The sequence below is a fragment of the Paraburkholderia gardini genome, assembly GCF_907164545.1.
Lineage (GTDB): Bacteria > Pseudomonadota > Gammaproteobacteria > Burkholderiales > Burkholderiaceae > Paraburkholderia > Paraburkholderia gardini.
Map to the genome: position 1 here is coordinate 1 of NZ_CAJQZB010000047.1, position 45479 is coordinate 45479.

Below are 45479 nucleotides of genomic sequence, written 5' to 3' on the forward strand. Positions count from 1 at the left end.
CCCGGCGCGGGCGTGCACGGGGGGCCGGGGGGGCGGCAGGCCGGGGCGGCCGCCGCGCGCGCCCACCGCGTGCTCGACCGCGTGCTCGACGCCGTGGGTCTCGCGCCGCGCCGGCATGTGCTTGCGGGCACACTCAGCTACGCCGAACAGCGCGCGCTTGACCTGGGCATCGCGCTCGCGGGCGGCGCGCCCGTACTGCTGCTCGACGAGCCGACAGCCGGCATGAATCGCGCCGAAGCCGCGCGCGCCATCGAACTGATCCGCGAAGCAACCCGGGGCCGCACGCTGCTGATGATCGAACACGATATGGACGCGGTCTTCAGCCTCGCCGACCGCGTCTCCGTACTCGTGCAGGGGCGCGTGATCGCGACGGGTACACCGGAAGCCATCCGCGCGGACAGAAACGTTCGCGCGGCCTACCTCGGTGAGGATCCCGCCCGATGACCACCTTGCTCGACATCGATGGCCTGTGTGCGTGGTACGGCGCGAGCCAGGCGCTCTTCGGCGTCGATCTGCGTATCGAGGCGGGCGAGGTCGTCGCGCTCGTGGGGCGCAACGGCTCCGGTCGCTCGACGCTCGCGAAAGCGATCATGGGTCTCGTGCGCACGAAGGGCCGCATGCAGTTCGCCGGCCAGCCGCTCGCGGGGCGGCGCACCTTCGAGATCGCGCGGCTCGGCATAGGCTACGTTCCCGAACATCGCGATGTCTTTCCGGCTTTGACGGTGCGTGAGAATCTCGAACTCGGCGTGGCGCCGCGTCGAGCGAAAGGCGCGCAACCGCGCTTCACGCTCGATGACGCGTACGCGCTTTTTCCGATCCTTCACGAACGACGGACGACCCGTGCCGGCGCACTCTCCGGCGGCGAGCAGCAAATGCTGACACTTGCGCGAGCACTTCTCGGCGGCCCCGATCTGCTCGTCATCGACGAGCCGGCCGAAGGGCTTGCCGCCCGGCTCGTCGCGCAGGTCAGCGGTTGTCTCGCGCAGCTTCGCGAGCGCGGCATGGCGGTGCTGCTGATCGAGCAGCGGCTCATCATCGCACATGACATCGCGAGCCGGATCGCCGTGATGGGCCACGGCGAGATCGTCTTTGACGGTACGTTTGAAGCGTTTCGCGAGCAGGATCACGTGATGCACGAATGGCTCGGCGTTGGCCAGGAAGCACACGTAATCCGCCCGCTGTAACGATTCAGGCCTTTGCGTCACGTTCCACGATCCACTCATGCGCCGGATCGTTTTTAAAGTGCCACACGCGCTGCTTGCCGGCCATCACGTTCAGATAATACGAGTCGTACCCATACGGCACCACGACCGGGTGATAGCCGCGCGGCACCATCACTACATCGTGATTCTCGACCGCGAGCGATTCGTCGATATCGCGCGAATCGGTGTATACGCGCTGGAACGCGAAGCCTTGCGGCGGATTCAGGCGGTGGTAGTACGTCTCCTCGAGCGAGCTTTCCAGCGGCACGTTATCCGTGTCGTGCTTGTGCGGCGGATAGCTCGACGCATGGCCGCCGGGCGTGCGAACCTCGACCACCAGCAGCGATTCCGCCGCTTCGGTCTGCGGAAGAATGTCGCAGACGTAACGGGTATTCTGACCTTTGCCACGCGTCGAGCGCTTCATCTGCGAAGGCTCGATCAGGCGGGCCGGCAGCGTGCCGGTGGCCGGCGCGCTGGCAATGCCGATCTCCGCGTGCCGCGTCGCGCGAATCGTCGTGCGCACGCCGGGCGGAATGTAGACGGCGTAGGGCGCGGCATCTTCGAAGACGCTGTCGCGCGAACCGAGGCTCGTCCATTTCGTGTCGGCGGTTTCGATATCGACCGTGCCCGTCAGCACGACGATGCACGATTCGCGCACAGTTTCGTGCACGTAGATGATTTCTTCCGCGTCCATCCGGTACGCGACGAACCCGACGTATCGCCACGCGGCGGACTGCGGTGTCACGCGCGCGATTGTCTGGCCATCGCGCTGTGCCTTGACGAGCAGACTCATGCTGCCTCCCTGGTTGGGGCCAGCGGCGCGTCGACGAGCGATCGCAACGTCTGGTAACCCTTCTGCGCATACTTGTATGAAGCCGCGATCACCGGATCCTGTTCGGCTTCGACCACGAGCCATCCACGATATCCGTGCTGTTTCAGACGGCCGATGATCGACGCGAAATCGACGGTGCCGTCGCCCGGCACGGTGAACGCGCCGTTGATCACGGCGTCGAGGAAGCTCCAGTTGCGGTTGCGCGCGAGCTTGATGACGGCGGGCCGCACGTCCTTGCAATGAACGTGGCATACGCGCGCGATGTGTTTGTCGAGCATCTCGACCGGATCACCGCCCGCGAACGTGATGTGTCCGGCGTCAAAGAGCAGACCGACGGCGTCGCTCGTGAGCGACATCAGGCGGTCGACGTCCGAAGGCGTTTCGACGTACGCGCCCATGTGATGGTGATACGCAACCCGCACGCCGCGGCTTAGCGTGTAACGCGCGAATTCATCGAGGCGCGCGGCGTACTGTTCCCACTGCGCGTCGGAGAAAAAGCGCGGCCGTTGATAGAGCGGTTGCGGCGCGCCCTGGATCGAATCCGCGACTTCGCCGTACACCATGACCGTCGCACCGTTTTTCGCGAGCAGGTCGAGATGCGGACCCACGGATTCGATTTCTTCCGCGACGCTGCGTTTCGCCAGACGTCCCGAATACCAGCCGGAGACGAGCGCGAGATCGTATTGCGCGAGCAGCGTCTTCAGCGCCTGGGGTTCGCGGGGAAACTTGTTGCCGAGTTCAAACCCGTCGTAGCCGATTTCGCGGCCTTCGGTCAGCGCGAGCTCGAGCGGCGTCTCGCCGCCAAGCGAGGGCAGGTCGTCGTTCATCCACGAGAGCGGGTTGATGCCGATACGTACTTCAAAGTCAGTCATACGGATGTCCTCAATCGTTGGCCGCATTATCGCCGCTATCACCGTTATCGCCGGCATCACGCACGTCGCCGCGTTCGCGCGCGGCCATCTGGGCTTCGTATTTCGCGCGGGCTTCGCGTACGGCGGGGCGGCTCGATACCTCGGGCACGGCCACTTCCCACCACCAGCCGCCATCGTCGGTGGTGCGGGCCGCGTCGGTGTCGATGCTGATCACGTAGGTGCGATCCGCCGCGCGCGCACGTTGCAGCGCGGCTTCGAGTTCGCCGACGTTCGCGACATGCTCCGCGAGCGCGCCGAGTGCACGCGCGTGCGCGGCGAAATCCACCGCCGGTGCGCCGGGCGGGCCTTGCGCGCAGTCGTCGAACATGTTGTTGAAGGGCTCACCGCCGCACGCCTGCTGCAGGCGGTTGATACAGCCGTAACCGCGATTGTCGAGCACGACGACGATCAGCTTCGCGCCCAGCATCACCGACGTCGCGATCTCGCTGTTGAGCATCAGATAGCTGCCGTCGCCGACCATCACGATGACGTCGCGCTCGGGCCGCGCGAGCTTCGCGCCGAGACCGCCCGCGATCTCGTAGCCCATGCACGAGTAGCCGTATTCGACGTGATAGCCGCCCGGCCGCCCGGTGCGCCACAGCTTGTGCAGCTCCGCCGGCAGCGTGCCCGCCGCGCAGACGACGATGTCGTCGGTGGTCGAGCGCGCGCTGGAGCGCTGCACGGCGCCGATCACGTCGGCGTCGTAGGGCAGCACGCCTTCGCGCTGCGGCGCGTGCGTGAGCTTTCCGATCGTCTCGCGCCATGCGCCGGCGAGCTGCTGCGCACGCTGCGTCCAGCCGGCGTCGGCGCGCCATGCGCCCAGCCGCGCGGTAAGCGCTTCCAGCGCGAGACGCGCATCCGCTTCGACTACCACGCCGCGATGCTTCATGCCGTCGAACGCGTTCGCATTGATGCCGATGACGTCGGCCTGCGCGAAGAGCGTGTTCGAGCCGGTCGTGAAGTCCTGCAGACGCGTGCCGACGGCCAGCACGCAATCGGCGCGATGCGCGAGTTCGTTCGCGGCCGGCGAGCCGGTCACGCCGAGCGCGCCCGTGTTGAGCGGATCGTCCCACGCGAGCGAGCCCTTGCCGGCCTGCGTTTCGGCGACGGGAATGCCGTGCCGCGCGGCGAACGCCTTGAGCGTATCGGTCGCGCGGCCGTACAGCACGCCGCCGCCCGCGACGATCAGCGGATGCTTCGCGCTCTTCAGCCGTTCCAGCGCCGCGTCGAGTTCATGCGCGACCGGCGCGGGCGAGTGGAACGGCACGACGCGCGGCGCGAAGAAATCCGCCGGGAAGTCGAACGCCGCGGCCTGCACGTCCTGCGGTAGCGCCAGCGTGACCGGGCCGCACAACGCCGCGTCGGTCAGCACGCGGATCGCGCGCGGCAATGCGGTCAGCAACTGCGCCGGATGCACGATGCGGTCGAAATAGCGCGAGACGGGTTTGAACGCGTCGTTCGCCGAAATGCCGCCGTCGTGGAAATCCTCGATCTGCTGCAACACCGGATCGGGCGCGCGCGACACGAAGATGTCGCCGGGCAGCAGCAGGACCGGCAGACGGTTGACGTGCGCGAGCGCCGCCGCTGTCAGCAGGTTCGTCGCGCCGGGGCCGATCGACGTGGTGACGGCCATCATGCGCCGGCGGAAATGCGCTTTCGCGAAGGCGATCGCGCTGTGCGCCATCGCCTGTTCGTTGTGCGCGCGCAGCGTCGGCAATTCGTGGCGATGCTGATACAGCGCTTCGCCGAGTCCCGCGACGTTGCCGTGTCCAAAGATCGCGAATACGCCGCCGAAGAGCGGCTCGGTGCCGCTGCCGTCTTCGGTGACGACGCGCTGCGCGGCCAGATAGCGCACGATCGCCTGCGCGCCGGTCAGGCGGATCGTGCCGCCTGGGGACACCTGCGTCGCTTCGTTGGCGGGCGCCGTATCGTGATGCAACACACGCTGGTTCATGCCGCCTGCTCCTGATGGACGTTGCGCGCCCCGCCGGCCGGCGCCGCGGTTTCGCCGCGGGCCGCACGCCACGAAGCGATCAGCGTTTCGAAGACGTTGCGCACGCGCGCGATGAGTTCGGCGTCGTCGATCTGTCCCGCGAGCCACGCATGGCTCGGCTCATGAAAGATCGTACGCCCGACCGTGAAACCGCGACACGTCGCCGATGCGGCGGCGGCCCGGAACCCTTCGTTCAACTGCTCGACGGCCGCCGACAGACCCAGCAGCACGACGCCACGGCAATACGGGTCGCGCTCGGCGATCAGCGCGTCGATGGCCTGCCACTGGCTCGCTTCCATCGGTTCGAGCTTCCACCATTCCGGATAGATGCCGATGTTGTAAAGCCGCTTGAGCGCGCGATACACGGTGTCGGACGCCATCGGCAGATTCGCGTTCTTCGGCGGAATCACTTCAAGCAGCAGTTCGTGACCGCTTGCCTGTGTCGCGTCGTAGAGCGCGCGTAGCTGCGCTTCCTGTTCGAGCCGCTGTTCGACCGGCTCGTCCGGATGAAACTGCACGAGGCATTTCGCGACATGGTCGCGCGGCCAGTTCGTGAGCGTCGTGCCGATCGAGCGGCCATGATCGAAGACGAGCGGCACCGATCCCGGCAGTTCCACCGGGCGGCCGATCCACCAGCCACGTCCGGTTGCGGCGTTCAGCGCGTCCTGACCGTAACGGTCGTCGATCAGCACGCCGATGCGGCCCTGCAGACCGAGGGCGGCTTCCGTCTGCGCTACGGCTTCGACGAACAGCCCTTTCAGCGTGTGAATGCGCGATTCGTCCGCGCCGGTCTGCTGCGCGAGGTCGAAGAACTGGTTGCGATGATCGAACGCGAAGCCGAGCACTTCGTTGCGGGCGGTACGCGCGGGTGTGACGCGATGCAGCCGGGCGAGCGTCGCGTCGCGATCCGGGCGGCGCATCCGTTGTGGGTCGGCTTTCGCTTCGCGCAGAAAATATTCGAGTTCGGCCGGCGTCGGCATGGCCGGCGCGCAGCCGTGGCGCGACACCACGAGCGCGCCGCTCGCGTTCGCGGCGCGCGCGCAGGCTTCGAGCGGTTCGTCGCGCAGCCAGCCGGACAGGAACCCCGAGGCGAACGCGTCGCCCGCGCCGAGCACGTTCAGCACCTCGACCTGTACGCCGCCCTGAACGGGCACGCTGTCGAGCGAGACGGGGACCGCGCCGTCGATGATCTGGCAGCCCATCGGGCCGCGCTTCACGACGAGCGTGGCCGGCGTGACGGCCCGCACCATCGCGAGCGCTTCGATCAGTCCGTTCTTGCCGCCGGCGATACGGAATTCCTCCTCCGTGCCGATGACGAGATCGAAGAGCGGCAGGATGCGCTGCAGATGCGCGGTGACGCCTTCACTCGCGACGAAGCGCGTCTCGCCGTCCGCCTTGCCGGTCAGGCCCCACAGCACCGGACGGTAGTCGATGTCGAGCACCGTGCGCACCTGGTTGCGGCGCGCGCAGTCGAGCGCGCGGCGGCTCGTGCGGTTGACCTGTTCCGTCGAAAAATGCGTGCCGGTGATCAGAAGCGCTTTCGACGACGCGATATACGCCTCGTCGAAGTCGTTTTCGTCGACGGCCATATCCGCGCAGTTCTCGCGGTAGAAAACGAGCGGAAACGTGTCGCGGTCCTTCAGGCCGAGCAGTACGAGGGCCGTCAGACGTTCCTGGTCGATACGCACGTGGCTCACGTCGCAGCCTTCGTTCGCGAGCGTCTCCGTGAGAAAGCGGCCCATATGGTCGTTGCCGACGCGCGCGAGCATCGCGGATTCGAGGCCGAGCCGCGCGCAGCCGAACGCGATGTTCGCCGACGAGCCGCCCAGGTACTTCGCGAACGTCGACACGTCTTCGAGCCGCGCGCCGACCTGCTGTGCGTACAGATCGACCGCGAGACGGCCGAGGCAGATCACGTCGCGGCTGCGGCCGGGTGCGAAGCGGCTGGCCGGGCTGGCGGCTACCGCGGGTTTGCTGGAGAGAGCCATGGATATTCCTGAATGTCTAGGTGCGCAACCGGGTGCCCGACCGGGCACGCGACCCGGCGCGCAAGGGCATGCGAAGCATGAAAGGCATGGACGTCGCGGCTCAGATCGTTGCGCCTTCGAGTTCGCCGATCATCTTTTGCATTTCGGCGCCGCCTGCCATCATGTCGAGCACTTCGTCCTTGGTGATGGTGTCCTTCGTAAAGGTGCCGAGCGACTTGCCGCGATTGAGCAGCGTGAACGAATCGCCGATCGGATACGCGTGATGCACGTTGTGCGTGATGAAAATCACCGAGATGCCTTTCGCGCGTGCCGTGTGAATCAGCTTCAGCACGTTGAAACTCTGTTTGACGCCGAGCGCGGCCGTCGGCTCGTCGAGAATCAGCACGCGTGCGCCGAAGTGAATCGCGCGCGCAATCGCCAGACATTGCTTCTCGCCGCCCGACATCGTGCCGATCGGCTGATGCGCATCGCGCACGTTGATGCCCATTTCCGCGAGCTTGTCGCGCGAAGCCGTCGCGCACCGGTCGAGGTCCATCACGTTCAGAAAGCCGAACAGTTTCTTCTGCGGCTCCCGTCCCATGAAGAAATTGCGCGCCACCGACAGCAGCGGCACCAGCGCCAGATCCTGATAGACGGTGGCGATGCCCAGATCGAGCGCGTCCTTCGGCGACGTAAAGTGCACCGGCTGGCCGTCCACCCGGTAGACGCCGGCGCTCGGCTGATGTACGCCCGCCAGCGTCTTGATGAGCGTCGACTTGCCGGCGCCGTTGTCGCCGAGCAGGCAATGCACTTCGCCGCGCTTCAGCCTGATCGTGACGTCCTTCAGGGCGATCACGCTGCCGAAGTAACGGCTGACGTTGTCCAGTTCGAGAATGTAGTCGTCACCGGCCGGTTGTATGGCGGTCATCATGAACTCCTTGTCTAGCGGGACGCCGCGACGCGGCTGCGCACGTAGTGGTTGAAGAGCACGGCGAACAGCAGCATCACGCCAAGGAACACGCGGAACCAGTCGGAATCGATATTCGTGTAGGTGATGCCGATCTGCACGACGCCGAAGATCAATGCGCCGAAGCTCGCGCCGACCACCGAGCCGTAGCCGCCGGTGAGCAGCGTGCCGCCGATCACCGCGGCGATGATCGCTTCGAATTCCGCCTGCAGCCCACGGTCGGCCGCGGCCGAGCCGATGTCGCACACCTGCAGTACGGCATAGAGGCATGCGCAGAACGCGGTCAGCACGAACAGCAGGATCTTCACGCGCCGCACTGGCACGCCGACGTTCTTGGCGGCATTGGCGTCGCCGCCGACGGCGAAGATCCAGTTGCCAAAACGCGTCCTCGCCAGGATGAAAGCGCAGACCGCGGCCAGCACGAACCACCAGAGCAGGACTTTTGGAATGCCCGGCACGAGAGGCAGGCCGTTGTCGAGCAGCTTCACGACGCCGATGTGGCCCAGCCAGACGAACAGCCCCTTGAAGGCGACGCCCTGGAAGAACGTATGGGCGAACCAGTCCTGCCGCGCGACGTCGCCGACGCCGGAGATGATCGTGCGGTCGGCGAACATCACCGACAGCGCGAGCGTGAGCCCGCGCAGAATGAACAGGAACGCGAGCGTCACGATGAACGACGGCAGCCGCGTGCGCATCACCAGATAGCCGTTGAGCGCGCCGAGCAGCATGGAGCCGACGAACGCGAACGCGATCGACAGCGCGATCGGCCAGTGGAAATACATGGTCGGCAGCGCGACCATCATGCCGGCGAAGCCGATCATCGAGCCGATCGACAGATCGAACTCGCCGGCGATCATCAACAGGCACGCGCCGACCGAGATGATGCCGAGATAGGCGGCCACCTGCGACCAGTTCATCACGCCGTCGAGATTGAACATGCCCGAGTTGCCCGCCGCGAGCCCGAACACGATGAACACCATGACGGTGCCTGCGAGCGCCGCGAACTCCGGCCGGGTCAGCAGATGCCGGAACCACGATTCACGGCGCACGCGCTCATCGGACGTCGACGGATCCTCGGCTGGCGCGTCGGCGGCGGGACGTTTGCGCGAATGGATGTGGAAGGGGTTGGCTACGCCCATCGAAGCTCTCCTTGATGCGCCGGGGCATGGCGAGTCGTTGGACTCTGTCCGGCGCGCATTGCGTGTGAAACATGGCAGACGAGGGGGCGGCGGCTACGGCTTGCCGCCCCGGTTTCCTTCATGCCGGCCGGAACGCGGTCTCCGTGTCCGGCCGTCCTGCATGCTGCGTTAGCGCATTAGCGGTATTGCCCCGCGTACTTGACCACCTTGTCGATATTGGCCTTCGTGATGAAACCCGGGCCGGAGCCGATATTGCGCGCGCCATAGGCGGGCGCAAGCCCGTAGGTCGCGAGCCGTTGCTGGAACTTGGGATTCGCCTTCAGGATTTCGGTGATCTTCACCGGATCGGTGGTGTGATCCTTTTTCGCTATGGCGAGCACCGCCACCGGGATATAGCCCTGCAAATAGGGCTGCTGGTCGATCGCGAACTGGATCGTGCCGTCCTGGATGGCCTTCGCGATGTCGTTGTCGAAGTCGAATGTCGCGAACCAGATCTTGCCGGCCAGCCCCATTTGCTGCAGCGCCTTGATCGTCGGGTCAGCCGACAGCGGCCCGAGCGCGAGCACCGCCTGGGTCTTCGGGTGATTGCGCAAATAGGCGCTCACCTTCGACTGCACGCCGGTCGGATCCTGGCCTGCATCCAGCGTGGACGTCTTGAAGTTGACGCCGATCGCCTCCGCGAAGCCGCGGCAGCGTTCGAACGAAGCCGGATTGGTTGCGTAATGGTTGACGCACAGGAACGACTTGATGCCCGCGGCCTTGGCCTTTTCGCCCGCTGCCTTGCCCGCCGCGTATTCAGGCTGGCCGACGTGCATGATCGCGCCCAGCTCGGCGCTTTGCTTCTCGGTGCCGGAGTTGATCGTGACAAGCGGGATGTGCTTTTCCGTGACCTTGCCGATCGAGTTCTTCAGCACGTCGAAGTCGGCAATCGACACGACCACGCCGTCGTAGTTGCGCGCGGCAGCCTGTTCGACGAGGCGCGCCATGTCGGCGATGTCGCCGTTCGGCGGATTGCGATAGTCGGTCTCGACGTTGAAATCCTCGTCGGCCTGCTTGATCGCGTTCTTGATGGTGTTCCACCACGAGTCGGAATCCGGCGCGTGGCTGATCAGCACGAAGTGCGCGTCCGCAGCCTGCGCGGACGACGCGACCCCGAACCCCATGGCCAGTGTGAGTGCTGCTGTCAGAATCCTGAGCGAAGCCTTGCCCTTGCAAAGTCTCATTGTCTCCACCTTTCTCGGTCTGTCGTTATCAAGAGGAGCGCTTGATGGACCGCGAAACGTCACCGTCGCACCAGCACTCACGACCAAGATTAGGCCAACTTCTTTCGTCTTGCAATGAAAATTTCATTACAAACTAAATTGGAAAATGTGTTCCATTTATGACTTTCCGTGCCTATAATCCGGACCGTCAGAGCGCGTTGTCGAGGGCCGTCAAGTCATTGATGCAGCGCGGAAAATGCACGGGGGAAAGCCCATGGCGGAAGAGAGCACGGAAGCGTTGCGAAGCGTCGAGGAATTGATGCAGCGCATCGCGGAAAACTACGAATCGCTGCCACGCCAGTTGAAGAGCGTCGCGACCTACATCGAGCAGCACAAGTCGAGCGTGATGGTGGATCGCACGAGCGATATCGCGGCGAGTTGCGGCGTGCATCCGTCGGCGGTGGTGCGGTTCGCGCAGCGTTTCGGATTTTCCGGATTTTCGGACCTGCAGGCGGTATTTCGTCAGGCTTATACGGGACATGGGACGTCGTCGCCGAGTTACCAGCAGCGCATCCGCAAGCTGATCGACGAGAAGCCGGGTGCGTTGTCCGGCGGCGCGGTGGCGCGCGAGTTCGTGGCGGCTTGCCGTGGCGGCCTCGACGAACTCGAGGAGAGTCTCGACGACGCGCAGTTCGAAGCCGCCGTCAAGATGCTCCAGCAGGCGGAGAACATCTACGTGATCGGCGTGCGCCGCTCGTTTCCGGTGGCGAGCTACATCGTCTACGCGTTGCAGCACACGCCGAAGCGCGTGCACCTCGTGTCCGGGTTCGGCGGCATGTATCGCGAACAGATTCGCAGCGTGAAGAAGGGCGACGTGGTGATCGCGATCAGCTTCGCGCCGTACGGCAAGGAAACGCAGTACTGCCTGCGCGTGGCGCACCACCACCAGGCAAAAACGCTGGTGATCACCGACAGCCAGCTTTCACCGCTGCTGCGCTATGCCAGCGCGCAACTCTATGTGAAGGAAGGGAGCGCGTTCGCGTTCCGTTCGCTCACGAGCACCATCTGTCTGTGCCAGGCGCTCTTTATCGCGCTTGCGTACCGGCTCGAACTGAACGTGGAAGAATCGAAAGATCTTGGAGGCTACGATGACTGAAGTGGTAAAGACGATCGATGTGGCAGTGTTCGGCGCGGGTCGCATCGGCCGGATTCACGCGGCGAACCTGGCGCGTCAACCGGGTGTGCGACTGAAATATGTCGTCGACGTGAACCGCGAGGCCGCGGCAGCGCTGGCTGAACAGCACGGCGCGCAGGTTGCGGATATCGACGGCGCGATGGGCGATGCGTCGGTGGGCGCGACGGTGATCTGTTCCAGCACGGATACGCACGCCGATCTCATCCTGCAGTCGGCCGCGCAAAAGAAACATGTGTTTTGCGAGAAGCCTGTCGATCTGACGCTGGAGCGCGCGCGGGCATGTGCTTCCGCGGTCGAAAAGGCCGGCGTGGTGTGCATGATCGGTTTCCAGCGGCGCTTCGATCCGACGTTTGCGGCGCTGAAGGCGCGCATCGATGCAGGCGAGATCGGCACGCCGGAAATGCTCGTCGTGACGAGCCGCGATCCGGGCGCGCCGCCGGTCGAGTACATCAAGCATTCGGGCGGCATCTTCAAGGACATGCTGATTCACGACTTCGACATCTTCCGCTGGATTCTCGACGACGAAGCCGAGACGCTCCATGCCACCGGCAGCTGTCTCTCCGATCCGGCCATCGCCGGGGCGGGCGATATTGACTCGACTGCCGTCACGATCCGCACGAAACGCGGACGCCTGTGCCAGATCAATACCGCGCGCCGCGCCGCTTACGGATACGACCAGCGTTTCGAAGTGCTGGGCAGCGAAGGCATGTTGCAGGCGGGCAATGTGCGTCCGACCGAAGTGACTGCCTATTCGAAGACGGCGGTGTCGAGCGACGTGCCGGAGGCGTTTTTCCTCGAACGCTATCGCGCGGCTTATGCGCTGGAAATCGCCCATTTCTTCGATGCGGTGACGCACGGCAAGCCAGTGCGCACGACGGTGGCCGACGGCATGAAAGCGCTTGAACTTGCCGAAGCCGCGACGCGCTCGTGGCGCGAAGGCAAGGCGGTGCGGATCGGCGAGTAAGCGTGCGGATGCGTTTGCTTCTGCATCCGCCGAAGCGCGTTGCGAAATTCACATGGGAGACAGTTCGATGAGTCCAGCGGGATCGAGTGTGCGGGTCGGCGTGGTGGGGCTCGGCCGTCTGGGCCGACGGCACGCGCAGAATCTGGCGTTTCGCGTGCCGGGCGCTTCGCTCGTCGCGGCGTGCAGCCCGGTGGAAGAGGAGCTTGAATGGGCGCGCGACACGTTGCCGTCGACGCGTCTCTACCGCGATTACGCGTCGCTGCTCGACGACCGGGACATCGACGCGGTCTGGCTCGTGACGCCTTCGTCGCTGCACGCGCAGCAGATTCTCGATGCGTTGCGCGCAGGCAAGCATGTGTTCTGCGAAAAGCCGCTATCGCTCGACGTCGCCGAGTGCGAGCGTGTGATTGCCGAAGCCGCGCAGTATCCGCAGCTTCGCGTGACGATCGGCTTCATGCGGCGTTTCGATCCGAGCTATCGCAATGCGTTCGACCGTATCGAGGCGGGCTCGATCGGCCGGCCGTTCATGGTGCGCTCGCAGACCTGCGACCAGAACGATCCCGACGGCTTTTTCGTCCGGTTCGCGCCGACGTCGGGCGGTATTTTTCTGGACTGCAGCGTGCATGACATCGACGTCGCGCGCTGGCTGCTGGGCAATCCACGCGCGACGCGCGTATTCGCGAGCGGCACGATTGCCTTACACGAGGGGCTGCGCGAATTCGGCGACGTCGACAACGGCGTGGCGATCTGCGAATTCGAAGGCGGCCGCCTCGCGATGTTCTACGCGTCGCGCACGATGGCGCACGGCAACGATACCGGCAGCGAAGTGATCGGCACGGCGGGCGCGATGACGATCGGGAGGGTGCCGCGAGCGAATCGCGTCGAGATCGCCGATGCGCACGGTGTGCGCAGCGAGTGCACGCCGACGTTCTTCGAGCGTTTCGAGGACGCCTTCCTGTATGAGGCGCAGGCGTTCGTGTCGGCGGTGAAGGGCGGGGCGCAGGCCGGCGCGAGTCTCGCGGATGCGCTCGAGGCGACGCGCATCGGCTGCGCGATGCGCGAATCGCTCGCGAGCGGGCAGCCGGTTGTGCTGTGATAGCGTCTGATGGCGGCGGTTGTGTTTCGTCGCGCCACGCCGCGTGGGAGCGCGGACCGGGAGGGTGCGGTAGAATTTGACGCTCTGACGGCGTCCTTCGGACGCCTCCTCCCGAAGGTCGATCCCCGATGCAGATCCAGATTCACAAGGAAGTCGATGCGCGTGGGCTGAACTGCCCGCTGCCCATCCTGCGCGCCAAAAAGGCGCTTGCCGATATGGAAAGCGGCCAGATTCTCAAGGTGCTCGCCACCGATCCCGGTTCACAACGCGATTTCGCCGCGTTCGCGAAACAGACGGGTAATGAGCTCGTCGAAGTTTCATCGCAGGACAAGGTTTTCACGTTTCTGATGCGCCGGCGCTGAGCCGGGCTGGGCCAGGCGTCGCGGCTGGCATGCGGGTTGTGTCCGGTTGTGCCGTGCGCGGCGTCGATGTCCGCCACACGCGCGCATGAAAAAAGGCGCTGTGCCCACGATAAACGCAAGCACAGCGCCTTTTTGAAACGACTACCGCCGTGAAGCGGTGTGAATGAACCGGACGGCTTACCCTTCCAGCACCGGCGAACGCGTGCGCAGATATTCCTCGAAATCCGCAGCCACTTCCGGATGGCGCAGCGCGAATTCCACTGTCGCCTTCAGATAGCCCAGCTTGCTGCCGCAGTCGAAACGTGTGCCGTGATACTTGTACGCGAGCACCTGTTCATCGGCGAGCAGCGATTGAATTGCGTCCGTCAGTTGAATCTCACCGCCAGCACCCGGCTTGATCGAGCGGATGTGATGGAAAATGCGCGGCTTCAGCACATAGCGACCGACCACGCCGAGGTTCGACGGCGCGACTTCCGGCGCTGGTTTTTCGATGATCCCCGACAGCTTGATGATCGAATCTTCCCATTCCTTGCCGTCGACGATACCGTAGGATTTTGTTTCTTCCGCCGGGATCTCTTCCACGCCGAGCACGGAGCTGTGATAGTGGTCGAAGACCTCGATCATCTGCTGCATGACAGGCGGCTTGCCGTACAGCAGGTCGTCCGCAAGGATGACGGCGAACGGATTGTCGCCCACCAGCTTTTCGGCGCACAGCACGGCGTGGCCAAGACCCAGCGCTTCCGGCTGACGTACGTAGAAGCAGTCGACGTGGCTCGGCTTGATGCTGCGCACGAGTTCGAGCAGCTTCTGCTTGCCGCGTGCTTCGAGTTCGGCCTCGATCTCATACGACTTGTCGAAGTGATCCTCGATCGCGCGCTTGCTGCGCCCGGTCACGAAGATCATTTCCGTAATGCCCGCCGCCATCGCCTCTTCCACCGCATACTGAATCAGCGGCTTGTCGACGATAGGCAGCATTTCCTTGGGGCTCGCCTTGGTGGCAGGGAGGAACCGGGTGCCAAGACCAGCTACCGGAAAGACTGCTTTTGTAACTTTTAGCATGTGATTACCCTGGATCCTCTGGTTACAGTGCTTGCAAAATATCGCCGGTTAAAACGCGCGTTTCGGTCCATCCCGCGCAACAGGTTCGACGTTCAGGCCGGCAGACGCGCAAGTTGCGCCGTGAGCTTGCCAATCGTGGTCTGATATTCTGCCAGCCTTTTCTGCTCCTGCTCAACGACTGCAGGCGGCGCTTTTGCAACAAAGCTCTCATTCTGAAGCCTGGCGTTACATTTCGAAACTTCCGCGGTCAGTCTCGCAATTTCCTTCGACAGACGCTCGCGTTCCGCCGCGACATCGATCTCGACCTTCAGCACGAGCTTGTCATTACCTACGATAGCAATCGGCGCGCCCGCTGCCTGCGCGTCGAGCGCTGCCTCGTCGGCAATGATCTGGACCTCCGACAGACGGGCCAGCGCCTGCGCATACGGCGCGAACGTTTTCAGGCGCTCGGCGTTGCCGGTGGCAAGCAGCGGCACCTTCACGGCGGGCGACAGGCTCATCTCGCCGCGCAGGTTACGCGCCGCGTCGATGACCGCTTTCAGGTCCGCGACCCACTGCTCAGCCGCCTCGTCGATCTTCTTCGGCTCGGCCACCGGATAGCGCTGCACCATGATGGAGGCTTCGCCTTCCGCCATGCCTTCAGGATAGCTGGCCGCGAGCGGCGCCACTTTTTGCCAGAGCGCTTCGGTGATGAACGGGATCACCGGATGCGCGAGACGCAGCACGGTTTCGAGCACGCGTAGCAGTGTGCGGCGCGTAGCGCGCTGCTGCTCCGGCGTGCCGGTCTGGATCTGCACCTTCGCGAGTTCGAGATACCAGTCACAGTATTCGTCCCACACGAACTTGTATATGGCGTTCGCCACATTGTCGAAACGATAGTCGGCGAAACCCTTCGCGACTTCGGCTTCGACGCGTTGAAGCAGCGACACGATCCAGCGGTCCGCCTGCGAGAAATCGGTATAGCCGCCCGGGCCGCAATCGCCCGGCTGGCAGTCGCCCGGTTTGCTGAAACCGCAGTCGTGACCTTCGCAGTTCATCAGGACGAAGCGTGTGGCGTTCCACAGCTTGTTGCAGAAGTTGCGGTAGCCCTCGCAGCGCGCGAGATCGAAGTTGACGTTGCGCCCGAGCGTGGCCATCGACGCCATCGTGAAGCGCAGCGCGTCCGTGCCGAAGGCCGGAATGCCTTCGGGGAATTCCTTGCGCGTCTTCTTTTCGATCGACGTAGCCTGCTTCGGATTCATCAGGCCGGTTGTGCGTTTCGCGACCAGCGCATCGAGTTCGATGCCGTCGACGATATCGATCGGGTCGAGCGTGTTGCCCTTGCTCTTCGACATCTTCTGGCCTTCGGCGTCGCGCACGAGACCATGCACGTAAACGGTGTCGAACGGCACCTTGCCGGTGAAGTGCGTGGTCATCATGACCATGCGCGCCACCCAGAAGAAAATGATGTCGAAACCCGTGACGAGCACCGACGAAGGCAGGAAGTGCTTCAGTTCCTGCGTCTCGTTCGGCCAGCCGAGCGACGAAAAGGGCACGAGCGCCGACGAGAACCACGTGTCGAGCACGTCTTCGTCACGGCGCAGCGCGCCGGTGTAGCCTTTCTCGACGGCCTGCGCCTTCGCTTCTGCTTCGGTCTTCGCGACGAAAATCTCGCCGTTCTCGCCGTACCATGCAGGGATCTGATGGCCCCACCACAGCTGGCGCGAAATACACCAGTCCTGGATATTTTCGAGCCACTGGTAGTACGTGGTGGTCCAGTTCTCCGGCACGAATTTGATCTCGCCGCCGCGCACGACGTCCAGCGCCGTTTCCGCGATCGACTTGCCCGGATTGAACGTGCCTTCCGGCGCCGGCTTGCTCATCGCGACGAACCATTGGTCCGTGAGCATCGGCTCGATCGCGACGCCCGTGCGGTCGCCGCGCGGCACCATCAGCTTGTGCGGCTTGACCGATTCGAGCAGCCCAATCGCTTCGAGATCGGCCACGACCAGCTTGCGTGCGTCGAGGCGATCGAGGCCGCGATATTTTTCCGGCGCGTTGTCGTTGATCTTCGCGTCGAGCGTGAAGATCTCGATTTGCGGGAGCTTGTGACGCAGGCCCACCTGGTAGTCGTTGAAATCGTGCGCGGGCGTGACCTTCACGACGCCCGTGCCGAATTCGCGATCGACGTAGTCGTCGGCGATGACCGGGATCTCGCGCCCGGTCAGCGGCAGCTTCACCATTTTGCCGATCAGATGCGCATAGCGTTCGTCTTCCGGATGCACCATCGCGGCGACGTCGCCGAGCATCGTTTCCGGGCGCGTGGTCGCGACCGTCAGATGACCGGAGCCATCCGCAAGCGGATACTGGATGTGCCACAGGTGGCCGTTTTCTTCCTCGCTGACCACTTCGAGATCGGAGACGGCGGTGAGCAGCACCGGGTCCCAGTTCACGAGGCGCTTGCCGCGATAGATCAGACCCTGTTCATACAGACGGACGAATACGTCGCGCACGGCGGCGGACATCTTGTCGTCCATCGTGAAGTATTCGCGCGACCAGTCGATCGACGCGCCGAGGCGCCGCACCTGGTTCGTGATGGTCGAGCCGGATTCCTGCTTCCACGCCCATACGCGTTCGACGAACTTCTCGCGGCCCAGGTCGTGACGCGATACCTTTTGCGTGTCCAGCTGGCGTTCGACGACGATCTGCGTGGCGATACCGGCGTGGTCGGTGCCGGGCACCCACAGCGTGTTCTCGCCAAGCATGCGGTGATAACGCGTGAGGCCATCCATGATGGTCTGGTTGAACGCGTGGCCCATGTGCAGCGTGCCCGTGACGTTCGGCGGCGGCAGTTGAATCGAGAAATCCTTGCGGTCCGCATCCATCTTCGCGGTGCTGTAACCGCGTTTTTCCCATTCGGGACCCCACTGGGCCTCGATTGTCTGGGGTTCGAAACTCTTGGCAAGCGTGCTGTCGCTCATTATTGGAAGTCTGCCGAAAAATGCGTGAAAAGAAGCGGGGAATGCCCAATTATAAAGGCTGGCGCGGCCGGCACGGCGCAGGCCCGCTCCGACTGGCCATCCGGACAAGGCGAGCCCGGCAAAGAACTCACCGAAGTCCTGGCCGGTTGGTCAATGCGGGCAGTACGAAGCGGCACGAACAGCGCCCGGACTTATAATGTCCGACGACCTGCCCCAATGCTGTTTCACCCCGCCGTCTACCCATCTCACATGCCCGATCTGCTAGCGAACCTGAATCCCGAACAACACGCCGCCGTCACGTTGCCGAACGAACCGGCACTCATTCTGGCTGGCGCCGGCAGTGGCAAGACGCGCGTGCTGATCACGCGGATCGCGTGGCTGATCCAGAACAGCCTTGCTTCGCCCGCCACGGTTCTCGCCGTCACGTTCACGAACAAGGCCGCGCGCGAAATGATGTCGCGCCTGCAGGCGCTCCTGCCCATCGATACGCGCGGCATGTGGATCGGCACGTTCCACGGCCTGTGCAACCGGATGCTGCGCGCGCATCACCGCGACGCCGCGCTGCCGGCCACGTTCCAGATTCTCGATACGGCCGACCAGCTGTCAGCCATCAAGCGTCTGATGAAGGGTCTTAACATCGACGACGAGAAATATCCGGCCAAGAACCTGCAGTACTTCATCAATAACGCGAAAGAGCAGGGGCTGCGCCCGAAAGACGTCGACGCAACGGACAACTTCAACCGCAAGTTCGTCGAGCTTTACGAAGCCTACGACCAGCAGTGCCAGCGCGAGGGCGTCGTCGATTTTCCGGAACTGCTGCTGCGCTGCTTTGAACTGCTTGCGCACAATCCGCCGCTGCGCGCGCACTACCAGGCGCGTTTCCGGCACATTCTCGTCGACGAATTCCAGGACACCAACAAGCTTCAGTACGCGTGGCTCAAGCTGCTCGCGGGCCAGACGAATGCGATTTTCGCGGTCGGCGACGATGACCAGTCGATCTATGCATTTCGCGGTGCGAACGTCGGCAACATGCGCGATTTCGAGCATGAGTTCAATGTGCGCCACCTGATCAAGCTGGAGCAGAACTACCGCTCGCACGGCCATATTCTCGACGCCGCGAACCAGCTGATCGCGAACAATTCGCGCCGTCTCGGCAAGAACCTGCGCACGGACGCGGGCCACGGCGAGCCGGTGCGCGTCTACGAAGCCGCGACCGACACGCAGGAAGCCGGCTGGATCGTCGAGGAAATCCGGGCGCTGATCAACACTGGCACGTCGCGCAGTGAAATCGCCGTGCTGTATCGCAGTAACGCGCAGTCGCGCACGATCGAACACACGCTCGTGAACGTGGGCATTCCCTATCGTGTGTACGGCGGCTTGCGCTTTTTCGAGCGCCAGGAAGTGAAGCACGCGCTCGCGTATCTGCGTCTGATCGACAACCCGAACGACGATACCGCGTTCGCGCGCGTGGTCAATTTTCCGGCGCGCGGCATCGGCGCGCGCTCGATCGAACAGCTGGCTGACGCGGCGCGTCTCTACAACGTTTCGATGGCGGCGGCGATTCCGTACGTGACCGGCAAGGCAGGTTCGAGCCTCGGCACGTTCGCGACACTGATCGCGAAGATGCGCGCGGAAACGCAACAGATGAGCTTGCCGGAGACGGTCGAGTACGTCGTGCGTACGAGCGGTCTTTTCGACTTCTATCAGAACGAGCGTGAAGGCCAGGACCGGCTGGAGAACCTGCAGGAACTGGTCAACGCGGCGACCGCTTTTGTCAGCGAGGAAGGCTACGGCCTCGACACGCCCGCGCGCTCGATTCCGCTGCGTGCGGGTGCGACCAGCGCGCCCGAACTCGTCGCCACCGGTGACCCGGACACGGTCGTGCTCGACGCCGCCGCGCCCACCGATCCGGCGCAAAACCCCGACACGATGACGCCGCTCGCCGGCTTCCTGTCGCACGCATCGCTCGAAGCGGGCGACAACCAGGCGCAGGCCGGCCAGGAAGCCGTGCAACTGATGACCGTGCACGCGGCGAAGGGTCTCGAATTCACGGCGGTGTTCATCACGGGTCTCGAAGAAGGCCTGTTCCCGCATGAAAACAGCGCGATGGAATCGGACGGTCTTGAAGAAGAGCGCCGTCTCGCGTACGTCGCGATCACGCGCGCGAAGGAGCGGCTGTATCTGTCGTTCGCGCAGAGCCGGATGCTGCACGGCCAGACGCGCTACAACATCCGCTCGCGTTTCTTCGACGAATTGCCGCAGGAAACGCTGAAGTGGCTTACGCCGAAGGTCGAGGCCGGCGCGCGCTGGGGCGGCCGTTCGGACAATGCCGGTTATGGACGTGACTGGTTCGCGCGTCCGGACCGTCAGCAGGGTTATACGGACGGCGCGGCGTCGACTTCCGCGCCGCTGCCGGCGTTCGCGAACGCGCAGCGGGCCGCGGAAACCGGTTTTCGTGTCGGCCAGCAGGTGTTCCATACGAAGTTCGGCGAAGGCACGGTCACGGCGCTCGAAGGCGGTGGCGCCGACGCGAAGGCGCAGGTCAAGTTCAAGCGGCACGGCGAAAAATGGCTCGCGCTCGCCGTCGCCAAACTGCAGGCGGTGGAATGAGCGCGACACCGCAACCCGGTCGGGAGGCCGCTCGCCGTCCGCTTGGCGTGCTGGCAGCGCTGCCGCAGGAACTCGGCGACCTGCTGGGCGCGATGCGCGCTGAATCCGGCGTGCGTACCGTCACGCACGGGCAGCGCGACTATCACGTGGGCACAGTGCAGGGCACGCCGTGTGTCGTGACGCTTGCGCGGGTCGGCAAGGTAGCGGCCGCGGCGACGGTCAGCGCGCTGATTCACGTATTCGACGTTCAGGAAGTCGTGTTCGCGGGTGTCGCGGGCGGTGTCGGGGAAGACGTGCGGATTGGCGACATCGTCATCGCCGATACGCTGTTGCAGCACGATCTCGACGCGTCGCCGCTATTTCCGCGCTTCGAAGTGCCGTTGCTGGGCATTTCGCGCTTCGCTGCGGACAGCACGCTGTCCGCGCAACTCAACGCGGCCTGCGAACGGTTTGTCGCCGAGGAGGGCGGCGCGCTTTCAACACGCTTCGCCACACAGGGTCCGCGTATACATCGCGGGCTGATTGTCAGCGGCGACCAGTTTGTCGCAAGCGCCGCGGCGGTTCAGGTGTTGCGTGACGCATTGCCGGACGCGCTCGCGGTCGAGATGGAAGGCGCGGCGCTCGCGCAGGTGTGCTTCGAGTACGGCGTGCCGTGTGCGATCGTGCGGACCATTTCCGATACGGCCGATGCGCACGCGCCGGCTTCGTTTGCTACGTTTCTCGTGGAAATTGCCGGCGCGTATTCGACCGGTATTCTGTCGCGGTTCTTTCAGGCGCGGGGTGAGCCGAGGCGCTGATGCGTAATGCAGCGGCGCTAACCTGTGTCGCTGCATCGATTCGCTGCTTCGGCCCCGCGCTTCAACTTACCTCTTCGGTCCGCCACTTCGATCCGCCGCGTCAACCCAACGCCGTCCAGCGCATCCCCCGCGCCACCCACCTTAGCCACCCACCTTAGCCACCCACCGTATCCAGCGCCGCGCGAATCTGCCCGAGCGCGGCCGGATCTTCGATCGTCGGCAGATCGCCTGGGTCGCGACCTTCGGCCAGCGCCGCGATCGCGCGCCGCAGCAGCTTGCCGGAGCGCGTCTTGGGCAGTATCGTTACCACGTGCACGCGTGCGGGTCGTGCGATCGCGCCGAGCTGCCGGTCCACGGTTCCCGCCAGCTCCGTTTCCAGCGCGTTGCGGGCGGCGGGGTCCGCGTAACGGTCCGGCTCGCGCAGCACGACGAACGCCAGCGCCACCTGTCCCTTCAGCTTGTCCGCGACGCCGACGACCGCCACTTCCGCGACCGCCGTGTGGCCCGACAACGCTTCCTCGATTTCGCGCGTGCCGAGGCGGTGTCCGGCGACGTTGATCACGTCGTCGGTGCGGCCGAGGATCGTCACGTAGCCGTCGTCGTCCTGGACGCCCCAGTCGAACGTCGAATAGAGCCGCTGCCCCGGCACGCTCGACCAGTAGGTATCCACGAAACGTTTGTCGTCGCCCCAGACGGTCGTCATGCAGCCCGGCGGCAGCGGATAGCCGAGCGCGATCACACCTTTCTCGCCTGGCGTGCACAGCTCGCCCGTGTGTTCGTTGCGCACCGACAGGTTGTAGCCATAGACCGGCACGCCGGGCGAACCGGGCTTCGGCGGTAGCGCTTCGACGCCGCGCTGGATCGCGAGAATCGGCCAGCCGGTTTCGGTCTGCCAGTAGTTGTCGACGACAGGTTTGCCGAGTGCGTCCGCGATCCACGAAGAGGTCGGTTCGTCGAGCGGCTCACCGGCGAGGAACAGCGTGCGCAGGCTCGACAGATCCGCGGCTTTCATGAGCTTCGGATCCTGTTTCTTCAGCACGCGCAGCGCGGTCGGCGCGGTGAACATCAGATTGATCCCGTGCTGCTCGACGAGGCGCCACCAGATACCGCCGTCAGGGCGAACCGGCGTGCCTTCGTACATGACCGTCGTGAGCCCCGCGATCAGCGGCGCATAGATGATGTAGCTGTGCCCGACCACCCAGCCGATGTCCGACGCGGTGAACATCGTGTCGCCGGCGCGGCCTTCGAAGATGTACTCCATCGATGCCGCGAGCGCCACCGCATAGCCGCCGACGTCGCGCTGCACGCCTTTCGGCCTTCCGGTCGTGCCCGATGTGTAGAGCACGTAGGACGGTTCGTTCGATTCGAGCCATTCGCACGGCACGTGCGCGTTGAAGAACTGCTCGCGCAGCGGTTCATACGCGACGAGATAATGCGCGTTGAGCCGCTCCGGCGCGAGTTGCCGGTCGATCAGCAGCACGTGCGGCGGCTTGTGCTGCGCACGCGCGAGCGCTTCGTCGACGAGCGGCGTGTAGTCGATCACCCTGCCGCCGCGCGCGCCGGCGTCGGCGGTGACGATCAGCGCGGGTTTGGCGTCGTCGATGCGGGCCGCGAGATTGGTCGCCGCGAAGCCGCCGAACACGACCGAGTGGATCGCTCCGAGCCGCGCGCACGCGAGCATCGCGAACACGGCTTCGGGGATCATCGGGAGATAGAGCAGCACGCGGTCGCCGCGTTTCACGCCGAGCGAGCGCATGACCGCCGCCATCCGGTTGATTTCGGCGTACAGGTCGGCGTACGTGTAGCGGCGTTCGATGCCGGTTTCGGTCGAGACGTAGACGAGCGCGTTCTGCTGCGCCCGTGCCGCGAGATGCCGGTCCACGGCGTTATGACACAGGTTCGTCCGGCCGCCGGTGAACCACCGCGCAAACGGTGGGTTCGAGCGGTCCAGCACGGTGTCGAACTGCGTTTCCCAGTGAATGCGTTGCGCCTCGGTGCCCCAGAACGTTTCAGGGTCATCGATCGAGCGGCGGTGGAAATCGCGATAACGGCTCATCTGCGGCGATCCTTCTGGGAAGCGTTGAGCGGGACAGCGACCGGCTTCTTCGCGCCTGCGACTTCCGGCCACGCAGGTGGCTCGCGGGCAGTGCGTGCGCACAGCATAGAGCAGCGAAGCATCGTCGAACAACGCGGGTTCACCATGACTCGCATCCTGTGCGCCGCTCATGGGTCCGGCAGGCGGCCCGACGAGCGGGCCAGGAAGTGGCGATCTGACCCGCCAAAAGAAAAGGCGCCGCGGTGCGGCGCCTCGAAAGACAGCGGGCGAAACGGGCGCGCTGCGCTCAGGCCTTGACTTTCCCGCGTTCGAGGTTCGGCAGGAACACCGTCAACACGCCGATCAGCGGCAGGAACGAGCAGACCTTGTAGACGTACGTGATGCTCGTCGCGTCGGCCAGCTGGCCGAGCACGGCCGCGCCGACGCCGCCGAGGCCGAACGCAAGACCGAAGAACAGTCCGGCGATCGTGCCGACCTTGCCCGGAATCAGCTCCTGCGCATACACGAGGATCGCGGAGAACGCCGACGCTAGCACGATGCCGATCACGACGGTCAGCACGCCGGTCCAGAACAGGTTCGCGTACGGCAGCAGCAGCGTGAACGGGGTGACGCCGAGAATCGACACCCAGATCACGTATTTGCGTCCGATCCGGTCGCCGATCGGGCCGCCGATCATCGTGCCGGCCGCGACGGCCGCGAGGAACACGAACAGATGGATCTGCGCCGCCTGGATGGGCAGATGGAAACGGTCGATCAGGTAGAACGTGAAGTAGCTGTTGATGCTCGCGAGGTAGAAGTACTTCGAGAACACGAGCAGCACGAGCACGCCCACCGCCACCAGCACCTTGTTGCGCGAGAGCGTCGGATGGCCGGCCTGCGCGCCGCGCGTCCTTTTCGTGGCGGGATGCTGTTTGTACCAGCGGCCGATCTGCGTCAGCACGGCGATCGCGACGAGCGCGGCCACCGAGAACCACGCGATGCTGCCCTGTCCGTGCGGAATCACGATCAGCGCGGCGAGCAGCGGTCCGAGCGACGAACCGACGTTCCCGCCGACCTGGAACAGCGACTGCGCGAGGCCGTGCTTGCCGCCGGAGGCCATGCGCGCCACCCGCGACGATTCCGGGTGAAACACCGACGAGCCGCAGCCGACCAGCGCCGCCGCCATCAGCAGCACGCCGAAGTTCGGCGCGACCGACATCAGCAGCAGGCCCGACAGCGTGAAACCCATGCCGACCGGCAGCGAATAGGGCTTGGGATGCTTGTCGGTATAACTGCCGATGAGCGGTTGCAGCAGCGAAGCGGTGATCTGGTAGACGAGCGTGATGAGACCGATCTGCCCGAACGACAGCGAGAAGTTGTCCTTTAGCATCGGATAGATGGCGAGGATCAACGACTGGATCATGTCGTTGAGCATATGCGTGAAGCTGATTGCGCCGAGCACGGAGTAAATCGTGCGCTGCGGCCGGACGGCAGCAGGTGGCGCGGCGCTCAGGGCGCTTTTGTCGAGGCTCGTTTCCATAAATGTCGAAAAGGGCTGGGAAGAATTGTCTCGCGACCGGGGCAGTCTCCGGCGCCGCGGCATCAGGACGCAGTTATCGGGATTTTCTTGCCGGTTTTTATCTGCTAGTGCTGACAGTGTAGTTTGGCTGGGAAGAATTGTCCGGCCAAGATTTGTCGCGAATCGGACAGCGACTTGTCGACGAATTGCGCCAAAACGGTGCAAAAACGTCCCGAATAGTGGGCTTTTATTTCGACAAATGCTTCCGGCTGACTTTTTGGACGTGTATAAACCCAGCGCGGACACGCGGCTCACGAGGCCGGGTGGCACGGGGCGGCCCATCTGAGCGGCATTAAAGATCGCAGCGGATGTTGCCGTAGACCCGGATAGACAAGCAGAAATGCCGGAACGGACCTTTCCGGCAGTCGGCATTCGGAAGCGGGGGAATGAAAGAATGAAAGCAGTTTCGCTGGGCAGGCAACCAGACGCGCAGGCAGATTCAAAGTCGGGTGCAGGTTTGAGGGCGAACAGCGGCCGGGCGGAGGGCACCTCGCACACGCGCCAGCGCGCGGGCCGTCTTTCGGGGCTTTCGGTGAAGGCTACTCTGCGGCTGGCATTTGCGTTGCTGCTGATCGGCACGATGGCGATCGGCGTGTTTTCGCTGACACAGATCAGCCGTCTGAATGGCTCGACGCGGTCGATCTACGATCAGGGTCACGTCGCGAGCCGAGCCGCCGAGGAAGCGCGCGGTTACGTGCTGCGTGCAAGCCGCGCGCAGAAAATGCTGCTGACCGCGACCACCGGCAAGGAGCGCGACGAACTTGGCAGCGACATCGAGACGGGTCTTTCGTCGATCAATACCGAACTGAATACATTGCAGCAGTACGTCGACCCGTCGGACGGCGTGGCCGTTGCGCAGCAGAAGAAATTCGCGGCCGCCGTGAAGACGTGGAGTGGCGACCTGCGTGCGTTCGTGACGCTCGTGAAGGCGCAGCCGCTCGATCTTTCTCAGATGAACTGGCAGGTTGGCACGCAGGACGTGTCGCTGCTGGTCGAGACCGGCAAGCTTGAGAAGCTCGTCGACGAACTCGTTGCCCAGCGCGGCAAGGCTGCGAAAGCGACCATCGAGGCGTCCGCGTTCATTTACCGCTCGTCGTTCGTGATGATGGCCGTGATGACGATTGCGCTGATGGTGCTCGCGTTTTTCGTGAGCGAATGGGTGGTGCGGCGTCTTGCGCGCCAGCTGGGTGGCGAGCCGGTGTACGCGAAGGAAATCGCGAGCCGCATCGCGGCGGGCGATCTGTCGAATCACATCGTGCTGGGGCGCAAGGACACGTCGAGCATGCTGTCCGCGCTACGCGACATGCAGACCGGTTTATCGACGACGGTTGCGGATATTGCGGCGAGTGCTGAAGCGATCGCGGCGGCATCGGGTGAAATTTCGATGGGCAATCTCGATCTGTCGCGCCGCACCGAGCAGCAGGCGGTTGCGCTTGAGCGCACGGCGAGCAGCATGGAGGAGTTGACGTCGACGGTGCGTCAGAACGCGGACAATGCGAAGCAGGCGAGCACGCTGGCGAACAATGCATCGGAGATTGCGGAGAAGGGCGGCGAGGTGGTGGGTCGCGTCGTCGCGACGATGAGTGCGATCAACGATAGCGCCCGCAGCATTGGCGACATCATCGGCGTGATCGAGGGCATTGCATTCCAGACGAACATTCTCGCGCTGAACGCGGCGGTTGAAGCGGCGCGGGCGGGTGAGGACGGACGCGGGTTTTCGGTTGTCGCTGGCGAGGTTAGAAATCTTGCCGGGCGTTCCGCTGCGGCTGCGAAGGAGATCAAGACGCTGATCAGTGCGTCGGTCGAGCGCGTCGGCAATGGATCGACGCTGGCGCACGATGCTGGCCAGACGATGGATGAGGTGGTGAAGGCGGTGAAGCGCGTGACGGACATCATGGGGGAGATCTCGGCGGCGTCCGCCGAGCAGAGCTCCGGTATCGAAGAGATCAATCTCGCTGTTACCCAGATGGATTCCGGGACACAGCAGAATGCCGCGCTGGTGGAGCAGGCTACTGCTGCCGCAAGGTCGCTTGATGATCAGGCGAAGGCGCTTAAAGGAATGGTTGGGAAGTTCCGGCTGGCGGTATAGGGGTCTTTTGTTGTTGGCTTTTTGGCCTTTCCTTGCATTCATGTCGGTCTATTGGTGCCGCCCCGCACAGGGGCAACGCTAATAGACCAAAAGCAAACCAAGGAAAGGCCAAAAAGCCAGAAAAACAAAATGCCGCCCCGCCAAAGGGGCAACACAAAACCAGCTTCAACGAGGCGTAACAACAACAGTACAAGTAGTGCCAGCAGAAAGAACAAGCCCATCAGGCACCTGATCAATCCGAATTCGAACTGGCACCCGCTGTGCCAGCCGAACCCAGTTGAAAGTCGGATTCACATCAGCGAGCAGCTCCCTGCTTTGCGGATTATCGCGATCGTAAATCCCGCGGGAAATGCTTTCGACATGCCCGTGCAACACGCCACCACTCATCAACCGCATCTCGGCCTTGTCGCCGATCCGGACCCGCGGCAGCTTCGTCTCTTCAAAATACCCATAAACCCAGAACGAATGACTATCGACGATCGCGAACTTCGCGGCGCCCGCCGTCGCGTAATCCCCGCGATACACCGACAGGTTCGTGACATATCCATCCACCGGCGCCACCACCCGCGTGCGCTCCAGATTCAGTTTCGCCGCATCCAGCGCGGCAACCGCCTGCTGATACTGCGCTTCTGCCGCCGCTGCGGAATGTGAAGCGTTTTCGCGGCTTTCCTTCGATACGACCAGGCTGTCCAGATCCGCCCGCCGCTGCGCATCGTCGCGACGTGCCTGCAGTTCCGCCTTGCGCGCCGCAACCGCCGCCTGCGCCTGTTCGACCGCGATCTGGTAATGCGACGGATCGATCTGCATCAGCAGGTCGCCCTTCCTGACGAGCTGGTTGTCGTGTACGGGCAGTTCTACCACCGCGCCCGAGACGTCCGGCGCGATGTTGATCACTTCGGCGCGCACACGGCCGTCGCGCGTCCACGGTTCGTCCATGTAGTGAACCCACAGCGCGCGGCCAATAAAGATCGCGACTGCAAAGATCGCAAGCGTCGCGATAAAGCCAATGATTTTCCGGATGGTCATGTTTCGACTCTGATCAACGATAAACGGCGAGGCCAAGCACCCCGCACACACAGACGAGCAGGCTCGCCCTGAATAAGGATGGATGCCAGACGATGCTGTACAAACCCGTCCACGCGATCACGCGGTCCAGCACCCACGTGATCGCGGCACCGCCAATGAACAGCAGCACGATGGCCGGTATATAGGCGTCCAGGACGGAAATTTCACGCGGCATGGCGTTCTCCCTCAAGCGTCTCGTCGCGCTCGCCCACCAGTGCCTCCAGCGGCGACTGCGGATCGAGCAGCGCGGTACGTATGAAATGCAGATGACTCAGAATGCGTTGCAGCTGGTGGCGTTCCTCGCGCGGCGGCGTGAACGTCGCGAGCACCAGTTGCGTCGACGCGATCGCGTCGGCGTTGGCGAGCAGTGCTTCGTCCATGCGGTCGGCACGCGGATGATCGAAGAGCGCCGCGAGCGAGTCGCGCATCGTGCGGATCGCAACCCGCCACGGCGTCGATCCGGCGTAGCGCGGATCGGCGGGCAGTGTCGCGAGTTCGTTGCGCACATCGATGATCGCGTTGCCCACTTCCAGCACCGCGAAGAGCCAGCGCAACGTTTTCAGCTTCAGTTCGGGCTCGCCCTCGGCGAGCGCGTTGATCTGGAACATCAGGTCGCGCGCGCCGCTCTCGAAGCGCGAGCGCAGGCGCGCGAGCCGCCCGTGGCAACTCAGCAGCACCTGGCGGCGCAGATCGTGAAAGAGCCGGTTGCGCAGCCACGGCGTCGACGGCGGCAGCAGCACCGCGAACGCAATCGACGACACCAGCAGCGACATCACGAGCGCGAGCGCATCGTTCATGAAGCTCGTCGGGTCGTAGTGGATGAGGTTGTCCGGCCCCGCCAGGAAGCAGAAGAAAATGCAATAGCCGACGCCGTAGCCGGCCAGCTTCGGCCGCGTCGTCATGAACACGCCCAGCAGCAGGAACGGCGTGAGCGTGAGGGCGAGCAGCGGAAAGCCGTCGATGTGCGGATAGATGCCGAACATGACGATCATCCCCATGACCGTCGAGAGCACGGTGCCCGCCGCCATCTGGAACGCGGTGCGCGTCGGATAAGGCGACGACGACGCCAGCGCGCAGATCGCCGCCGCATTCAGTACGAGCGTCGTGCCGCTCGGCCACGCGGTCGCGATCCAGAACGCGCTGAGCACCAGCATCACGACGACCGCGCGCAGGCCCGCGATGCCCGCCGCGACCGGATTGGTCTTCGGCTCGTAGCGCTCGATCCAGCGTTCGCGCTCATGCGTATCGACGGCCAGCGACGCGTACGTCGCGGCGTAGGCATGCAGATCGTCGACGAAGCGATACAGCAGCTCGCTCGCCGTGTCGAAATCGAGCAGCGGACACTCGGGTTTCGTCTCGAGTTCCGCGCGCGTCGCACGGATGCGCTTCGGCAACGCCGCCTTGTACGCTTCGAGCTGCGCGGCGGCGTGCTCGGCGTCGCTCGCGGTCAGCACCGGCTCGCCCGCGCCCGATTTCGCGAGCAGCGGCGCGATTTCCTTGAAGTACGGTTCGAGCGCGGCGATGGTTTCGGCGGCGGCCGTCCTGTGCAGACGGTTCATCAACTGATGCAGCGCATGAAAACGTGTCGACGCGGTCATGAACTCGCTGTTCAGCCGCGACAGGCGCCCACTTTTCATCCGCGATTCCGGGCTTTCGAACACTGCGACGCTGCGGGTCGCCTCGAAGCCGACGATATCGGCGACGAAGCGCGCGTTCGTCGCTTCGATCTGCTCGCGCGGCACGCGGCCGGACAGCGAGCCGGACACGTATTCGACAAACGCGCTGAAGCGTGCGCGCACGGTAGAGCGCATCTGTTCGCCCGCATGCTGCGGAAACACAAGCGCGCTGACGGCGCCCGAACACAGGATGCCGAGCGTGACCTCGGCCACCCGCGTGAGCGCCGACAGGAACGCGCCGTCCGGATGCTGCGAGGCCGGAATGCCGATCAGCGCCGCCGTGTAGCCCGCGAGCACGAAGCCATACGAGCGGAAATTGCGGTTACGCGCCGCGCCGGCCGTGCAGATGCCGACCCAGAGCGCGGTCGAGAGCAGGAAAAGCTCCGGCTGCTGCGAAAAAAGTCCGAGCAGCGCGAGCATCACGACAAGCCCGACGAGCGTGCCGCAGATCCGGTAGAAGCTTTTCGCGAGCACCATCCCGCTTTGCGGCTGCATCACGACGAACACGGTCGTCATCGCAGTGCGCGGCTGGGGCAGGTCGAGCTTCATCGCAATGCCGAGCGTGAGCAGCGCCGCGGCGATCGCCTTGAACATGTAGATCCAGGTGCGGCCGTCGGTGCGGGCCCAGTCGGCAGCGGCCGTGTAGAACGCGGCGAGCGGCGACGGGGCGGAGGAAAGCGGTGTGGACATGGGAGCGCCGCGCTTACTTCGGTGACACCGTGCTGACCGGCCGCGTGGCAGCGGTCGCCGCGCCGGGTGTCGTCGATGCAACCGGTGTGGCCGGTGCCGGCGTCGTTTTGCCGCGTCCGTGCGCGGGCAGCGTCTCGGTGGTATCGGGGCCGTCTTCCGGTTCGATGACGCCGCCGCCGAGGGCGGTCACGAGCGAAGCCTGCACGCCGATCCGTTCGGCCTGCACGCGCGCAACGCCTTCCTGGGCGCGCAGCAGTTGCGTCTGCGCGATCAGCACGTTCAGGTAGTCGGTCAGGCCGCGCCGGTAACCCTCCGCCGACAGCTGGTAATTCCGGCGCGCGGCATCGACGGAGCGCTGTTCGTCCTTCGCCTGTGTTTCGAGCGACTTCATGCGCACGATCTGGTCGGCGATATCCTTCAGCGCGCTCACGATCGTCTGGTTGTACTGATCGACGGCTGCGTCATAGCCGGCGGACGCCGCACCGAGCTGCGCACGCAGCCGGCCGCCCTCGAAGATCGGCAGCGACAGCGCGGGGCCGGCCGTCCATCCGCCGTTCGCCGCGTGCAGGAACTGGAACATCGGGCCCGCCGCCGCAAAGCCGCCGACCGACGCGAGCAGATTGATGTTCGGATAGAAGTCGGCCTTCGCGACGTCGATGCCGCGCGCCTGTGCCGCGACCGTCCAGCGGGCGGCCACGACGTCCGGCCGGTGCCCGATGAGTTCGGCCGGCAACGTCGAGGGCAGGCCGACCGGCGCCGCAAGCCCGATGGTCGGGCGCGTGATCGCTTCGCCCGCGCCTGGGCCCTTGCCCGCGAGTGCGGCGAGCTGGTTGCGCCCGAGTGCGATCGCTTCTTCGTAGGCGTCGATCTGACGTTCGTATTCCGGCAGCGGCGTTTCGGCCTGGCTCACTTCGAGCTGTGTGCCGAGGCCGCCTTTCAGGCGCTTCGTCGCGAGATCCAGAATGCGCTGCTGCTGGTCGACCGTCGATTTCGCGATGTCGAGCAGCGCGTAATTCATCGACATCTGCACGTACGTGCGCACCACGTTCGCTTCGAGTTCGAGCTGGGCGGCGCGGGCGTCGGCGGCTGACGCGTGCGCCATGTCCAGCGCGCGTTCGGCGTTGTTGCGATCGTGGCCCCACAGGTCGAGGTTGTACGAGAGGCTGATCGTGCCGGTGTTGTTCCAGGTGTTCGCGTCGGCGAGCGGGCCCGGACCGTAATAGACATTGTCCGGCCAGTGCTGGCGCTGGATCGACAGATCGCCCTTCACCTGCGGCGAGAGCGCCGAGGCAACCACGCCCGCGAGCGAGCGCGCCTGAAGCACGCGCGCCTGGGCGACCGCGAGCGTCGGATTGCCTGCCTGCGCGGCGGCCACCCATGCGTTCAGTTGCGGATCGTTATAGGCGCGCCACCACCTGGCGTCGGGCCATTTCGCGTCCGCGTTGGCCGTGCGGATCGCCGCGCCGGCGTCGAGCGTGGATGAATCGAGCCCCTGCGCCTGCGGCGCGATGCCTCCGGTATTGGCACAGCCGGTGATTATTAATGAGATCGTAAGAACGCTGAGCGCAACGATCCATTTCGATACCGGAGACTGCACGATTTGCTCCTCAAATGACTATAGAACACTGTGCGTCATTATATTTTTTCAGCGATTACTGAATAACCCGTAAAAGTGAAAGGCATTTTTACGGGAATTGAGATAATCGTTCTTGCGATTCATGTAACAATCGACCGGGTTAAAGGAAGGATATATGGATACGCTTCAAAACATGCGCGTCTTTGTCCGGGTCGTGGAAGCAGGCAGCTTCACGGGCGCCGCGCAGCACCTTAATACCACCACGGCCTATTGTTCCCGCGCGGTGTCCGATCTGGAAGCGCACCTGCGCACGCGGCTGCTCAACCGCACGACGCGGCGCATCGCGCTGACCGAAGCGGGCGAGCGTTATCTGCAGCGCTGCGAGGAGATTCTCGCTTATGTCGACCAGGCGGAAGCGGAGGCGGGCGACGCGCACGCCCGTCCGTCCGGCAAGCTGAAAATACACGGGATGACGAGCTTCGGCCAGCACTACGTCGTGCCCGCCGTCGGTCGTTATCAGAAGCGATATCCGGATGTGCACGTCGAGCTGACGCTCGCCCCGCGCATGCCTGACCTGCTCGACGAAGGCTACGACGTATCCCTCACGCTCGCGACCGGCCTGCCCGATTCCGGTCTCGTTTCGCAGCGACTCGGCAGCGCGTTCAGCATCGCCTGCGCGTCGCCGGCGTATCTGGAGCGCAATGGCATTCCGCAAACGCCGGCCGATCTCGCAAAACACACCTGCCTGCAGATGATGACGCCGGTTTTCCCGTCCGACGAATGGATTTTCGATGGCCCCAACGGCCAGGAATCCGTGTTCCTCGGTCCGGCGACGTTTCAGGTGAACGTCGCCGAAGCGATGGCGGTGGCGGTGCGCGAAGGCATGGGCATCGGCCTGATTCCGATCTACTCGGCGATCAGCGGCCTGCGTAGCGGTGAGTTTGTCTGGATCCTGCCGGAATACACGTCGCAGGAAATGAACGTGTACGCGCTCTACGCCTCGCGCCAGTATCTCGACGCGAAAATCCGCACGTGGGTCGAGTTCATGCGCGATGAACTGCCGGCGACGCTTGCCACCGATCAGGCCGAGTTGCGCCGTTTCGCGCGGACTTGACTACGCGTGTGACCGCGTTGTGACTGTCTAGCCGGACGTGCGCATGCGGTTGCGCGCTGTTACACCCGTGGCCCACCGCAACACTTCCTTACTTCTTCGCGCGAATCGATTTGCTAACGTGTGGCGGGTGCACCGATCGATCTGATGTGTACACGCAGCACCCGAATCAATCGCATCACCTGAACCGGACGAAGAGGAATTTCATGGATACGCATCTGCTCGTCGGCATTGCCGTCATGCTCGGACTGATCGGAATCGCCGCCGGGCGCAATCTGCTGCGCACCCTGCGCCCGCAACCCCAACTCGTGCCGCTCAAGGTGTCCCGTCCCGTTCGTTCAGACCGTTCCGACATTCGCTGACCGGATCGCCTGCGTTCGTGACGTCTGGTCACGGTAAGACTTCGATCAGACGCTGTTTGCCGCCAGGCAGGCGGTTGACATCGCCGCCCACGCGATACCACACGAATTCGCCCGCCGGCACGCAGTCGTTGCGCGCCATCGTTTCAGGTTCCCGCAATGGCAGCGTCGGAAAGAACCACGCATGGGAACCGCGGCGCTAGATTTCCACCACCTTGTCCCACGCGAAATCGGGGTTTTCGAGCTTGCGGGTGCGCCGGTCGATATAGCCGCGCGGGTTGCACACCACGCGCGTGCCGTTCACCGTGTAGTCGAACGCGGTATGCGTATGCCCGTGGATCCACAGCGCGGCGGGTGCCCGGACGAGTTCCGGCAGATCGTTGACGAAGCCGGCCGACACGCGGTCGTCGGCGTAACGGGCGGCGAGACTGAGCCGGTGCGGCGCGTGGTGGGTCACGACGATCGTCTTGCCGGCAAACGGCTTCGCCAGTTCCGCCTCGAGCCAGGCGCGTGCGTTCCTGTGTAGCGCGAGCGAATCGGCGGGTGTGAAGTCGCGTGGGCCGGCGGCGTTACCGTCTTCGTTACCGGCATCCTGGGCGTTTGGCCAGGTGAGCTGGATGAGTCCGCGGAAGTCGAGCATCACGCGCTCGGCCGCGGCAATCGACTCCGCGCGCGCCTCGTCGCTCGTGCCGTAGAGCGCGAAGTCGGTCCACAACGTGGTGCCGAGCACGCGCCAGCGGCCGTCGGGGGCGACCAGCGAAGCATTATTCAGGAAGTGGATGTTATCGACCGCATGCGCCGCGTCGTGCATGGCCGACTCCAGCGCGCCGAACTCGCCGTCGTAGTACTCGTGGTTACCCGGCACGTAGATGACGGGCACCGCGTCATCGAATGTTTCCGCCGCCCAGCGCAGGCCGAGCGCGTGATTGTGGATGTCGCCGGCGAGCACCACCAGATCCGCGTTCGCATGGGGGATCACTTCGGGCTCGTCGCTTTCGAGATGCAGGTCGGACAGGACACGGATCTTCACAGGCACGGCTCCTTCTTCAAGATCGATGCGCCGGACCTCAGCGTATCACCTTGCCGGCGTTCATCAGATTGAGCGGATCGAGCGCGGCCTTCAGGGTGCGCATCAGCTGAACCTCGACGGGTTGCTTGTAGTGCATCGCCTCGTCGATTTTCAGCTGCCCGAGGCCGTGTTCCGCGCTGATGCTGCCGCGATGCCGGTGCACGCTGTCGTACACGATGCGGGCGATCGATGTCTGATACTGCGTCAGAAACGCCTTTGCGTCGACACCTTCGGGCGCCTGCACGTTGTAATGCAGATTGCCGTCGCCGAGGTGGCCGAACGTCACCATGCGTGCGCCCGGCACGTGCTCGGCGATCGCCGCGCCGGTTTCATCGATGAAGTGGCCGATGCGCGAAACCGGCACGGCGATATCGTGCTTGAGGTTCAGTCCTTCCTCGGCCTGGGCGAGCGGAATATGTTCGCGCAGGTTCCAGAACGCCCGCGACTGGGCGATGTTTTCCGCGACGACCGCATCCTCGACGAGGCCTTCTTCGAGCGCGTGTTCCATCAGCCGTTCGAAGAGCGCGCGCGCGTGCTCCTCGCTCTCGCTGTCCGACAGTTCGAGGAGCACGGCCTGTGCGTGCGATTCTGCAAACGGATAGCGCATCTGCGGGAAATGCTTGCCGACGAGCTTCAGACAGAAATCCGACATCAGTTCGAAGCCGGTCAGCAGCGGTCCGGCAAAGCGCTGCGTGAGCGCGAGAAATTCGAGTGCCGCATGCGGCGACGCAAGCGCCGCGAGCGCCGTGACGCGCGCGGCCGGTTGCGGATGCAGCTTCATGACAGCGGCGGTGATGATGCCGAGCGTGCCTTCGGCACCGATGAAGAGGTCGCGCAGGTCGTAGCCGGTGTTGTCCTTGCGCAGCCCGCGCAGGCCGTCCCAGAGTTCACCTTGCGCCGTGACGATTTCGAGGCCGAGACACAGTTCGCGCGTGTTGCCGTAACGCAGGACGCCAGTGCCGCCCGCGTTCGTCGCGAGATTGCCGCCGATCGTGCAGCTGCCTTCCGCCGCGAGGCTGAGCGGAAACAGACGGCCGGCTTCCTGCGCGCGGGCCTGGACGTCGGCGAGCACGACGCCTGCTTCGACGGTGATCGTGTTGTTGTGCGGATCGATATCGCGAATGCGGTTCAGGCGCTTCAGGCTCAGCACGGCCTGCTCGCCGCTGCTGTCGGGTGTTGCGCCGCCGGCGAGTCCGGTGTTGCCGCCTTGCGGGACGATCACGATGCGATGTTCGACGGCAAGCCTGACGAGCGCCGCCACCTCCCCGGCCGACGACGGGCAGAGCACCGCAAGCGTGGCGCCGGTGTAGCGGCGGCGCCAGTCGGTGACGTACGGCGCGGTGTCGTGCGGGTCCGTCAGGACGTGCGCGGCGCCAATGGCCGCGCGGCATGCGTCGACGAACGTGTGATGGCGGGAGGCTTCAGCAGGTTGAGTCATGATGGTCGGTCAGTGTGTATTGCGGGCTTCGGGCGTGGGTTCCTGTCTTGCGTGCGCGATGCATGCGACCGGCATGCATATCTGTTTCAGCCGATTTTCCACGTGTGTGGCGTGCGTGGCGTGCGCATTACGGCTGTTCATACGGCGGCTTTCTTCGCGCGCTTCGCCGCGCGTTTGTAGGGCGCGACGTAGCCGAGCGCGCAGACAAAGAAAACGCCCGCGAGCACCGTTTCGAACCAGCCGAGCCGTGCGCTCAGGCCCGCATCGGTCATGCCGCGCACGATGCCTTCCGCGAGATAAGGCAGCACCAGCATCGAAGCCCATTGCAAGGTGTACACGCGATGGCGCAGCACGCCGCCCAGCGCGAAACACAGCGGCACGGCCTTCAGCACGAGCGCCGAGCCGCCTGGACGCAGCGGCGCAAGCCACCATTCCCACGCGATCGACAACACGATCAGCGCGATCAGCGTCACCGAGGCGCCGTGCGCGAAGCCGCGCGGCGCGCTAACGGGCGCGGTCGATGGCTCGGGTGCTGGAGTGAGGCCCGCGGGCGGCACATGCGGTGTGTTCATGGCCGCTCGCTCATCATCGAAGCCGCCCGGGCAACGCGCGTGCCCAGCGCGATCGCGAGCGTTTTTTCGTCGGCGGAAATACCCTGTCCGGCCGAGCCCGCGCGCGCGAAATGCGACGCGCCGTAGGGTGTGCCGCCGGTCTGCGTGGTGGTGAGCGTGCTCTCGGTGTACGGAATGCCGAGGATCATCATGCCGTGGTGAAGGAGCGGCAGCATCATGGAAAGCAGCGTGGTTTCCTGCCCGCCGTGCAGGCTGCCCGTCGACGTAAACACGCAGGCCGGCTTGCCAGCGAGCGCGCCGGAAAGCCACTGGGGTGTCGTGCCATCGAGGAAATATTTGAGCGAAGCGGCCATGTTGCCGAAGCGGGTGGGAGAACCGAGCGCGAGCCCGGCGCATTCCTCGAGATCGCGCAGTTCGACATACGGCGGGCCCCCGGCGGGAATGTCCGGCTGGGTCGCCTCGCAGACGGTCGAAACGGGCGGCACGGTACGCACGCGCGCCTGCATGCCCGGCACGCTGTCGATGCCGTGTGCGATCGCCAGCGCAAGCTCGCGCGTGGCGCCGTGACGGCTGTAATAGAGCACAAGAATGTCTTTCATAGGCCTCGTCGGTGAGCGGGTATTATAGGGGCTGGGTCCGCGCGCACGTTGCGCGGCGGGCGGTTTCGCGCGGCGAAGGAGGTGCTTTTGTTGTCCAGAATGCGTGTCGATCTCGACGTAGTCCGGCGTCTTGCGCAGTTTGCCGCGCAACGCAGCAGCGAAGACCGTATTCCGCAGGTGGCCGGCAGCCTCACGTTCACCACGATGCTCGCGATAGTCCCGCTCGCGACGGTCGCGTTTGCTCTCTTCACCGCATTTCCGATTTTTGCGTCGTTCCGGGTGTCGCTGCAGGATTTTCTCGCCGACCATCTGATGCCCGCGCAGATCAACAACCAGATTTTCAACTGGCTGAACGAATTTGCGTCGAAGGCTAAAGGCCTGACGACGATGGGCATGATCTTCCTGTTCCTCACGTCGGTGATGACGATGATGACGGTCGAATCCGCCTTCAACGTGATCTGGCGCGTGCGCAAGCCGCGACCTTTCGCGCAGCGCGTGCTGGTCTACTGGGCGATTCTCACGCTGAGCCCGCTGCTGATCGGCTTCAGCCTGTCGATTTCCTCCTATCTCTTCACGCAGTCGATGGCGTTCACCGGCGCGCAGCACGTGCCGACCGTGATCGAATGGGCGTTGACGGGTGCGGCGTTGCCGCTCACCGCGCTCGCGTTCACGATGCTGTACGTCTATCTGCCGAACTGCCGGGTCGAATGGCGCGACGCGGTGGTCGGCGGCCTGTGCGCCGCACTCGCCTTCGAACTCGCGAAACGCGGCTTTGGCTATTACATCCGGCGCATTCCAACGTACACGGCCGTCTACGGCGCGTTCGCCGCGCTGCCGATGTTCCTGCTCTGGATGTATCTCAGCTGGTTCGTCACGCTGGCGGGCGCGATGATCGCCTCGGCGTTGCCGGCCATCCGCACCGGCCAGTTCCACCGGCCGCAGTTTCCCGGCAGCGACCTGTTCGACGGACTCGAACTTCTGGCACGGCTCTCCGAAGCCCGTGAAGCCGGCAAGCCGGGCTACACGATCCAGCAGCTCGCGCGCATGCTTCGTCGCGATATGGATACGACCATCCGTATCACGCGAGAACTCGAAAACCGCGAGTGGGTTGCGCACCTGGAGGAAAACGGCGCGCAGCCGCACTTTCTGCTGCTCGCGAACCCGAACCAGATTACCGTTGCGCACCTGTTCGCGATGTTCGTCATCGACCGCCCGGAACTGGAGTACCAGTTGAATCTCGATTCGACGCGCGTGGATGGCGCATCGCTGCTCGCCGCACTCGATAACGACAAACTCGACATTTCGCTTGCTTCGCTGCTGCTGACGCGGGCCGCCGCACGCGCGTCCGACAGCGCCGGGGACGACGCACAGCGGCGGGCGATGCCGCATCAGACGGCGTAGTTCGACGAGCGTCGCGATTACGGCTACGGCCCGAACGGTTCGTCGCTCGTCATTATTCTGCTATCCCGCTAAAGCGGGATTTTCCCGGTGCAGATGTCCCTGAACATCACCCAGTCGCCCATCAGGCTGTAAACCGGATGCCGGAAGGTGGCGGGGCGATTCTTCTCGAAGAAGAAATGCCCGATCCACGCGCAGCCATAGCCGCAGACGAGGGCGGCCGGCAGCCATACCCAGCCGCCGGTGGCGAGCGCCATCGCAAGAAAGCCGATCACACCCAGCGAGCCCACGAAATGCAGCCGGCGCGATACCGGGTGACGATGCTCTTCCAGGTAGAACGGATAGAACTCCGCGAAACTCGCGAAGTGACCGGTATGAGTGGTGTGTGCCATCATCGCCTCCGTTTCTTCCATGCCCGGCCGTTACACGTCGCGTGCGCCATGCACGTGCTGCCGGACAACTGAATTCATTGTGCTGCTAACGGATCAAGGGCGCAACCTGGCCGTCCGGCCGATGGTGCGCGCCGCTGCGATTCGCTATCGTGGTGGCTGTCGCGCAGGTTCAGGGGTTCGGCGCGGCGCGGGATGCAAATGTGAACAGGGCGTCGAGCGTTGCGTCCGGCTGCTCGGACATCAGCGCATGCCCCGCGTCCAGCGTGACAGTGTCGACGGCGGCACCGGCGCGCGCAAACGCGTCGGCGAGCGTGCGCGAAGCGCGTGGCGGCGTCATGGCGTCGCGCCACCCGACAATCAACCGCACGGGGCATCGCACCTGCGCTGCCCGCGCGATGCCTTCCGTCCAGGCGTTGCAGGCGCTGAAGTCCGTGTGAAAGAGGCGGGGCTCGCCGGTGGCGGCGACGCGCTCCATCAGCCGCTGGTTCATGCCGTGCAGCCAGAAGCCCGGCCCGGGACACGACGGCTTGGCGGCGAAGGTCGAGTGCGACCACTGGTTGACCATCGCGATGGCGTCGGGTTCGCGGTTCGCCGCCGCGTCGAGCAGGGTATCGGAAACAGTCATGGGCGCGGCGGTGGCGAGCAGCGCGAGATGGGTCGCGCGCTTGGGGTAGCGCGCGGCGAAATCGAGCGCGATGAGCGAGCCCATGCTGTGGCCGGCGCAGAACGCGCGCGCGACACCCGCCGCGTCGAGCAGCGCGGCCAGCCAGTCGGCCATGGCGCCGATGTCGCGCAACGCGGGCCCGCGGCTGCGGTGATGACCCGGCAGGTCGACCGCGAGCACGCCGAAGCCGTGGTGCGCGAAGTAGCGGGTCTGCAGCGCCCATACGCTGTGGTCGTGTTCGGCGCCGTGAATGAACACGGCCGTTGGGAGCGCCGGATCGAACGGTTTGCCGCCGGTGTAGGCGTACGCGGGCTGGCCGTGAACCTCGAGAATCATGCGGACTCCTTGCGCGCGCCGCCTTCCCTGGGTGGGGTTGCCGCCCCGTTGCTTGCAGTGCCTTTCGCGGTGTCTTTCGCCGCGCCTGTACCGGCGGATTTCTGCGACGCCTTCAGCGCGCGCTTGAGATCGTCGATCAGGTCGTCGGGATCTTCGAGGCCGATCGACAGCCGGATCGTGCCTTCGGCGATCCCGGCTGCGGCAAGCGCGGCGGCGTCCATGCGGAAATGCGTCGTGGACGCGGGATGGATGACGAGCGAGCGCGCGTCGCCCACGTTCGCGAGGTGCGAGAAGAGGGAGAGCGTTTCGATGAACCGGCGCCCAGCGGCGCGGTCGCCCCGCAGGTTGAAGCTGAATACCGCGCCCGCGCCACGCGGCAAAAGACGTTTCGCGAGCGCGTGGTCGGCATGCGATTCCAGTTCCGGATACGCGACGGATTGCACCGCGGCGTGGGCGGCCAGAAACGCGACCACCTTGCGCGTGTTCGCGACGTGGCGTTCCATGCGCAGCGGCAGCGTCTCGATGCCCTGCAACAGCTGCCAGGCGGCCTGTGGATGCAGGCACGCGCCGAAGTCGCGCAGGCCCTCGCGGCGGGCGCGCAGCAGGAACGGCGCGACGGTGCTTTCCTCGGCGAACACCATGCCGTGAAAGCCTTCGTACGGCTCGGTAAATTCGGGAAAGCGCCCGGACGCCTCGAAGTCGAATGTACCGCCATCCACCAGCACGCCGCCGATCGTCGTGCCGTGTCCGCCGAGAAACTTGGTCGCCGAGTGGTAGACGAAGTCGGCGCCGAGGTCGAACGGCTTGATGAGGTACGGTGTCGTGAACGTCGAATCGACGAGCAACGGCACGCGGTGCTCATGGGCAATGCTCGCGACTGCGGCGATATCCAGCACGTCGAGGCCCGGATTGCCGAGCGTTTCGCCGAACAGCAGCCGTGTATTGGGACGCAGCGCGGCGCGCCAGGCGTCGAGGTCGCCCGGTTTGACGAACGTCGTTTCGATGCCGAAACGCCGGAGCGTGTAGTGCAGCAGGTTGTGCGAACCGCCGTAAAGCGCGCTGGATGCCACGATGTGGGAGCCAGCGCCCATCAGCGTGACGATCGCAAGGTGCAGGGCGGCCTGGCCGCTGGCGGTGCCGATCGCGCCGGCACCGTTCTCCAGCGCGGCGACGCGCTCCTCGAAGACGGCGACGGTCGGGTTCGACATCCGCGAATACACGTGGCCGGCGCGCTCCATGTTGAAGAGCGATGCGGCGTGGTCGGCGTCGCGGAACGAAAACGAGGTGGTCTGGTAGATCGGCGTGGCGCGGGCGCCGGTCGTCGGGTCGGGGGCAGCGCCGGCATGCAGCGCAAGCGTGTCGAAACGGTTGGCGGACATCGTGAGCGGCGGAGCCACGGGTGGCCCGGCGAAGGATGAAAGTGGGGGCCATCGTATCACCGGGGCCCGGGCGCGTCCGCATGCGGTTTGCCCGCTTTCCTTTTGCACCCCTTTCCGCTAGGATCGAAAGTCAGTCAGGCTTTACGGCATTACAGGAGACAATCATGCGAGTCAGCGACATCCTCAAGGTCAAGGGCAATACACTTTTCACCGTCACGCCCGATACCGCGCTGAGCGAAGCAGTCAACACAATGGCCGAGCACGATATTGGCTCGCTGGTCGTCATGGAATACGGCGATCTGGTCGGCATGCTGACCTTCCGCGAAATCATTCTCACGCTGCGCGAAAATGGCGGCAGCGTCGGCACGTCGACGATCCGCAAGATCATGGACGACCATCCGCTTACCTGTACGCCGGAAACGGATGTGAACGAAGTCCGCCGCATGATGATCGAGCATCACGTTCGTTATCTGCCCGTGCTCGAAAGTCGCACGCTGATGGGCGTGATCTCGTTCTATGACGTTGCCCGGGCGGTCGTCGAGGAACAGGGTTTCGAGAACCGCATGCTGAAGGCGTATATCCGCGACTGGCCCGAGCAGGAGCAGGAACAGTCGCGTTGAGCGTTCGCCGCAGCGGGCGGGCATAGATATAGATCGCCGTCCGCGTTCAATGCGTCGCTGCAGTAGAAATGGAATCTGAGCAGAAAGCGCGCGCGAAAGCGTGCGCTTTTTTTGTGTCCGCGCAGGCCGCTGGTCGCCCTTACCTCAAGTCCTGGTTACCGTTTTCATGAACGATCGTCCGTTACCTGGAGTCCGTCGCGCCAGTCGTCCTGGCGGGGAGCACGAATCGCAGTTCCGCCTGCTGCGGGAGCGCCGTTTCGCGCCGTTTTTCTGGACGCAGTTTCTCGGTGCGATGAACGACAACGTCTTCAAGATCGGCTTCTCGTCGCTGGTCACGTTTCAGACCGCGCGGTTTTCAGGCGTCGACGCGAAGACGGCCGCGTTTCTGATTTCGGCCGTGTTCATCCTGCCGTTTGTGCTGTTCTCGGCCACCTCGGGGCAGATCGCCGACAAGTACGACAAGGCGATGCTCACGCGCTTCGTGAAAACGTTCGAGATCGGCGTGATGCTGGTCGGCGGAGCAGGATTCGTGTTCCACAGCGCGGCGTTGCTGTATGTCTGCACGTTCCTGATGGGCGTCCATTCCACGCTGTTCGGTCCAGTGAAATACGCGTATCTGCCGCAGCATCTGTCGAAACAGGAACTTGTCGGCGGTAACGGGATGGTCGAGATGGGCACGTTCGTCGCGATCCTGATCGGGACGATCGTCGGCGGAGCGGCTGCGGGCTTTGTGGAACACGGTGCCGTGGTGCTCGCGTGTGGCTGCGTGGCGATTGCACTGGTCGGGCGGCTCGTGTCGGGTGCCGTGCCGGAGTCGGCCGCGCCGCATCCGGAGTTGCCCATCAACTGGGATCCGGTCAGCGAAACGTGGCGCAATCTGAAACTCGCCCGCGAAGACCGCACGGTGTTCCTGAGCCTGCTCGGCATTTCGTGGTTGTGGTTCGTCGGCGCCACGTTCCTGTCGTCGTTTTTCAGCTTCGCGAAAGACGTGCTCTCGGCAAACCCGGATGTCGTCACGGTGTTGCTCGGCACGTTCTCGATCGGTATCGGCATCGGCTCGCTGCTCTGCGAACGGCTGTCGAAACGACGCATCGAGATCGGTCTTGTGCCGCTCGGCTCGATCGGCATGAGCGTGTTCGCCATCGACCTCTACTTCACGAGCCACGCGATCCCGCCGGCCGCGCATCTGCTGGGCGTCGGCGAGTTTCTTTCGCTGTTGCCGCACTGGCGTATCCTCGCGGATCTTTTCCTGCTCGCGATGTTCGGCGGTTTCTACAGCGTGCCGCTCTACGCATTGATCCAGAGCCGCTGCCAGCCCGGCTATCGCGCGCGCATCATCGCGGCGAACAATATTCTGAATTCGCTGTTCATGATCGTGTCGGCGCTGATGGCGGTTGCGCTGAGTGCGGCGGGCGTCGGCATTCCTGGCATCTTTCTCGTGACGGCGATACTCAATATCGTGGTCGCCACCTACATCTATTCGCTCGTGCCGGAGTTTCTGCTGCGTTTTATCGCGTGGCTGCTGGTACACACGTTTTATCGCATCCGCCTCGTGCACGCCGAACGTATCCCCGAGGAGGGCGGCGCGGTGCTCGTGTGCAATCACGTGAGTTATCTCGATGCGGTCGTCATCATGGCGGAAAGCCCGCGGCCGATCCGTTTCGTGATGGACTACCGGATTTTTCGCTCGCCGTTTGCCGGATGGCTGTTTCGTCAGGCGAAGGCGATCCCGATCGCACCCGCGCACGAGAACCCGGAGATGCTCACGCGCGCCTACGAGACCTGTGCGAAAGCGCTCGCCGAAGGCGATCTGGTGTGCATCTTTCCCGAAGGCAAGCTGACGCGTACGGGCGATCTGAATCCGTTCCGGCATGGCGTGAGCGAAATCATCCAGCGCACGCCGGTTCCGGTCATCCCGATGGCGTTGCGCGGACTGTGGGGCAGCGTGTTTTCGCGGCATGAGGCCACGCACCTGCCCCGGCCGGTCCGCAAAGGCGTGATGAGCCGTCTGACGCTCGCGGTCGGCGAGCCGCTCGATCCGGTAACCGTTACGCCTGAAGGTTTGCAGCAGGTCGTGACGGAGTTGCGCGGCGCGCGTAAATAGCCGCGGCGCCACGATCGCCGGGTGTGCCTCGCGGCCAGGTCCGGCTGCGTGTTTCCAGCGGGCGGCGGGCATTCGAACAGGGCCCGCGCCGCTCGCCGGAGGGCGCGTTCAGGCGGACGGGCTGGCATAATAGCGGCTTCCCCGCCTTTCTTTGGACGACGCTCATGTCCGGCAATACCCTTGGTACGCTTTTCACCGTCACGACCTTTGGCGAATCGCACGGTCCGGCAATCGGCTGTGTCATCGATGGCTGTCCGCCGGGAATGGCGCTGACGGAAGCCGATATCCAGTTCGAACTCGATCGCCGCAAGCCGGGCACGTCGCGTCATGTCACGCAGCGCCAGGAAGAGGACAAGGTCGAGATTCTCTCGGGCGTCTTCGAAGGCACGACCACCGGCGCGCCGATCGCGCTCCTGATCCGCAACACGGACCAGCGCAGCAAGGATTACGGCAACATCGCCGATACGTTCCGGCCGGGGCACGCCGATTACACCTACTGGCAGAAATACGGTATCCGCGACTATCGCGGCGGCGGCCGTTCGTCGGCGCGTCTGACGGCACCGGCCGTCGCGGCCGGTGCGGTCGCGAAGAAATGGCTGCGCGAGAAGTTTGGTACCGAAATTCGCGGCTACATGAGCGCGCTGGGCGAGATCGACGTGCCGTTCGTCGACTGGTCGCATGTGCGGGAGAACCCGTTCTTCGCGCCGAACGCCGACATCGTCCCGCAGCTCGAAGAATATATGGACGCGCTTCGCAAGGATGGCGACTCGATCGGCGCGCGCATCAATGTGGTGGCATCGGGCGTGCCGGTGGGGCTCGGCGAGCCGCTCTTCGACCGTTTCGATGCCGATATCGCGCACGCGATGATGGGCATCAACGCGGTGAAGGGTGTGGAGATCGGCGCGGGTTTCGCGAGCGTCGCGCAACGCGGCTCGGTACATGGAGATGAACTGACGCCGGAAGGCTTCGTCGGCAATCACGCCGGCGGCGTGCTCGGCGGTATTTCGAGCGGGCAGGATGTGACGGTTTCGATCGCGATCAAGCCGACGTCGAGTATCCGTACGCCGCGTCGCTCGATCGACAAGGCGGGGCAACCGGCTATCGTCGAAACGTTCGGACGTCATGATCCGTGTGTCGGCATCCGCGCGACGCCGATCGCGGAAGCGATGCTCGCGCTGGTGATGATCGATCACGCGCTGCGGCATCGCGCGCAATGTGGCGATGTCGTCGTCGCCACGCCGAAGATCGCGGCAAGCGCACCTTGATGCGCTGAAGTCAGCACGCTGTGTAGCGCTTTCGTACGGCGAATGGCGCAGGCGCCGAGAAACAAAAAGCCCCGCTCGGTCGCGGGGCTTTTTACTCTTTTTACTGCATCACAGTGCAGCCGGATCACATATTCGGATAGTTCGGCCCACCGCCACCTTCGGGCGTGACCCACACGATGTTCTGCGTCGGGTCCTTGATGTCGCACG

38 protein-coding genes are annotated in these 45479 nt (G+C 64.5%); 15 read left to right on the top strand and 23 right to left on the bottom strand.

Translation table 11 applies throughout. The features are described 5' to 3' along the window. Both LPA37_RS24715 and LPA37_RS24720 read left to right on the top strand, forming a co-directional pair. Nucleotides 1-444 (top strand): ABC transporter ATP-binding protein C-terminal domain-containing protein (locus tag LPA37_RS24715; RefSeq protein ID WP_407672613.1); only part of this gene is annotated, 444 nt, incomplete at its 5' end. Further along, nucleotides 441-1184 carry an ABC transporter ATP-binding protein gene (locus tag LPA37_RS24720; protein ID WP_229013963.1) on the top strand — a complete coding sequence of 248 codons (744 nt, stop codon included), beginning with the start codon at nt 441-443 and terminating at the stop codon, nt 1182-1184. The genes LPA37_RS24715 and LPA37_RS24720, both read left to right, overlap by 4 nt. A 4-nt stretch (nt 1185-1188) precedes the next feature. Here the strand turns inward: LPA37_RS24720 and iolB are convergent, their stop codons facing one another. From iolB to LPA37_RS24755, 7 genes are all read right to left on the bottom strand, one after another. Further along, a complete protein-coding gene (iolB, locus tag LPA37_RS24725) occupies nt 1189-1995 on the bottom strand; it encodes a 5-deoxy-glucuronate isomerase (RefSeq protein ID WP_229013964.1) in 807 nt (268 codons plus the stop codon). Further along, nucleotides 1992-2906 carry a myo-inosose-2 dehydratase gene (gene iolE / locus LPA37_RS24730; protein ID WP_228975398.1) on the bottom strand — a complete coding sequence of 305 codons (915 nt, stop codon included), beginning with the start codon at nt 2904-2906 and terminating at the stop codon, nt 1992-1994. Before iolE ends, iolB begins: the two co-directional genes overlap by 4 nt. Nucleotides 2907-2916: 10 nt before the next feature. Next, entirely contained in the window at nt 2917-4899 is a 1983-nt protein-coding gene (iolD, locus tag LPA37_RS24735) for a 3D-(3,5/4)-trihydroxycyclohexane-1,2-dione acylhydrolase (decyclizing) (RefSeq protein WP_229013965.1), read from the bottom strand. Further along, nucleotides 4896-6926, bottom strand: coding sequence for a bifunctional 5-dehydro-2-deoxygluconokinase/5-dehydro-2-deoxyphosphogluconate aldolase (locus LPA37_RS24740; protein ID WP_229013966.1), 2031 nt, complete (start codon nt 6924-6926; stop codon nt 4896-4898). The genes iolD and LPA37_RS24740 overlap by 4 nt, the downstream gene beginning before the upstream one ends. 100 nt (nt 6927-7026) lie before the next feature. After that, a complete protein-coding gene (locus tag LPA37_RS24745; RefSeq protein WP_228975695.1) occupies nt 7027-7833 on the bottom strand; it encodes an ATP-binding cassette domain-containing protein in 807 nt (268 codons plus the stop codon). A gap of 14 nt (nt 7834-7847) precedes the next feature. Then, entirely contained in the window at nt 7848-9011 is a 1164-nt protein-coding gene (locus LPA37_RS24750; RefSeq protein ID WP_228975393.1) for an ABC transporter permease, read from the bottom strand. 176 nt (nt 9012-9187) lie between these two features. Beyond that, nucleotides 9188-10234 carry a sugar ABC transporter substrate-binding protein gene (locus tag LPA37_RS24755; RefSeq protein ID WP_228975390.1) on the bottom strand — a complete coding sequence of 349 codons (1047 nt, stop codon included), beginning with the start codon at nt 10232-10234 and terminating at the stop codon, nt 9188-9190. 253 nt (nt 10235-10487) lie between these two features. Between LPA37_RS24755 and LPA37_RS24760 the strand changes: the two genes are divergently transcribed. The 4 genes from LPA37_RS24760 (at nt 10488) to LPA37_RS24775 (ending at nt 13830) form a co-directional block, all read left to right on the top strand. Then, nucleotides 10488-11369: a MurR/RpiR family transcriptional regulator gene (locus LPA37_RS24760; protein WP_228975388.1), complete on the top strand. Its 882-nt coding sequence runs from the start codon at nt 10488-10490 to the stop codon at nt 11367-11369. After that, entirely contained in the window at nt 11362-12372 is a 1011-nt protein-coding gene (iolG, locus tag LPA37_RS24765; protein ID WP_229013967.1) for an inositol 2-dehydrogenase, read from the top strand. Before LPA37_RS24760 ends, iolG begins: the two co-directional genes overlap by 8 nt. A gap of 67 nt (nt 12373-12439) precedes the next feature. Continuing rightward, nucleotides 12440-13468, top strand: a complete 1029-nt coding sequence (locus LPA37_RS24770) for a Gfo/Idh/MocA family oxidoreductase (RefSeq protein WP_228975384.1) — start codon at nt 12440-12442, stop codon at nt 13466-13468. 134 nt (nt 13469-13602) lie between these two features. Beyond that, nucleotides 13603-13830 carry a sulfurtransferase TusA family protein gene (locus LPA37_RS24775; RefSeq protein ID WP_228975694.1) on the top strand — a complete coding sequence of 76 codons (228 nt, stop codon included), beginning with the start codon at nt 13603-13605 and terminating at the stop codon, nt 13828-13830. Between the two features lie 177 nt (nt 13831-14007). Here LPA37_RS24775 and galU read toward each other — a convergent pair whose 3' ends face one another. Together galU and LPA37_RS24785 are read right to left on the bottom strand one after the other, a co-directional pair. Then, nucleotides 14008-14889, bottom strand: coding sequence for a UTP--glucose-1-phosphate uridylyltransferase GalU (gene galU / locus LPA37_RS24780; RefSeq protein WP_228975382.1), 882 nt, complete (start codon nt 14887-14889; stop codon nt 14008-14010). Between the two features lie 92 nt (nt 14890-14981). Next, nucleotides 14982-17849, bottom strand: a complete 2868-nt coding sequence (locus LPA37_RS24785; protein WP_228975379.1) for a valine--tRNA ligase — start codon at nt 17847-17849, stop codon at nt 14982-14984. 249 nt (nt 17850-18098) lie between these two features. Here LPA37_RS24785 and LPA37_RS24790 point away from each other — a divergent pair, with 249 nt between their 5' ends. After that, nucleotides 18099-20459 (top strand): UvrD-helicase domain-containing protein, encoded by a 2361-nt coding sequence (locus tag LPA37_RS24790; protein WP_229013968.1) that lies wholly within the window; start codon nt 18099-18101, stop codon nt 20457-20459. Beyond that, a complete protein-coding gene (locus LPA37_RS24795) occupies nt 20456-21256 on the top strand; it encodes a 5'-methylthioadenosine/adenosylhomocysteine nucleosidase (protein WP_228975374.1) in 801 nt (266 codons plus the stop codon). Before LPA37_RS24790 ends, LPA37_RS24795 begins: the two co-directional genes overlap by 4 nt. A 154-nt stretch (nt 21257-21410) precedes the next feature. On the opposite strand, the gene LPA37_RS24800 is transcribed toward LPA37_RS24795, so the two are convergent. Both LPA37_RS24800 and LPA37_RS24805 read right to left on the bottom strand, forming a co-directional pair. Continuing rightward, nucleotides 21411-23312, bottom strand: a complete 1902-nt coding sequence (locus LPA37_RS24800; protein ID WP_229013969.1) for a propionate--CoA ligase — start codon at nt 23310-23312, stop codon at nt 21411-21413. A gap of 286 nt (nt 23313-23598) precedes the next feature. Beyond that, entirely contained in the window at nt 23599-24831 is a 1233-nt protein-coding gene (locus LPA37_RS24805) for an MFS transporter (protein WP_229013970.1), read from the bottom strand. A 433-nt stretch (nt 24832-25264) separates the two neighbouring features. Here LPA37_RS24805 and LPA37_RS24810 point away from each other — a divergent pair, with 433 nt between their 5' ends. Next, nucleotides 25265-26959: a methyl-accepting chemotaxis protein gene (locus LPA37_RS24810; RefSeq protein ID WP_229013971.1), complete on the top strand. Its 1695-nt coding sequence runs from the start codon at nt 25265-25267 to the stop codon at nt 26957-26959. A 165-nt stretch (nt 26960-27124) separates the two neighbouring features. Here the strand turns inward: LPA37_RS24810 and LPA37_RS24815 are convergent, their stop codons facing one another. Genes LPA37_RS24815 through LPA37_RS24830 form a run of 4 tightly spaced genes read right to left on the bottom strand, consistent with a single transcriptional unit; the run spans nt 27125 to nt 31987 of the window. Then, complete coding sequence (locus LPA37_RS24815) at nt 27125-27985, bottom strand: efflux RND transporter periplasmic adaptor subunit (protein WP_229013977.1); 861 nt, start codon at nt 27983-27985, stop codon at nt 27125-27127. 13 nt (nt 27986-27998) lie between these two features. Continuing rightward, nucleotides 27999-28199 (bottom strand): DUF1656 domain-containing protein, encoded by a 201-nt coding sequence (locus LPA37_RS24820; protein WP_228975364.1) that lies wholly within the window; start codon nt 28197-28199, stop codon nt 27999-28001. Further along, nucleotides 28189-30390, bottom strand: coding sequence for an FUSC family protein (locus LPA37_RS24825; protein ID WP_228975359.1), 2202 nt, complete (start codon nt 30388-30390; stop codon nt 28189-28191). The genes LPA37_RS24820 and LPA37_RS24825 overlap by 11 nt, the downstream gene beginning before the upstream one ends. A gap of 13 nt (nt 30391-30403) precedes the next feature. After that, nucleotides 30404-31987, bottom strand: coding sequence for an efflux transporter outer membrane subunit (locus tag LPA37_RS24830; protein WP_229013972.1), 1584 nt, complete (start codon nt 31985-31987; stop codon nt 30404-30406). A 154-nt stretch (nt 31988-32141) separates the two neighbouring features. Here LPA37_RS24830 and LPA37_RS24835 point away from each other — a divergent pair, with 154 nt between their 5' ends. Further along, nucleotides 32142-33080: a LysR family transcriptional regulator gene (locus LPA37_RS24835; protein ID WP_228975357.1), complete on the top strand. Its 939-nt coding sequence runs from the start codon at nt 32142-32144 to the stop codon at nt 33078-33080. 203 nt (nt 33081-33283) lie between these two features. Beyond that, complete coding sequence (locus tag LPA37_RS24840) at nt 33284-33439, top strand: hypothetical protein (RefSeq protein WP_228975354.1); 156 nt, start codon at nt 33284-33286, stop codon at nt 33437-33439. Nucleotides 33440-33635: 196 nt separating this feature from the next. On the opposite strand, the gene LPA37_RS24845 is transcribed toward LPA37_RS24840, so the two are convergent. The 4 genes from LPA37_RS24845 to wrbA all read right to left on the bottom strand — a co-directional run bounded on the left by LPA37_RS24845 (nt 33636) and on the right by wrbA (nt 37114). Then, the gene (locus LPA37_RS24845; protein WP_228975352.1) at nt 33636-34466 is read right to left on the bottom strand and encodes a metallophosphoesterase; all 831 of its coding nucleotides are present in this window, start codon (nt 34464-34466) and stop codon (nt 33636-33638) included. Between the two features lie 37 nt (nt 34467-34503). Next, a complete protein-coding gene (locus LPA37_RS24850) occupies nt 34504-35943 on the bottom strand; it encodes an FAD-binding oxidoreductase (protein WP_229013973.1) in 1440 nt (479 codons plus the stop codon). 137 nt (nt 35944-36080) lie between these two features. Beyond that, nucleotides 36081-36515, bottom strand: coding sequence for a DUF2069 domain-containing protein (locus LPA37_RS24855; RefSeq protein ID WP_228975348.1), 435 nt, complete (start codon nt 36513-36515; stop codon nt 36081-36083). Beyond that, the gene (gene wrbA / locus LPA37_RS24860) at nt 36512-37114 is read right to left on the bottom strand and encodes an NAD(P)H:quinone oxidoreductase (RefSeq protein WP_228975346.1); all 603 of its coding nucleotides are present in this window, start codon (nt 37112-37114) and stop codon (nt 36512-36514) included. Before wrbA ends, LPA37_RS24855 begins: the two co-directional genes overlap by 4 nt. Before the next feature lie 99 nt (nt 37115-37213). Here wrbA and LPA37_RS24865 point away from each other — a divergent pair, with 99 nt between their 5' ends. Beyond that, nucleotides 37214-38515 carry a YihY family inner membrane protein gene (locus LPA37_RS24865; protein ID WP_324251705.1) on the top strand — a complete coding sequence of 434 codons (1302 nt, stop codon included), beginning with the start codon at nt 37214-37216 and terminating at the stop codon, nt 38513-38515. 68 nt (nt 38516-38583) lie between these two features. On the opposite strand, the gene LPA37_RS24870 is transcribed toward LPA37_RS24865, so the two are convergent. The 3 genes from LPA37_RS24870 to LPA37_RS24880 form a co-directional block, all read right to left on the bottom strand. Then, nucleotides 38584-38904: a DUF962 domain-containing protein gene (locus LPA37_RS24870; protein WP_228975690.1), complete on the bottom strand. Its 321-nt coding sequence runs from the start codon at nt 38902-38904 to the stop codon at nt 38584-38586. A gap of 169 nt (nt 38905-39073) precedes the next feature. Further along, nucleotides 39074-39904: an alpha/beta fold hydrolase gene (locus LPA37_RS24875; RefSeq protein ID WP_229013974.1), complete on the bottom strand. Its 831-nt coding sequence runs from the start codon at nt 39902-39904 to the stop codon at nt 39074-39076. Then, on the bottom strand, nt 39901-41283 hold the full coding sequence (locus LPA37_RS24880; protein ID WP_228975339.1) for an O-acetylhomoserine aminocarboxypropyltransferase: 1383 nt from the start codon (nt 41281-41283) through the stop codon (nt 39901-39903). The genes LPA37_RS24875 and LPA37_RS24880 overlap by 4 nt, the downstream gene beginning before the upstream one ends. A 164-nt stretch (nt 41284-41447) precedes the next feature. On the opposite strand from LPA37_RS24880, the gene LPA37_RS24885 reads away from it, so the two are divergent. From LPA37_RS24885 to aroC, 3 genes are all read left to right on the top strand, one after another. Continuing rightward, complete coding sequence (locus LPA37_RS24885) at nt 41448-41903, top strand: CBS domain-containing protein (RefSeq protein WP_228975335.1); 456 nt, start codon at nt 41448-41450, stop codon at nt 41901-41903. A gap of 166 nt (nt 41904-42069) precedes the next feature. Beyond that, complete coding sequence (locus LPA37_RS24890) at nt 42070-44007, top strand: MFS transporter (protein WP_229013975.1); 1938 nt, start codon at nt 42070-42072, stop codon at nt 44005-44007. Nucleotides 44008-44171: 164 nt separating this feature from the next. Then, entirely contained in the window at nt 44172-45272 is a 1101-nt protein-coding gene (gene aroC, locus LPA37_RS24895) for a chorismate synthase (protein ID WP_229013976.1), read from the top strand. Nucleotides 45273-45396: 124 nt separating this feature from the next. On the opposite strand, the gene LPA37_RS27930 is transcribed toward aroC, so the two are convergent. Next, a partial coding sequence (locus LPA37_RS27930; protein WP_200878033.1) for a 4Fe-4S dicluster domain-containing protein occupies nt 45397-45479 on the bottom strand: 83 nt, incomplete at its 5' end.

Coding starts and splice junctions, on each gene's coding strand:
- LPA37_RS24720 (WP_229013963.1), top strand. CDS start 441: ATGACCACCTTGCTCGACATCGATGGCCTGTGTGCGTGGTACGGCGCG.
- iolB (WP_229013964.1), bottom strand. CDS start 1,995: ATGAGTCTGCTCGTCAAGGCACAGCGCGATGGCCAGACAATCGCGCGC.
- iolE (WP_228975398.1), bottom strand. CDS start 2,906: ATGACTGACTTTGAAGTACGTATCGGCATCAACCCGCTCTCGTGGATG.
- iolD (WP_229013965.1), bottom strand. CDS start 4,899: ATGAACCAGCGTGTGTTGCATCACGATACGGCGCCCGCCAACGAAGCG.
- LPA37_RS24740 (WP_229013966.1), bottom strand. CDS start 6,926: ATGGCTCTCTCCAGCAAACCCGCGGTAGCCGCCAGCCCGGCCAGCCGC.
- LPA37_RS24745 (WP_228975695.1), bottom strand. CDS start 7,833: ATGACCGCCATACAACCGGCCGGTGACGACTACATTCTCGAACTGGAC.
- LPA37_RS24750 (WP_228975393.1), bottom strand. CDS start 9,011: ATGGGCGTAGCCAACCCCTTCCACATCCATTCGCGCAAACGTCCCGCC.
- LPA37_RS24755 (WP_228975390.1), bottom strand. CDS start 10,234: ATGAGACTTTGCAAGGGCAAGGCTTCGCTCAGGATTCTGACAGCAGCA.
- LPA37_RS24760 (WP_228975388.1), top strand. CDS start 10,488: ATGGCGGAAGAGAGCACGGAAGCGTTGCGAAGCGTCGAGGAATTGATG.
- iolG (WP_229013967.1), top strand. CDS start 11,362: ATGACTGAAGTGGTAAAGACGATCGATGTGGCAGTGTTCGGCGCGGGT.
- LPA37_RS24770 (WP_228975384.1), top strand. CDS start 12,440: ATGAGTCCAGCGGGATCGAGTGTGCGGGTCGGCGTGGTGGGGCTCGGC.
- galU (WP_228975382.1), bottom strand. CDS start 14,889: ATGCTAAAAGTTACAAAAGCAGTCTTTCCGGTAGCTGGTCTTGGCACC.
- LPA37_RS24785 (WP_228975379.1), bottom strand. CDS start 17,849: ATGAGCGACAGCACGCTTGCCAAGAGTTTCGAACCCCAGACAATCGAG.
- LPA37_RS24790 (WP_229013968.1), top strand. CDS start 18,099: ATGCCCGATCTGCTAGCGAACCTGAATCCCGAACAACACGCCGCCGTC.
- LPA37_RS24795 (WP_228975374.1), top strand. CDS start 20,456: ATGAGCGCGACACCGCAACCCGGTCGGGAGGCCGCTCGCCGTCCGCTT.
- LPA37_RS24800 (WP_229013969.1), bottom strand. CDS start 23,312: ATGAGCCGTTATCGCGATTTCCACCGCCGCTCGATCGATGACCCTGAA.
- LPA37_RS24805 (WP_229013970.1), bottom strand. CDS start 24,831: ATGGAAACGAGCCTCGACAAAAGCGCCCTGAGCGCCGCGCCACCTGCT.
- LPA37_RS24810 (WP_229013971.1), top strand. CDS start 25,265: ATGAAAGCAGTTTCGCTGGGCAGGCAACCAGACGCGCAGGCAGATTCA.
- LPA37_RS24815 (WP_229013977.1), bottom strand. CDS start 27,985: ATGACCATCCGGAAAATCATTGGCTTTATCGCGACGCTTGCGATCTTT.
- LPA37_RS24820 (WP_228975364.1), bottom strand. CDS start 28,199: ATGCCGCGTGAAATTTCCGTCCTGGACGCCTATATACCGGCCATCGTG.
- LPA37_RS24825 (WP_228975359.1), bottom strand. CDS start 30,390: ATGTCCACACCGCTTTCCTCCGCCCCGTCGCCGCTCGCCGCGTTCTAC.
- LPA37_RS24835 (WP_228975357.1), top strand. CDS start 32,142: ATGGATACGCTTCAAAACATGCGCGTCTTTGTCCGGGTCGTGGAAGCA.
- LPA37_RS24840 (WP_228975354.1), top strand. CDS start 33,284: ATGGATACGCATCTGCTCGTCGGCATTGCCGTCATGCTCGGACTGATC.
- LPA37_RS24850 (WP_229013973.1), bottom strand. CDS start 35,943: ATGACTCAACCTGCTGAAGCCTCCCGCCATCACACGTTCGTCGACGCA.
- LPA37_RS24855 (WP_228975348.1), bottom strand. CDS start 36,515: ATGAACACACCGCATGTGCCGCCCGCGGGCCTCACTCCAGCACCCGAG.
- wrbA (WP_228975346.1), bottom strand. CDS start 37,114: ATGAAAGACATTCTTGTGCTCTATTACAGCCGTCACGGCGCCACGCGC.
- LPA37_RS24865 (WP_324251705.1), top strand. CDS start 37,214: ATGCGTGTCGATCTCGACGTAGTCCGGCGTCTTGCGCAGTTTGCCGCG.
- LPA37_RS24870 (WP_228975690.1), bottom strand. CDS start 38,904: ATGGCACACACCACTCATACCGGTCACTTCGCGAGTTTCGCGGAGTTC.
- LPA37_RS24875 (WP_229013974.1), bottom strand. CDS start 39,904: ATGATTCTCGAGGTTCACGGCCAGCCCGCGTACGCCTACACCGGCGGC.
- LPA37_RS24880 (WP_228975339.1), bottom strand. CDS start 41,283: ATGTCCGCCAACCGTTTCGACACGCTTGCGCTGCATGCCGGCGCTGCC.
- LPA37_RS24885 (WP_228975335.1), top strand. CDS start 41,448: ATGCGAGTCAGCGACATCCTCAAGGTCAAGGGCAATACACTTTTCACC.
- LPA37_RS24890 (WP_229013975.1), top strand. CDS start 42,070: ATGAACGATCGTCCGTTACCTGGAGTCCGTCGCGCCAGTCGTCCTGGC.
- aroC (WP_229013976.1), top strand. CDS start 44,172: ATGTCCGGCAATACCCTTGGTACGCTTTTCACCGTCACGACCTTTGGC.